This is a genomic window from Peptococcaceae bacterium 1198_IL3148 (assembly GCA_036763105.1).
Lineage (GTDB): Bacteria > Bacillota > Desulfotomaculia > Desulfotomaculales > Desulfohalotomaculaceae > JBAIYS01.
Genome location: JBAIYS010000011.1, coordinates 1 through 56631, shown reverse-complemented (window position 1 = coordinate 56631; position 56631 = coordinate 1). Strand labels below are relative to the sequence as shown.

Sequence of the window (56631 nt, the reverse complement as noted above, 5' to 3'; positions counted from 1 at the left end):
GCCTGCAGTTGCTCTAGCAAGGTGCACCCTCCCTTCCCATATATCCTACCCAGCTTGCATTTAAAACAATTCTATCTATTTATTATTATCCCTTTTTTTAGTGCCGCTGGCAATTAGAAATTGGCAGTTAAAATCTAGGTCTAAAGTACTAAAAAAATGCGACAAGGAGAATAACATACCTCCACTCCCCTTGTCGCATTTTGCCCTATTCCTTTAGCAAACCATAGGCCATACTGTCCACCAGCGCTTGCCAACTGGCTTCGATAATGTTTGTGGATACCCCGACGGTACTCCAGGAGCCTTTGCCGTCACCGGTCTCAATTAACACTCTAACCAGGGATTCGGTGCCAGCCTGTTCATCCAGCACCCTAACTTTGTAGTCGTTGAGTTTCATTTTCTTCACCCGGGGGTAGATCTCTTCCAATGCTTTTCTGAGGGCGTTGTCCAGTGCGTTAACGGGGCCGTTCCCTTCGGCTGCGGTGTGCACCACTTCATCCTTTACCTTCATTTTAATCACCGCTTCCGACTGTACCGGCTGGTCCTCCTTCAACTCTAAAATTAAACGCATGCTTTCCAACGAGAAGGGTTGGCGATAACTATCATCAAAGGCTTTGTGCATCAGCAGTTCAAAGGAACCCTCGGCCCCTTCAAATTGATAGCCTTTACTTTCCAAGTCTTTAATCTGTTCCAATAGTTTGCGGCTCTCGGGATTTTGCTTATCTACATCAAAATTCATTTCTTTAAATTTGTATAGCAGATTAGATTTACCGGATAGCTCCGAAACCAGTACCCGCCGACTGTTGCCCACCAGTTCCGGCTGAATATGTTCATAGGTGGCGGCGTCCTTTAACAGCGCGCTGACATGAATACCACCTTTGTGGGCAAAGGCAGTGGCGCCCACATATGCCTGATGGGGGTTGGGGTTAACGTTGGCCACTTCGTCCACATAGCGGGACATTTCCGTTAGATGCACTAAATTATCCGCTGGAATGCTATCAACACCATATTTAAAGGCCAAATTGGGAATAATTGAGCACAGGTTGGCATTGCCGGTGCGCTCACCATAACCATTGACCGTACCCTGCACTTGGGTGACGCCGGCCTGCACTGCCAACAGTGAATTGGCCACCGCCAGCTCGCAATCGTTATGGGCGTGAATACCCAGGGGTACATTTATATAGTTTTTAACATCTGCGATGGTTTCGGTAATTTCAGTGGGCATTGTACCACCGTTGGTATCACAGAGAATAATGGTGTCGGCACCACCCCGCTCTGCTGCCTCCAGTGTAGCCAGTGCATACTTACGGTTAGCTTTATAACCGTCAAAAAAGTGTTCTGCATCGTAAAAAACGGTTAGGCCTTGGCCTTTAAGGTAACCAACTGATTCTTCAATCATGGCTAAGTTTTCTGCCAACGTCGTATTTAGTGCATCTGTAACATGAAAGTCCCATGATTTGCCAAAGATGGTGGCCACCTGTACCCCGGATTCCAACAACGCCTTAATATTGGCATCCTCCGCCACTGCCACATTGGGCTTTCTGGTGCAACCAAAGGCGGTTACTTGGGCGGTGGTTAAAGGGTAGTCTTTAATGCGCGCAAAGAACTCCATATCCTTAGGGTTAGACCCAGGCCATCCGCCCTCTATATAGTGGAAACCCATGGCATCCAGCTTTAAGGCGATTTTTATTTTATCATCCACCGATAATGAAATTCCTTCACCCTGGGTGCCATCTCGCAGGGTTGTATCATATATCTGTACCTTGGGCACGCCAATCACTCCCGTGCTATATTAAGCTTCTAGCTCTTTAATTACTAATTCAGTTATTTCTTTAGTACCCACCGGTTTCATGCCCGGTTGCATAATATCTCCGGTGCGATAGCCCTTTTGCAGCACTTTGGCCACCGCCTGCTCAACCGCTTGGGCGGCTTCATCTAAGTTAAAGCTCAAACGCAGCATCATGGCAGCGGATAAAATGGTGGCCAGTGGGTTAGCTATATCCTGGCCGGCAATGTCCGGCGCTGATCCGTGAATTGGTTCGTACAGGCTGACGTTGCCGCCAACGCTGGCCGAAGGCAACATGCCAATGGAGCCCGTCAGTTGGGCTGCCAAGTCGGTCAGTATGTCACCAAACATGTTTTCCGTTACCAACACGTCAAATTGTTTGGGGTTGCGCACCAACTGCATGGCACAGTTATCCACATACAGGTGGTTTAATTCCACCCCGGGGTAAGCTGCGGCCAGGCCGTTAACCACCTCCCGCCAGTGTCTGGAGGATTCTAAAACGTTAGCTTTATCCACCGAGGTCACTTTACCGCTGCGCTTTTGGGCCAGTTCAAAGGCCAGTTTGGCCACCCGTTCAATTTCCGGGGTGGTGTAAACCAACGTATCCACCACCCGATAACCCTCGGCAATTTCTTCCTTTTTCTTTTCGCCAAAGTAGAGGCCGCCGGTCAGTTCCCGCACCATCAGCACATCTAAACCAGACACCACCTCTTCCTTCAAGGTGGATGCTTCGGCCAGTTCAGGGAACACCTGCACCGGGCGCAGGTTGGCGTAAAGTCCCAACCCTTTTCTTAACGGCAGCAACGCCCCCACTTCGGGCCGCAGGTGAGAGGGCAGATTATCCCACTTGGGTCCCCCCACCGCCCCCAACAGTACTGCATCGCTGTTGTTGCAAAGGGTTAAAGTTTCCTCCGGCAGCGGGTTACCCACGGCATCGTAGGCGCTGCCGCCGATTAAACCCTCCACAAATTGAAATTCGTGGTGGTATTTTTTAGCCACCACCTTTAATACTGCCACCGCTGCCGGCACTATTTCTTGACCGATGCCATCGCCAGCCAACACCGCTATTTTAAACATTACTTGTTCACCCTTTTCTGCACATACTTAATCAGTCCGCCGGCGCCAATAATTTGTTGCATAAAATCAGGCACCGGGGTGGCTTGATAGGTCTCATTTTTAGTTAGGTTTTTAATAAGCCCGCTGTCTGCATCCACTTCCAATTTATCGCCGGCTTCAATTTTTTCTGCCGCTTCGGCACATTCAAATATTGGCAAACCGATGTTAAAGGCATTGCGATAGAATATCCGGGCAAAGGACTTGGCAATGACGCAGGATAGTCCCGCCGCTTTAATGGCTATCGGGGCGTGTTCCCGGGAACTGCCACAACCAAAGTTTTTGCCGGCCACAATGATGTCCCCGGGGGAAATTTTCTTGTAAAAGTCCGGGTCACCGTCTTCCATGCAGTGTTTAGCCAATTCCGCCGGATCGGGGGCGTTTAGGTGGCGGGCCGGAATAATTACGTCGGTGTCAATGTCGTTACCAAATTTCCATGCTGCTCCATTTAGTTTCATTTACAGCACCTCCTCTGGTTTGGCGATTCGTCCCAGTATGGCAGAGGCGGCTGCCACCGCTGGGTTGGACAGGTAAACTTCACTTTCGGGGTGTCCCATCCGACCAACAAAGTTGCGGTTGGTGGTGGCAATGGCCCGCTCGCCCTTAGCCAAAATACCCATGTGGCCACCTAAGCAAGGACCACAGGTGGGGGTACTCACTGCTGCACCGGCATCGATAAATATGTCCATCAAGCCTTCCCGCATGGCTTGCTTGTAGATCTCCTGGGTGCCGGGGAAAATTAACAGGCGCACGCTCTTGTTAACTTTGTTGCCCTTCAGCACTTGGGCCGCCAAACGCAGGTCATCCATGCGGCCGTTGGTGCAAGAACCAATTACTGCCTGTTGAATTTCTACACCCACCGCTTCACTAATTGGTTTGGTATTCTCCGGCAGGTGGGGGAAAGCCACCTGGGGCTCAATTTTGCTGACGTCAAATTCGTACACTTCGCTGTATTTGGCATCTGGGTCGCTGGTGTAGAACTGATATGGGCGCTTAGCCCGACTCTCCACATAGGCCTTAACCTTGTCATCGGGCTCAATGATACCGTTTTTACCGCCGGCTTCAATGGCCATGTTGCACATGGTGAAGCGGCCATCCATAGAGAGTTCTTGAATTACCGGACCGGTGAATTCCATCGCTTTATAGCGGGCACCGTCCACACCAATTTTGCCGATGGTGTAAAGGATTAGGTCTTTGCCCCCCACCCAAGGGTTCAATTGACCGTAGAACACAAATTTGATGCTTTCCGGCACTTTAAACCAACTTTCTCCCAGCGCCATGGCGGCGGCCAAGTCGGTGCTGCCAACGCCGGTGGCAAAGGCACCCAGGGCACCATAGGTACAAGTGTGGGAATCGGCGCCAATAACCAAGTCTCCGGGGCCAACCAAGCCTTGCTCAGGCAATAGGCAGTGCTCAATGCCCATGCGACCGATTTCAAAAAAGTTGGTGATGTTCTGTTGCTGGGAAAATTCCCGCAGTTGTTTCACCAGTTCGGCAGATTTTATATCTTTATTGGGGGCAAAATGGTCTGGCACCAACGCCACCCGGTCTTTGTCAAATACATTTTCTACCCCAATTTTATTAAACTCTTGAATGGCCACCGGCCCGGTGACATCGTTACCTAAAACCAAATCCACCTTGGCGTTTATCATTTCACCAGGTTCCACAAAGTCTTTGCCGGCATGGGCCGCCAAAATCTTTTCTGTTATCGTCATTCCCATAGTTCGTTACCACCCTTATAATTCATAATTGCTTTTTACTACTGCTGGTCTCTTCTATAAACCAATTTATTGCTGGCGTTAACATAGGCCTTGGCACTGGCCTCCAAAATATCTGTGCTGACGCCGCGACCGATGAAGATGTGACCGTTATCTGCTTTGCGCAGTTTCACCGTGACATCACCTAAAGCATCTTTACCGCCGGTGACAGCATTAATGCGGTATTCTTCCAGCACTAAGTGCAGGCCGGTAATTTTATCGATGGCTTTATAAATGGCATCCACTGGGCCATCACCGCAGGACGCTTCTTCAATCAGTTCATCCTCAACTTTCAAACCAACGGTGGCTGTCGGTACAATGGTAGTACCACTGGATATGTGTAGGTAGGCCAAATCATAGGTATTGGGCAAGTCTCTAATTTCTTCGTCCACAATGGCTTCCAAGTCTTGGTCACTGATTTCTTTTTTCTTATCGGCCAAATCCTTAAAGCGGACAAAGGCTTTGTTTAACTCATCTTCGTTTAATCGGTAACCCAGTTCAATCAACCGATCTTTAAAGGCATGACGGCCGGAGTGTTTACCTAAAACCAAGTTGCTCTGAGAAATACCCACCATGGTGGGGTTCATAATTTCATAGGTGGTGCGTTCCTTCAGCACACCATCCTGGTGAATGCCCGATTCGTGGGCAAAGGCGTTTTTACCCACAATGGCTTTGTTGGGCTGTACCGCTATACCGGTCAGGCTGGACACCAACCGGCTGGTGCGGTAAATTTCTTCGGTAACGGCACTGGTTGTCACTTGGAATTGATCCTGTCTGGTGTACAGCGCCATAATCACTTCTTCTAGGGCAACATTACCGGCCCGCTCACCAATACCGTTGATGGTGCCTTCCACCTGCCGGGCTCCGGCAGAAACCGCTGCCAGCGAGTTAGCCACCGCCAAACCCAAGTCGTCATGGCAATGCACGCTAATAATGGCTCGATCGATGTTGGGCACCCGCTCAGCTATGCTGGCAATGAATTGATTAAACTCTTTGGGGGTGCTATAGCCCACAGTGTCCGGTATGTTAACTACCTTTGCCCCGGCGGCAATCACTGCCTCCAGCACTTGACACAGATAATCCAAATCCGAGCGGGAGGCATCTTCGGCCGAAAACTCCACGTCCGCTGTGTACTTACAGGCGTGTTTCACTGCGGCCACCGCAGCCTCCAACACCTGTTGCCGATCTTTGCGCAGTTTATATTTCAGGTGGATGTCTGAGGTGGCGATAAAGGTGTGAATTCTAGGTTGCTCAGCCTCTTTAATGGCTTCCCAAGCGCGATCGATATCATTAAGGTTTGCCCTGGCTAACGCCGCCACCGATGCCCCCTTTACTTCCCGGGCCACTGCCTGCACCGCCGCAAAATCTCCCGGTGAGGTTACCGGAAAACCTGCCTCCATCACATCAATGCCCATTTTAGCCAACTGCCTGGCAATCTGTACCTTCTCGGTTTTATTTAGACTGACACCGGGTGACTGCTCGCCGTCACGCAGGGTGGTGTCAAAGATATACACACGGTTGGACAACAACCTCACCTCTCATCTTTTTACTAATAAGTTAATATTTAACACTAAAGGTAGTATTTTTATTAAGGGCTCAATTACCTGAGCCCTTAATGGTTTTTAAATTATCATGCCTTAGTCGCCAATGCCTTGGCCCGCCATCACCATGGGCATCACATTTTCTGCTGGGTCCACCAAACAGTTGACAATTACCCCGCCCGGTTGGTCAAACACCTGGGGCAATACTGCGGCCAATTGGTGTTCATTGGTGACGGTATAACCCCTCATGCCATATAGCGGGGCCAAAGCGGCAAAATCCAAGTCAAAGGGTAAATTTACCGCTATATAGCGTTTATCAAAATAAAATTCCTGCAGTTGCCGTACCATGCCCAGGCAATGGTTGTTTAAAATAAATATTTTTAGCGGCAATTGATGCTCTGCGGCGGTACCCAGTTCATTCATGGTCATTTGAATACTGCCATCCCCAGTGACCAGCACCACCGTTTGGTCGGGGCGACCAAATTGGGCCCCAATGGCACCGGGTAGGCCAAAGCCCATACAACCTAGGCCACCGGAGGTAACAAAGCTTCTGGGGCCATTAACCTTAAAGTAATGGGCCGCCCACATTTGGTGTTGGCCAACGTCGGTGGCTAGCACCACGTTACCTTTGGTGTACTGGTACATTTGCTCAATTACATATTGTGGTTTAAGCTTGCCATCCCGGGGATAGTCTAGCGGATTTTGTTGTTTCCACCTTTGTATCTGGGCTAACCAATCTTGGTTGTCTTTAGGCTTCACTTTTTTAAGCAACGCCCGCAAAACCTGGGTTGTGTCACCTACGATGGGTAGGTGAGAGGGTACGTTTTTACTAATTTCTGCCGGATCAATATCAATATGAATAATTTGGGCATTGGGAGCAAAGGCGGCTATTTTTCCGGTTACGCGATCATCAAACCTGGCTCCCACCGCAATTAGCAAATCACAGTTGGTAACGGCCAAGTTGGCATAGCGGGCACCGTGCAAGCCCAGCATGCCCATAAACAAGGGGTGCTCCCCTGGAATGCTGCCCAAACCCATCAACGTGGTCACCACCGGAGCGCCAATGGTTTCGGCAAATTTAGTCAATGCTCCACTGGCATTGGAATTAATTATGCCACCGCCGGCGTAAATTACCGGTCGGCTGCAATTTTTGATCAACTTCACCGCATTGCTAATTTGTCCCGGATGGCCTTCATAGGTTGGTTTATAACCGGGCAAATAGACTTTGTCCGGATATGCAAAGTCTATCACCACATCTTGAACATCCCTGGGGATGTCAATTAATACCGGACCCGGTCTACCGGTGGCCGCAATATGAAAGGCCCGTTTAACCACTTGGGGTAGTTGATGGGGATCTTTCAATAAATAGTTGTGCTTTACAATTGGCAAGGTAATGCCGGTGATATCTACTTCTTGAAAGGCATCGGTGCCAACCTGACTGGTCGACACCTGGCCGGTAATGCAAACCAACGGAATCGAATCCATATAGGCGTTGGCAATACCGGTCACCAAGTTGGTGGCCCCAGGACCAGAGGTGGCCATGCAGACACCCACTTTTCCAGTAGCCCTAGCATACCCGCAGGCGGCAAGGGCTGCCCCCTGTTCATGACGAGTTAGTATATGCTTAATCTGGTCATTTTTGTATAGTACATCGTAAACAGGGAGAATAGCACCGCCTGGATAACCAAACACTCTATCCACTTGTTCCAGTTCCAAGCAGCGCACCAACGCTTCGGCAACAGTCATTTCCAAAGCTAACACCCCCTATTGGAAAATTGGCGGCGGTGCCAATTTTCCATTATTTATTTAAGCTTACTTCTGCAACCAAGGCATCATTTTGCGCAGTTCTGCCCCAACCTGTTCAATTTGATGCTCCCGCTCATTTCTCTTCATGGCGTTAAACATTGGTGCATTAACTTGGTTTTCCAGCATCCACTCTTTGGCAAATTGGCCACTTTGAATCTCTGCCAAAATCTTTTTCATTTCTTTTTTAGTTTCATCGGTGATTAAGCGGGGCCCCCGGGTGTAATCGCCGTATTCGCAGGTGTTACTTACTGAGTAACGCATCATGCCTAGGCCACCTTGGTAGATTAAGTCCACAATTAGTTTCATTTCGTGGCAACACTCAAAGTAAGCCATTTCCGGAGCATATCCGGCTTCCACCAGGGTTTCAAAACCCGCTTGAATTAGTTTGGTTAGGCCACCGCAAAGTACTGCTTGCTCACCAAACAGGTCGGTTTCGGTTTCCTCTTTAAAGGTGGTTTCAAAGACACCGGCTCTGGTGCTACCAATGCCCTTGGCATAGGCCAGGCCTAAGTCTCTGGCTCTGCCGGTATAATCTTGGTGTACAGCCACCAGTGCCGGTACCCCATTGCCTTCTTGATACATCCAACGCACTAAATGTCCCGGGCTCTTTGGTGCCACCATCAATACATCTACATTTTTTGGTGGTACAATTTGGTTAAAGTGGATGTTAAAGCCGTGGGAAAACATCAGCGCTTTGCCTTCGGTTAGGTGAGGCTCAATTTCTTCTCTATATACTTTGCCTTGAATTTCATCTGGCAGCAGTACTTGGATGATATCCGCTTTTTCACATACTTCAGCTACAGTGCCCACTTCTAAACCTGCGGCTTCGGCCTTAGCCCAACTGGAGCTTCCTTTACGCAAGCCAACCAGTACTTCCAAGCCACTATCCTTTAAATTTAACGCTTGAGCATGACCTTGGCTGCCATAGCCCAATACCGCAATTTTTCTACCCTTTAGTAAATCTATGTTTGCATCTTGATCATAAAATACCTTTGCCATCTTTATTCTTCCTCCTTAGTAATGTTTGCTGTTGTGTATTTTGCTCCCCTTAGGATAGAGATTTTACCTGTTCTCACCAGTTCTTTAATGCCAAAGGGTCGCAACGCCTCTTCCAGTGCGTCAATTTTTTCACCGGTGCCGGTGGCTTCAAGGGTCAGTGTTTTGGGGCCGTAGTCCACAACCTTGGCCCGAAAAACATCGGCGATTTGCATTACCTCTAAACGACTGGCTCGGTCCACCGGCACCTTGATCAACACCAATTCTCTGTCCACATGGGGTTCGTTGGTAACGTCATTAATTTTAATTACATCCACCAGTTTGTGCAGCTGTTTGGTCACCTGTTCCAGCGTGTGATCGTCGCCCTCCACCACAATGGTCATGCGGGAGATGGCTGGGTTATCGGTGCGTCCCACTGCCAAACTGTCAATGTTAAAACCTCGCCGGCTAAACAAACCTGCCACCCGGGCCAAAACCCCGGGATTGTTTTCTACCAACACCGCCAACGTATGCAGCATCATCATCACTCCTAACCCAACATTTTGTTAATTGGTTCTCCAGGGGCCACCATTGGCACTACATTTTCTTCCTGTTCCACCACAAAGTCCATCATTACCGGCTTGCTGCTGGCCACCGCCTGTTCCAGCACCGACCGAATATCTGTGGGATCTTCTACCCGGTAACCTTCGGCGCCGTAAGCTTCAGCCAGTTTGACAAAGTCTGGACTGGTCATTTCTGACTGGGAATAACGGCGGTTATAGAACAGCTCCTGCCACTGGCGCACCATCCCTAGGTAACCGTTGTTCATCACCGCCACATTCACCGGCAGATCATAATTTACCGCAGTGCCCAGTTCTTGAATGTTCATTTGAATACTGCCGTCGCCGGCAATGTCAAACACCACTTCATCGGGACAGCCCACTTGCACGCCAATGGCTGCCGGAAAACCATAGCCCATGGTTCCCAAGCCGCCGGAGGAGATGAAGGAACGGGGTTTAGTGTAGTTGTAGTACTGGGCCGCCCACATCTGGTGCTGACCCACTTCGGTGGTGATGCGGGCATTGCCGCCGGTAACGTTGTAAATTTCGCTGATCACTTGCTGGGGTTTAATGGTCACATCGCTGACCTGATAATTTAACGGGTACTCTTTTTTCCAGCGGTTAATTTTTTCTTGCCAAGCCCCCGGCAGTTTAGCGGCCAAACGCTCCAGCAACTGTTTTAGCACTATACTTACGTTACCCACAATGGGCACGTCTACCCTTACATTTTTGCCCAACTCGGCGGGGTCGATATCAATATGAATAATGGTGGCATCCTTGGCAAAGCTTTCTATTTTACTGGTTACCCGGTCATCAAACCGTACCCCCACCGCCAACAATAAATCGCATTCGCTCACTGCGTAGTTGGCATAGCGGGTGCCGTGCATGCCCAACATGCCCAAAGAGAGCGGGTGATCATCGGGAAACCCGCCTATTCCCATCAGGGTGGTGGTTACCGGTGCTGCCAGCACTTCTGCCAACTGCTTTAATTCTTGGTGGGCACCGGAAGCCACCACGCCACCGCCGGCATAAATCACCGGCCGTTCACTGCGCATCAGCGCACTGGCTGCTTGATTAACTAAATCTTCGGCACCGGCTGTAGGTGGTTTGTAACCCGGCAGATTCAGCGGGCCGCTCCCCTGATAGTCCACTTCGGCGGTGGATATATCTTTAGGAATATCGATTAAAACCGGCCCCGGCCGTCCGGTGGTGGCCAGGTGAAAGGCTTCTTTAACAATATCCCCCAAATCGTTGGGGTCTTTTACCATGTAATTATGCTTAGTGATTGGCAAGGTAATTCCGGTGATATCCGCCTCTTGGAAGGAATCCCGACCCAAAAGCGAGGTGACCACCTGGCCGGTTATGGCCACCAGTGGCACCGAATCCATGTAGGCATTGGCAATACCAGTCACCAAGTTGGTGGCGCCGGGGCCGGAGGTGGCTAAACATACCCCCGCTTTACCGGTGGCCCGGGCATAACCATCTGCCGCATGGGCTGCCCCCTGTTCGTGACGAGTTAATATATGATTAATATCAGAATCGTAAAGTGCATCGTAAATTGGCAATACCACTCCGCCGGGGTAACCAAATATTGTGTCTACACCTTCGGCTTCCAAAGCCTTTAGCAACACTTCCGCTCCTTTATATTTCATAAACCAACACTCCCACTAGTTATTTTTTCAATACCGCTCCAGTTCCAGCGGAGGTAACCATTTTGGCGTATCGGGCCAAGTAGCCTTTGTTCACCTTAGGTGTCGGCGCCTGCCAGTGCTCTAATCTGGCTGCCAATTCTTCTGGGCTCAATTCCACTTCTAGTTTACGGTTAGGAATATCAATGTTAATGATATCTCCGTCTCTCACTGCCGCCAGCGGGCCGCCTTCGGCCGCCTCCGGTGACACATGGCCAATGGATGCTCCCCGGGTGGCACCGGAAAAACGTCCGTCCGTTAAAAGTGCTACGTCTTTATCTAATCCCAACCCAGCCACCGTGGCGGTGGGGGATAACATTTCCCTCATGCCGGGGCCGCCCTTAGGGCCCTCGTAACGAATGACAATGACGTCGCCCTTGTTAATTTGCTGGTTCATCAACGCCTGTTGGGCTGCTTCTTCGGAATCAAATACCCGGGCGGGGCCTCGATGTTGCATCATTTCCGGTGCCACCGCCGCCTGTTTCACCACCGCTCCCCCTGGGGCTAGGTTGCCCCTCAGTACAGCAATACCGCCACTGGCTGCATAGGGATTGTCAACGGGACGAATAACTTCCTTATTTAGTATGCAGGCATTGGCAATATTTTCACCCACTGTTTTTCCAGTTACAGTAAGGGCTTCTCCGTTAATTAATCCCTTTTTATTCAGTTCGGCCATCACAGCCGGAATGCCACCGGCTTCGTTCAAATCCACCATAAAGTGAAATCCTGCAGGGGCCAATCGGCACAGATTTGGCGTTTTGGCACTGATTTCATTAAACATGTCTAGGTTTACTTCTATGCCAGCCTCATGGGCTATGGCCGGCAGGTGCAACACTGTGTTGGTGGAGCACCCTAGGGCCATATCCACCGCTAAGGCATTGTTAATGGCAACTTCGGTAATGATGTCACTGGGCTTAATGTCCTTTTGCACCAGCTCCATTATTTTGATGCCAGCCTGCTTCGCCAATCTAGTCCGGGCAGCAGATACTGCCGGTATCGTGCCGTTACCCGGTAGCGCCATGCCCAGCACTTCGCATAGTGAGTTCATGGAGTTGGCGGTAAACATTCCAGAGCAAGAACCACAACCTGGACAAGCGTTTTCTTCCAGTTCCGCCAGCTCCTCGTGGGTCATGGTGCCGGCTTGCACCGCACCCACCGCTTCAAACATATTGGTTAAGGATACCCCTTGATCTTTGTGCTTACCGGGCATCATAGGCCCTCCACTGACGACAATGGCGGGAATGTTTAGTCTGGCTGCTGCCATCAGCATACCCGGTACCACTTTGTCACAGTTGGGAATCAACACCAGGCCATCAAAGGGGTGGGCTTCAACCATCACCTCTATGCTGTCGGCAATCAGTTCCCGACTGACCAGTGAGTACTTCATGCCGGTGTGCCCCATGGCAATGCCGTCACAAACTCCGATGGTGCCAAAGGCAAAGGGTATACCCCCAGCCATTCTAATGCCGGCTTTCACCGCATCGGCAATTTGGTCTAAATGCAGGTGACCAGGAATAATATCGTTTTGGGCGTTTACCACCCCAATTAGCGGTCGGTTAATTTCTTCATCCACCAATCCCAGTGCTTTAAACAAACTGCGATGTGGCGCTTTCTCCAATCCCTTTTTCATTGAATCGCTGCGCATATTTTTATTCCCCCGTTTCATATGTCAACTTTTTAAACAAATCTTTTTAACGAATATTGCGAAGGTGTTGTTTACACCCATTGGTCATTACTCCGTCCCACTTGGACAACTGGTATAAAAAAATATAAAAAACCCCTCGCCCCTAGCAGTGTTTCCACCACCAGGGACGAGAGGTTTATCCTCGCGCGTTACCACCCTGCTTGCACCCCAATTAAGGGGCACCACCTCAGTGCCGATCAACAGACAAAGTTTTAATAACGAGTTCTGCAACCCGGCCACGCCTACTGGTTTAATTCTTTCGACGGGCAGTTCCAGGGTGAGTAGCGACTGGCCTAAGCATCGGTTCCCAGCAATCCCGATTCTCTGGAGCTTAAGTTTCAGACACCTATCCCTTTCATCACCTATACCGGATGTAAAATTTAATATCTAGTATAGCCATTGATTGGTGAAGTGTCAAGAAACTTTTTGTTAAGCTTTTGTAATAATCGAGGGAGGAAAATATAAAAAACCCCTCGCCCACGCAGTTATTATAACTGCCAGGGACGAGAGGTTTATCCTCGCGCGTTACCACCCTGCTTGCACCCCAATTAAGGGGCACCACTCAGTGTCGTTAATAAACACGGTATTGTTAACGGATACCAACCCGACCGCACCTACTAAACTAAAAGTCTTTCAGTGGGTGGCTAAAGGGTGACACTGTCAGTCTTAAGCGCCGGTTCCCAGCTAACCCGGTTCTCTGTAGCTCAGTCTCTAACATTAGCCCTGTCATCGCCGTTACTGTTAAATTATCCAACAGTATAACGCCTACCGCCGCCAATGTCAAGATACTGTTGCCAAACTACTTGGTAGAACCCAGCTGAAAATATAAAAAACCTCTCGCCTGCAGTTAATCTAAACTGCCAGGGACGAGAGGTTTAACCTTGCGCGTTACCACCCTGCTTGCACCTCAAAAAGAGATGCCGCCTTTGTGTCTTGTTGATAGACAAAGTTTTGTTAACGGGTTCTTCAACCCGACCACACCTACTCGGTTATACCTTTGGGCTGGCAGCTCCGGGGTGATCAATGCCTGCCTTAAGCACCGGTTCCCAGCTACCCCGGCTCTCTGTGGCTCAGTCTCAGACAACTATCCCCTTCATTACTTTTCTGCTCATTTATTCCGTTGACTAAAAGTATAATGATTTAAACAATCAGTGTCAAGCACCATTTTGAAAGTTTTTATACCATTGTCCAACTAAAACCGGTTACAGGGGTCACCGCACTGGCATTTTTGTTTTAATTGCGGGATTGGTTTTTCCCCTTTAATGCCTTTAATTAAATCCAAGGTGGCGCCCACCATTCCTTCACTTCCCTCGACGGATAACGTGACAGATCCTTCGGAACCGCCAACGCCGCCTGCGGCTATGCAAACAGCATCAACGCCGGTGAGCATATCTAACGCCTCTATTTCAGTAATCACTTCACCATACATCAAGGGCATTAAACCAACCCTTTGTCCCAAGGAATAATCAAAGGTGTTGATGCCGGCCGCGGCCGCGGCCAATTCCACCGAGGGAATCATTTTTTCCAAGCCCACCGGAATGATTAGTTTCGATCCCCGGGCCGCCAACGTGCCAATGGCCTGGCCAATGGTGCCACCCTTTGGATTAGACATCAACACCCCGGCATGACCCTCGGCATCAACAGCGTTGGCCCCTTTTATAAATACATCATCGGCAGTAAAATCTGCCAGCACTTCTAACCAAGATTCTTTAGTGACCTCACCATCTACAATAGAATAGGGCGCCAGCCTGTCCTCCGCCGGGGTGACACACTGCACGCCCCCGGTAATAATACCGGCGGTGTACTTAGCCTTATCCACCTCTATACCCAATATTTCCTCTGCCACATAAGCGTTGGTGGTACCGCCACCGATAATTACTCTACCCTTTTGTAATGCCCTTTTGACCGCCGGCAGTTGGGCCACCGCTTTTCCCAACAGTCGCTTAGATTCAGCAGAAGTTAAAGTAAATACTGCACGCATTAAAACGCCACTCCTTTCCGTTCTTATTTAGAGATTATTGCTTTTAAACCGCCCATGTCAAGGCCCCGGCAATTATTTCCCTTTATTAATACCCCATTTGACAATTAAATCCAAAATTTAACAGCTAAGACATTGTCCATTTTTTTATACACATTATTGACATCCAAGGGGCGCTGTATTAACATTAGTTTACGGTAGGTTTTATATGGTAGTATGGCCTGGTTAGTACGGTAGGTTTCAGGATTACAACTTAATATCAACGTACATGTAGGACGGTAGTTTTAGTAGGGAGGGTGTGCATTTTTTAGACGCTAAAAGCTTCCGTATCGGAAGCTTTTTTGTTTTAGCCGTCATTTAATTCAACTGACTAGCCAACTACCGAAAAAAAATTAGGAGGTTGAATTACATGAAAAAGTTACTGATGTCTTTAATGGTGTTACTTTTGGCATTAACATTGGCTGGCTGTGGCGGCGATGAACCGGCCCCGGCTGAAAATGCCAGCGCGGAACAGGTTAAGTTGGGGATCATTCAAATTGTGGAACACAAAGCCTTAGATGCTGCTAGACAAGGCTTTCTGGATGTATTGGCGGAAAACGGTTATAAAGACGGCGACAAGTTAATGGTGGATTACCAAAACGCCCAATCAGATCAATCAAACTTACAAACCATCGCTAACAAATTTGTGCAAAAGGATTACGATTTGGTGCTGGCTGTGGCCACTCCATCAGCCATGACCATGGCCAATGCCACAAAGGATATTCCCATTTTAATTACCGCGGTCACCGACCCAGTAAGCGCTAAGCTGGTGAACAGCATCGAGAAACCGGGCACCAACGTTACCGGTACCACCGATCTCAACCCAGTTAAGGATCAACTGCAATTAATTAAAGATATTGTACCCACTGTTAAAAAAGTAGGTATTATTTACAACTCCAGTGAGGTTAACTCCCAGGTGCAAGTTGACATTGCAGATCAAGTGGCGCCGGAAATGGGAATAGAATTGGTTAAGGTTACGGTAACCGCCAGCAGTGAAGTGATGCAAGCAGCTCAATCAATGGTCGGCCGGGTGGATGCCTTTTACTTACCCACCGACAACATGGTAATTTCCTCTTTGCCAGCGGTAATGAAGGTGGCAGAAGAAAATAAACTGGCGGTAATATGTGGCGAAAGCGATGCCGTTAAAAGCGGGGCGCTGGCCACCATTGGTATCGATTACTACCAATTGGGACGTACCACCGGTGAAATGGCGTTAGAAATTTTAAATGGTGCCAACCCAGCGGAGATGGCCATTCAAGGGCAAACCGGTTCAGACATTGTCATTAATCTAAAGACTGCAGAAACAACCGGCATCACAGTACCAGAAGAAATTCAGGCAAAGGCTAAAGAACTGATTAAATAATACTTAAACGAACGGGTGATTGCATTGGCAGGCGTATTAATAGGCGTATTGGAACAAGGATTATTATGGGGCATGATGGTATTGGGGGTTTACCTCACCTTTAGGGTGTTGGACTTTCCCGATATGACAGTGGACGGCAGTTTTACTTTGGGGGCAGCGGTGGCTGCCCGGATGATCTTTGAAGGTTACGACCCTTGGTTAGCTACCGCGTTGGCAATAACATGCGGGGTAGTGGCCGGATGTATCACTGGTTTTTTACACACCAAATTAAAAATTGCCCCGCTGTTGGCCGGTATATTAATGATGCTTGCGCTGTACTCAATCAACCTGCGCATCATGGGCAGATCAATGCTGTCGTTACTGCGAATGGATACCATTTATACCGATGTGATGGCCCTAGGTATTCCGGAAAAGTTAGCGGTAATAGCCCTGGGCGTGACGGCAGTGCTGTTGATTGGCCACCTTATCTATACCTTTTTACAAACAGAAATTGGTATGGCCATAAGGGCCACCGGCGATAACCAACAAATGATTCGCAGCCTCGGTGTAAACACCGACAACACTAAAATCATTGGTTTAGCCCTGGCCAACGCTTTGGTGGCACTATCCGGTTCGCTGGTGGCCCAGTACCAAAGTTACGCTGACATCGGTATGGGTATCGGTATGATTGCGGTTGGCTTAGCATCGGTAATTATCGGTGAAGTAATTTTAGGGGATAAAACATTGCGGCGGGCAATAATTGCCGTGCTGTTGGGCTCCATTATCTACCGAGCGGTAATCGCCTTTGTAATGCGCATGGGCCTACCCACCACCGACTTAAAATTATTTACCGCGGTGCTGGTGGTAATCGCCATGTCTTCACCCATTATTAAAGAAAAACTTTCACCTCACCGAGTAAAACCAAAGGAGAGTGGTCAACGTGCTGTCAATATCTAATCTGAGAAAGACCTTTAACCCAGGTAGCGTCAATGAAAAGCTGGCGTTGGCCGGAGTTTCGCTGGTGTTGGAACCCGGTGATGTGGTGACAGTGATTGGCGGTAACGGTGCTGGCAAATCCACACTGTTAAACATGATTGCCGGGGTGTTTCCGCCGGATGAAGGTACCATCGCCATCGACGGTCAAGCGATTGAGAATGCACCGGAACACGCCCGGGCATCCTTCATTGGCAGAGTGTTTCAAGACCCGATGTTAGGCACCGCCGCCTCGATGACCATTGAAGAAAATCTGGCCATGGCCTATAAAAGGGGCAGTAAACGCAGGCTGGTGGCCGGCATTAAGCGCAAAAACAGAGATTTCTTTATGGAACAACTGAAACAATTGGAGTTGGGCTTAGAAAACCGCCTTACCTCCAAGGTGGGTTTGCTCTCCGGCGGCCAACGTCAAGCCTTAACACTATTAATGGCCACGCTGGTGCCACCAAAGCTATTGCTTTTGGATGAACATACCGCCGCCCTAGACCCCAACACCGCCCAAAAGGTGTTGGAACTGACCGAAACCATCATTAAAAAGTACAATTTAACCACCTTAATGGTCACCCACAACATGGAGGACGCCCTAAGAATAGGCAACCGAACCATTATGATGCATGAAGGCAATGTGATTCTAGACATAAAGGGCGAAAAGCGCAGAAGAACCCGGGTGCCGGATTTACTGGATATGTTCAAAAAAGCCAGCGGGCACACCATGGCTAACGATAGAATGTTATTGGCAAACTAATTTAAAGAGGTTGGTGTCGTGTAAACAACCTCTGTTCGTTATCAACAATCGAGTAGGAGGGAGTGATTAACTCCCGTCCTCTCACACCACCGTACGTACCGTTCGGTATACGGCGGTTCATGTTGTGGAACGAAGTACGTTGTATCTTTCAACTAAACTTTTAAGTCCTTGTTCACGCCAGAAGGCGAGGCCAAGGGCTTTGTTTACTTGTGGCGTATTAGATAATCTCCAGTATCCCTTGCGTGACCTAGTTATCAGCATTGCCATTCTCGCGGTATTCCCAGTGCTACTAAGTTTTTCCTCTTGGTCTTTGGTTTCTTCCATTGTTTGAGATAGCACATTCGTAGCCACCGTCGTAGCCATATATATTTTCGTGCTTCTTCAACGGCTAATTCGGGCTCTTTCGTGGGGGCGGAACCCGTAGCTGAAAGGTGTAAAGGTTGGTTCAAATATTCGGGATTTCGATTCGACGTACTGGCTTAGGCTGATAGGACCTCGCGGTAGACAACCTTGTCTTAAGCTACGGCTACTGCTACCTTCACCGTTCGGGACTTTCACCCTATAGATAATGCCCATGCCGGGTAAACTAAAGGGGCTGTTGCATAGTTTTGCAATAGCCCTTGTTTATTTGCTTAATTCAAAATTGCCCTTTAAAGTCTTTCCCGAGCGGCATCAATGGCTGCTTGTACCGTTTCTGCTGCTGGTCCACCCACCACTTGGCGGGCGGTGACACAGTGCTCCACACTGATGGCATCATAAACATCCTGCTCTATTTTTTCGTTCAACTCTTGATACTCGGCCAAAGTCATTTCTTCCAAAGCCTTGTGGTTTTGAATGCAGTAAAACACCGCTCTACCCACAATCTCATGGGCCTGGCGGAAAGGAATGCCCTTTTGTACCAAATAGTCTGCCAAGTCGGTGGCATTGGTAAATCCACCCTTAGCTGCTGCCGCCATTTGTTTTTCCTTTACCTTCATGGTGGCAATCATCGGCCGGAATACCATCAGGCACTTTTTCACGGTGTCCACCGCATCAAACAGTGCCTCTTTATCCTCTTGCATGTCTTTATTGTACGCCATGGGCAGTCCCTTGAGCATGGTTAACAGTGTCATCAAATCGCCATATACCCGACCGGTTTTACCCCTGATCAGCTCTGCTGCATCTGGGTTTTTCTTTTGGGGCATAATGCTGGAACCGGTGCTGTAGGCATCGTCCAATTCCACAAAGCTAAATTCAGCGGAAGACCAAAGAATAATCTCTTCGCAGAACCGACTGAGGTGCATCATAATCAGTGACGCTGCCGCACAAAACTCCACCGCAAAGTCCCGATCGCTAACCCCATCCATGGTGTTTTCACTAATGTTAGCAAAACCCAGCTGCTGGGCCACATCATGCCGATCCAACAGGAAGGTGGTGCCTGCCAACGCCCCAGAACCCAGCGGCATCACGTCGGTTCGCCTGTAGCAGTCCTGTAGGCGATCGCTGTCCCGCTGGAACATTTGCACATAGGCCAGCAGGTGGTGGGCCAATGTGATGGGCTGGGCCCGCTGCAGGTGGGTATACCCGGGCATAATGGTGCCCTTGTTGGCTTCGGCCAAATCTAATAAAGTTATCCGCAGCTCTTTCAACAGTTGTTGAATTTGCTTGATCTCATCCTTCATAAACATGCGGATGTCTAAAGCCACTTGGTCATTGCGACTGCGGGCGGTATGCAGTTTTTTACCCACATCGCCAATGCGCTGAATTAACAGTGTTTCCACATTCATGTGGATATCTTCAGCCGCCACATCAAATTCCACTTGTCCCGCTTCAATATCGCGCAAAATGCCTGTTAAGCCAGCAACAATTTGCTCCGCATCCTGGGTGGTAATTACCCTTACTTTGGCCAACATTTTGGCATGGGCGATACTGCCGGTGATGTCATATTTGTATAACCGTTGGTCAAAGGATATGGAGGAATGAAAGTCCTCCATCAGTTGGTCAGTGGTTTTTTGAAACCGACCACCCCATAATTTCATCTTCAACACCCTTTACTAATTATTTAATGTCCAGTTACGTTTTAAAGGGCTTGATAAATCAAGCCCCTACAAAACCACAGACATATATCTAATTTACAACTGTAGGGGCTCAATTCATTGAGCCCATGACATGCATTGTTACTTCTTCAGTTTCCGCTCCATCAATGCCCTCACTGTCAATGGTAACCCAAACAGGTTGATAAACCCTTCGGCATCGGCTTGGTTGTATACATCGTCCTCGCCAAAGGTGGAAAACTCTTCATTGTACAGTGAATATGGAGATTTAGCACCAGCCGGGGAGATGCTACCTTTGTACAGTTTCAGCTTCACTGTACCGGTGACGTTTTGCTGAGTCACATTAACAAAGGCATCCATCGCTTCCCGTAGCGGTGTAAACCACACACCATCGTAAACCAATTCGGCATATTTCAGCGCCAGTTGTTCTTTATAGTGCAGGGTGGCCCGGTCTAATGTCAATAACTCCAATTCTTTATGAGCTGCCACCAGTATAGCCCCACCGGGGGTTTCGTAAACGCCGCGGGATTTCATGCCCACCAAGCGGTTTTCCACCATGTCCACAATACCCACACCGTTGGCACCACCGATGTCATTTAATTTTTCCAGCATCTCTACTGGGCCATAGGCTTCACCGTTTAATTTCACCGGCACCCCTTGTTCAAACTCCAGCTCCACAATGGTTGGTTTGTCTGGGGCCTTTTCCGGTGGTACCGTGAGCATCAGTACGTCGTCCGGTGTGCCCAGCCAAGGGTTTTCTAAGTCGCCACCTTCATGGCTGATATGCCACAGGTTGCGATCCCGGCTGTAAATACTTTTTTTGGTCACCGGTACTGGAATTCCCCGGGCCTCTGCATAGTCAATGGCATCTTCTCGGGATTTAATATCCCAGATACGCCAAGGGGCAATAATTTTTAGGTCGGGGTTCAGAGCTTTAATACCCAGTTCAAAGCGCACTTGGTCATTACCTTTACCGGTGGCACCGTGGGCAATGGCCACCGCCCCTTCTTTTTCGGCAATTTCCACCAGTCTTTTGGCAATCAGTGGTCTAGCCATTGAGGTACCCAGCAGATATTTGCCTTCATAAATGGCACCAGCCTTGACGGTGGGGTAGATATAGTCGGTGACAAATTCTTCCCGCAGATCTTCAACATATAATTTGCTGGCACCACTTTGTTTTGCCTTTTCTTCCAGCGGAGCCAGTTCTTCCCCTTGACCGAGGTCAGCGGTCACCGCAATTACTTCATAACCGTAGTTTTCCTTTAACCAGGCGATGATAATTGAAGTGTCCAAACCGCCTGAATAAGCTAGTACAACTTTTTCCATGGATATTCTCTCCTCTATTGCATGTATAAATATACAATAACATGCATTTTATTCGCATACAATATGTTATTCGACATCAACGCTTATTTTCCTTGTTTTTAATTAAAATTATTCCATAAGCAAAGCCATTACTGCTTTTTGGGCATGCAGGCGATTCTCAGCTTCATCCCAAACCACCGCATGGGGACCATCGATGATTTCTGCCGTTACCTCCTCGCCCCGGTGGGCTGGTAAGCAATGTAAAAATATAAAATCTGCCTTGGCATGGGAAACCAGTTGGCTGTTCACTTGGTAAGGGGCAAATATTTTAGCCCGCTGGGCGGCCTCTTGCTCTTGGCCCATGCTGGCCCAAACGTCGGTCACCACCACATCGGCATTGGTCACAGCCGCCACCGGATCGTCTGTAATGTCCACCGAAACACCGTTTTGGGCCGCCGCCTGCCGAGCTCGCTCCACAATCGTTTGATGGGGCTGGTAACCCGCCGGTGATGCCACCGCTACCTGCATTCCCACTTTGCTGCATCCCAGTAATAATGAGTGGGCAATGTTGTTGCCATCGCCGACATAGGCTAATTTTAATCCCGCCAGCTGTCCTTTGTGTTCTTTAACGGTCATTAAGTCGGCCAGTATTTGACAAGGGTGAAGTAAGTCCGTTAAACCGTTAATTACCGGCACAGTGGCATACTCGGCCAGTTCTTCTACGTCACTTTGGGCAAAGGTGCGAATCATAATGCCATCCACAAAACGGGAAAGCACCCGGGCGGTGTCGGCCACCGTTTCACCTCGGCCCAGTTGAATATCCTTACTGGACAAGAACAGCGCCTGGCCGCCCAATTGGTACATGCCCACTTCAAAGGATACCCGGGTGCGGGTTGAGGACTTCTGAAAAATCATGGCCAGCGTTTTGCCCTGTAAGTAAGGGGTGGGAACATTATTCTGTTTCAGTTGTTTAAGTTCAATGGCGGTATCCAATATTGTTAATAGCTCTTGTTGGCTATAATCGGCTAGGGTTAATAAGTCCCGACCTTTAAAATTTTGTTGTAACAGTAACATTATTAAAACCTCGCTCAGTTATATTTATACAAATTCCTTTTATATTCATGCAAACTAATGGGCTGGGGTATTGTGCCTTGGCTAATGCTCTTTATGGCCATTGCCAACACTTTGGCGGTATCCAATGAGGTTAGACAGGGTACTTTATATTCCGCTGCTGTCCGGCGGAGCTTAAAGCCCTTTCTGGTGGCCACCTTGCCTTTAGTGGGAGTATTCACCACCAATTGCACCTGGCCACTGCGCACCGCTGCCAGCGGATCGGCCATAAACTCCACCTCCAAGCCGGAGTCCCGCAATACTTGGGTGGTGTTGGCGGTGGCACACAATTTAAAGCCCAGGGCTGCATAAAGTTTGGCCACCGACGCTGCCTCTAGTTTATCCCGATCGGCCACTGAAAATAGCACCGTGCCGCTTTTCACCACCTTCATGCCCGAAGCGATGATGGCTTTATAGAAGGCATAGCTGAAGGATTCATCTACCCCCATCACTTCGCCGGTGGATTTCATTTCTGGCCCCAGCGAAGTTTCCACTAAGCCCAATTTTTCAAAGGAGAACACCGGCGCCTTAACAGCAACGTATTTAGGTATCGGACCCAGTTTGGCGGTATAACCCTGTTGGGGTAACGTTCTGCCCAGCATCGCCCGGGTGGCCACCTGCACCATCGGCACGCCGGTTACTTTGCTCAATATCGGCACCGTCCGGGATGCCCGGGGGTTTACTTCCAACACATAGACCCCATCTTTAGCCACCACATATTGAATATTGATTAAGCCGCTAATCTTTAGGGCTTTACCGATGCAAATGGTGTTGTTTATAATTTGCTCCTGTTCAGCTTGGGTTAAGGTTTGGGGCGGATAAACGGCAATGCTGTCACCGGAGTGCACGCCAGCCCGCTCAATGTGTTCCATAATGCCGGGAACAAAGATGTTTTCTCCATCCCCAATGGCATCCACCTCCACCTCTTTGCCCCGGATATATTTATCCACTAAAACTGGGTGTTTGGGTGACACCTGGACAGCGGTTTCCATATATTTTATCATTTGGGTGGTATTGTAGACAATTTCCATCGCCCGACCGCCCAATACATAGGAAGGACGCACCAACACCGGGTAGCCCAAATCCTCAGCAATGGTCACCGCTTGCTCTACAGCGGTGGCAGTTTGGCCTTCGGTCTGGGGAATGTTTAAGTGTTGCAACAGCCTCTCAAATTTCTCCCGGTCTTCGGCGGCATCAATGGATTCCACTGGTGTGCCTAAAATTTTTACTCCTAAGTCCGCCAGTTCGTTAGCTAGGTTAATGGCGGTTTGCCCACCAAATTGCACCACCACCCCCAGCGGTTTTTCTTTATCGATGACATTTAGCACATCTTCCACCGTTAAGGGTTCAAAGTAAAGTTTGTCAGCGGTATCAAAGTCAGTGCTGACCGTCTCGGGATTATTGTTAATGATAATGGCCTCAATGTTTTGCTGTTGCAATCCCCACACCGAATGCACCGAACAGTAATCGAATTCAATTCCCTGGCCTATGCGAATGGGGCCAGAACCCAACACCAACACCTTTTGCCGTTTACCGACCGCCACCTCGTCTTCCGCATCATAACTGGAATAATAGTAGGGGGTGGCCGAAGCAAATTCGGCGGCACAGGTGTCCACCACTTTGTAGGTGGGATAAATGGCAAAATGCTGCCGCAGTTCCCGCACCTCCATTTCGGTCAGTCCAATCAGTCGGCCAATATAGCTGTCCGGAAAGCCCATGGTTTTGGCCCGCCGCAACAATTCTGGCTCTGGGCCGGAGCCAGCCGACCGCAATTCGTCTTCCAGCACCACCATATTTTTGATCTTCTCTAAAAAGAAGCAATCTATTTTAGTCAGATGATGTACTTCCCGCAGTGTCCAGTAGCGACGAAAGGCTTCGGCCACTGCAAAAATCCGCTCATCGTCTGCGTGTCGCAATTTATCTTCCAATTCCATTTCCGACCAACTGTTTGAACCTTTAAGTTGTAGGCTGTCTACGCCGATTTCCAACGATCGCAGCGCCTTCATCAAAGAACCTTCGAAGGTGCGGTCAATGGCCATCACTTCACCGGTGGCCTTCATTTGGGTAGTCAGCACCCGGTCACCGCTGCCAAACTTATCAAAGGGCCAACGGGGAATTTTAGTGACCACATAATCTAAAGCCGGCTCAAAGCAGGCGCTGGTGGTGCCGGTGACCGGGTTCACCATTTCATCTAAATTTAAACCAATGGCAATTTTGGCCGCTATTTTAGCAATGGGATAACCGGTGGCCTTAGATGCCAGGGCCGAAGACCGACTAACCCGGGGGTTTACTTCAATGACATAATACCGATAACTGTTGGGGTCTAGGGCGTACTGAATATTGCAACCACCGGCAACCCCGAGCGCTCTGATGATTTTAATGGCTGCCGTTCGCAACAGCTGGTACTCTTTATCCGCCAACGTTTGGGATGGCGCCACCACAATGCTGTCCCCGGTATGGATGCCGACGGGGTCGATGTTCTCCATGTTGCAAATGGTAATGCAGTTATCGGCGCTGTCCCGCATCACTTCATACTCAATCTCTTTCCAACCGGCCACACTGCGCTCCAGTAGCGCCTGGTTAATCATGCTCATTTTTAGGCCCCGGTGTAGAATCTTCACCAGCTGGTCTTCATTTTCAGCAATGCCGCCACCGGTTCCGCCCAAGGTGTAGGCAGGACGGACAATGATGGGGTAGCCAATCTGATTGGCAAAGTCAATGCCCGCCGGCACACTTTCCACAATGGTACTTTCGGGAACCGGTTCGCCAATGGCTTGCATGGTGTCCTTAAACAGTTCCCGATCTTCGGCCCGTTTGATGGTTTCCAGTGAAGTACCCAGCAGTTCCACCTGATATTTTGCCAACACGCCCTGTTCTGCCAATTCCACCGCCAAATTCAAACCGGTTTGCCCACCCAAGGTGGGCAACAACCCTTGGGGTTTTTCCAACTCAATAATACGCTCCAGGTTTTGCCAGGTCAACGGTTCAATATATACTTTGTCGGCAATGTCGGCATCGGTCATGATGGTGGCGGGGTTGGAATTTACCAGCACCACCGACAGGCCTTCTTCCTTGAGAGATTTGCAGGCTTGGGTGCCAGCGTAGTCAAATTCTGCCGCCTGACCGATAATAATTGGTCCAGAACCGATCACCAGTACTTTGTTGATGTCTTTGCGTATTGGCATATTTTAACCTCCCAGTGCTTGATCCAGTATCTCGATGGCTTGATCTATATCGGCCTGCTTGATGATTAACGGTGGCAAAAATCTCAGCACGTTGTTGTTAGCACAGTTGATTAACAATCCTTGCTGGCGGCAACGGTTGACAATTTCTTTGCCCTCCACTGTCAGTTCCACACCAATCATTAAGCCAGCACCGCGGATTTCTTTAATCTGTTGATATTTACCCGCCAAAAACTTTAATTTGTCTTTAAAGTACTGCCCCATCTGCTGGGCATTTTCCATAACCCCTTCATCCAACAGCACCTGCACGGTGGCCAACGCTGCGGTGGCAGCCAATGGATTGCCGCCAAAGGTGGAGGCATGATCGCCGGGCTTAAAGGCAGCGGCCACTTGCTCTTTTGCCAACATCGCCCCAACGGGAAAGCCATTGCCCAATGCTTTGGCTAAGGTAAAAATATCCGGCTCCACGCCGTACAATTGATGGGCTAAAAATTTGCCAGTCCGCCCCAAGCCACATTGTACCTCGTCAAAAAGCAGCAGCAAATTATTTTGTTTACATAATTCCGCTACCCCTTGTAAATACTCCTTGCCGGCGGGATGCACTCCCCCCTCCCCTTGGATGGGTTCCAACATGATGGCACAAGTATGGGGGCCTATGGCTTGTTTTAGTGCCTCTAGGTCGTTAAAGGGCACATATTTAAAACCCGCGGGCAGTGGTTCCAAGTCCTTTTGATATTTGGGCTGCCCGGTGGCGGTGATGGTGGCTAACGTCCGACCGTGAAAGGATTGAATGGCGGTAATGATTTCATATTTATCCGGGCCATAGTTTAGCTTGGCGTATTTCCGCGCCAGTTTAATGGCCCCTTCATTGGCTTCTGCCCCGCTGTTGCAAAAAAACGCTTTATCGGCACAACTGTTCTCCACCAACAATTTGGCCAACTGTACCTGGGGCTCAATGTAGTATATATTTGACACATGCATCAACGTATTGGCTTGGCGCCAAATGGCCTTGACCACCCGGGGGTGACAATGCCCCAGAGAGTTAACTGCTAGCCCAGCCAAAAAGTCTAAATACTCTTTACCGTCGGCGTCCCAAACCTTTACTCCCTTCCCTTTAACTAAAGCCATTGGTAGGCGCCCATAGGTGTTCATCACATATTGACTACCCATTGCCATAATTTCTTTGGTTTTCATTCCTTAACACCTCCAAATATCTTAGGGCACCACCATGGTGCCAACGCCTTGATCGGTAAACACTTCTAATAACAGCGAGTGCGGCACTCTGCCATCCAAAATGTGGGTAGACTTAACACCGCTATTGATGGCCGAAACACAACACTCCACCTTAGGGATCATGCCACCGGCAATCACCCCTTGTTCAATCAACCCAGGGATTTCGTGACTGCGGATTATTGAGATTAGCGAGCTGCGGTCTTGTTGATCCCTCAAAATTCCTTCCACATCGGTGAGAATCATTAATTTGGTGGCACCCAGCGCCTCGGCCAACTTGCCAGCCACGGTGTCAGCATTGATGTTATAACTTTCGCCCTTGGCCCCCAGGCCCACCGGGGATATGACCGGGATGTAACCCTCGCCAATTAAAGTGTGCACAATGGCTGGATTAATCTGTTTGACAGTGCCCACATAGCCAATATCACAGCTTTCCAGGTGACCATCGGGGTGGCGAACAACGCCCATTTTTTTCGCTGCTGCAATGAGCCCGGCATCTTTACCGGATATGCCCACCGCTTTGCCACCCATTTGATTGGCCAGCGCCACAATTTCTTTATTCAGCTTGCCATCCAGCACCATCTCCACAATTTCCATCGTCTCTTCATCGGTAACCCGCAAGCCGCCCACAAAGGTACTTTCCTTACCTAACTTTTTCAACATACCGGTGATCTCCGGCCCACCGCCATGCACCACCACCGGGTTGATACCCACAAATTTCATTAGCACCAGGTCGGTGATCACTGCCTGCTTTAACTCACAGTTAACCATGGCGTGACCGCCATATTTAATCACCACGGTGGACCCAGAAAACTTCTTAATATAAGGCAAAGCCTCCACCAAAATGCCCGCTTTTTCTAAAGCATTAAACATAAATCCAATCCCCCCCATGCAAATTTCAAAGGTGTACCATATCAATTAATGTTCTATATAATGTAGGGGCTTGATTCATCAAGCCCGCTAAAGTAACGTTTGTCCTTAAAGCAACAATTACTTACGGTGCCAGACACCCGGGTGGCCTTTGCTTTGGTTTGATATTCGTTTTGATGTTGAGATATAGGTTGGGTAAAAACCTGGCTCCTGCTGCACCGCTCACTTTTGGGATAGTTTCGCAGACCGAACTAACGCTCATCTGGCTATCTACGGCAGGGTTCCCGGCAAATTCGCCGTCCATGGCTCAGTTGCCGGCGGCGCACGTCCTATGCGCCGCCTGCCTCCGACAGCCTACTTCGCTAAGTTCGGTTCACTGCTCAACTATATGTCGTTCGCTTACTGCAGCAGGAGCCGGTTTTTAATATACTTTTTGCTCGTTAAGCATGGGCAAAAGCCACCGGCATCATAATTCAAAATTGCCTTTACGTCCGATAACTGCCGTTAATCCGCACATATTCGTAGGTGAGGTCACAGCCCCAGGCGGTGGCGCTGTAGTGCCCTTCCTTTAGGTCAACAGTCACTGTCACTTGGTCTTTACCCAGAATTTCCGCGGCCCGCTCTTCGCTAAAGTCAACGGCGCCACCGTTTTTAGCCACTTGCTCATCCCCAATATAAATATCCACTTGCTCCGGGTTAAATTGGGACCCAGAATAACCCACTGCACATAGAATTCGCCCCCAGTTGGCATCTTGACCAAACACCGCTGCTTTAAATAAGTTAGAGCCCACCACCGCTTTAGCGGCCTTGCGGGCATCGGCCATTGTATTGGCGTTCTTCACCCGCACCGTCAACAATGTGGTGGCCCCTTCACCGTCCTTAGCAATGGCCTGGGCTAAGTAACCACAAACCTCCGCCAGCGCCTGCACAAAAATTGCATAATCCGCTGAACCTTCAGTAATGGTGGCATGACCTGCGGTGCCACTGGCCAACAGCACTACGCTGTCGTTGGTGCTGGTGTCCCCGTCCACTGTGATCATATTGAAGGTGTCGTCCACCACTTCTTTTAAGGCACTGTGCAAAACCGTTGGTTCAATCACCGCATCGGTGGCAATAAAGCCCAACATGGTGGCCATATTGGGGTGAATCATGCCAGATCCTTTGGCCATGCCGCCAATGGTTACCGGCACCCCAGCCAATTCAAATTGCACCGCCTTTTCCTTGGGCAGTAAATCCGTGGTCATAATGGCCTTGGCTGCCATCGATCCACCATCGGCCGCCAACTGCTGGGCGGCCTTTTCGATGCCGGGCAAAATCTTATTCATTGGCAGTCTTTGGCCAATTACTCCGGTGGAGGCCACCAACATATGCTGTTCACCAACCCCCACCGCCTTAGCCGCTGCCGCCGCCATGGCCTTGGCATCAACCATACCCTGGGGACCATTGCAGGCATTGGCATTGCCAGAGTTAATAACCACCCCATGGGCATAACCCTTTGCCAAATACTCCATAGATAACAATAGTGGGGCTGCCTTTACCACATTGGTGGTAAATACCCCCGCCGCGCTGCAGAGCTTGGCATTGTATACCAGCGCCAAATCCGGTTTGTCTTTTTTTAATCCGGCATGAATACCGCATGCCATAAAACCTGGCACCGCAGTGATGCCACCGGGAATCTCTTGTATGTTAATCACCGTTTTACCTCCTGAATGATTATTCATTATATAGTAATAATATTCATAGACTGGTTAATTAAAAAGGCTCTAAACTGTCGAGCCCCTTTAGGGATACATTGCCACCATATCTAAGCCGCTCTTTTCCGCTAAACCAAACATGATGTTCATATTTTGCACCGCTTGCCCCGCTGCCCCCTTAACTAAGTTATCAATGGCTGACAGCACAATCACTCTGCCAGTACGAAGATCAGCGGTAACCGCAAGGTCACAGAAGTTGCTCCCGGCCAGCGCTTTGGTTTGCGGCAACATGCCCACCGGCAATACCCGCACAAAATATTCCTGTTGATAAAACTCGCTGTATAACTGATTTAATTCTTTGGTGGTGATTTGCTGGTTAAGGTTAGCATAAATGGTGCTAAGCATGCCTCTGGTCATTGGTGTCAGGTGCGGTGTAAAGCTAACGGTCACTTGGCTACCAACCAGTTTACTTAGTTCCTGCTCTATCTCCGGGGTGTGGCGATGGGTTGCCACACCATAGGCTTGAAAATTCTCGTTTGCTTCCGAGAAGTGGGATCGCAACGACAATCCCCTGCCCGCTCCCGAAACCCCTGATTTGCTATCGATAATTAACGTTTGATGATCAATAAGCTGATTTTTTAAAAGTGGCGCCAAGCCAAGCAAAACTGTGGTGGGATAACAACCGGGGTTAGCCAGCAGCTGGCAGGTTGCAATTTGTTGGCGATTTAGCTCCGGCAAACCATAGACCGCCTGAGCCAATAAATCCGGCGCCAGGTGTTCTACTTGATACCACCCTTGATACAGTTCGCTGGCGTTCAAACGGAAATCTGCTCCTAAATCCACTATTTTTTTGCCTTGCTTAATGACTTCTGCAGCAATTTCCATTGAATGGCCGTGGGGTAAAGCGGTAAAGACCACATCCACCTGATTAACCAACTCTTTAATATCCAGTTCACTGCATTCCAAATCCACATATTGGTAAAGGTGTGGATACACCTGATAATAGGGCGCACCGGAATAACTTCGGGATGTTAAAGCCACCAACTCCACATCCTGATGCCGGGACAATATTCGCACCAACTCAGCCCCGGTGTACCCTGTGGCACCAATCACAGCAACTTTTATCAACTTTTGCACCTCCTGATTTACGATGTGTAAATTAATTTTCATGATGTATGTTCCAGATAAAAGGAACCTTCCAATTATGAATGCTGGATTTTGAATTTTGAATGATTAGCTAATTGATACCATTTAAATAAAAACTAGCCATTCATAATTCAAAATTCCTAATTTATAATTAATTAAGCCAGTTATTTCAGTAACTGGCTGGTTTTAGGTTATTTATAATTATACACCCAACTGAATAAAAATCAATAGTGTTTTTATCTGGTAATATGAATTTTTTTACCGCAGTATTTACACTGGTTTTCCGGGGTCAAACCAACCACCTTGCCATTGTACCAACTGCGGTTGATCAAAATTTTTTTGCACTCTGGGCAATAAGTATTCAATCCCTTGGGGGCATCTAGGTTACCAATGTATACATAACTGAGTTTTTCCAGAGCGATTTCCCGGGCCCGTTTTAATGTCTCCGGCGGTGTGGGGTCCAGCTTAAATTCAAAGTTAGGAAAATAACGGGAAAAGTGCAGCGGGATTTCCGGATTAAGGCTAGCCACCCAATCCACCAGCTGCCTAATTTCTGCCTCGGAATCATTAAGCCCCGGCACCAACAAAGTGGTCAACTCCACATGGCACCTTTGATGAGCCAACTCCACCGTCCGCATCACCGGCTCCAGATGGCCAACACAGTTGTCATGATAGTACTGGTCAGTAAAACCCTTAACGTCAATATTCATGGCATCAATATATGGCAGCAATCCCTTTAAGGGCTCTTCATTGATATAACCATTGGTCACCAACACATTTTTTAACCCTTGGGCTCTGGCCAAGCGGGTGGTGTGAAACACAAATTCATACCACATCAGCGGTTCCGAGTAGGTGTAGGCAATGCCAATATTGGGGTAGGGCTCCTGATTTGCCGCCACTGCCACCACATGGTCCGGCGTAACTTCTATAGTCTGGGGGTCATGGTGGGCAATATTCCAATTTTGACAAAAACCACAGCGCAAATTACAACCGGTGGTGCCCAGCGAAAGAATATAGTTGCCTGGATAATAATGATACAGCGGCTTTTTCTCAATGGGATCCATGGCATGGGCGGACAAGTGGCCAAAGTTCATGCTGTAAAGGGTGCCATCAACGTTTTTCCGCACCCGACAAAACCCGGTTTTCCCCGGGGCAATGGTACAATACTTGGGACAAAGTTGACATAACACCTTACCATCATCTTTAGGTTGCCAAAACATCGCTTGTTGCATAAACACAAAACCTCCGTTGAATATGTAAAACTCACTAAAGTGAATTCCAATAGTTATAATACAGGTGGCTTTTGCCTCTGCTTAACGATAAAAAGTTGATTAAAAACCTGGCACCTGCTGCAGTAAGCGAACGACATATAGTTGAGCAGCGAACCGAACTTAGCGAAGCAGGCGGTCGGAGGCAGGGTGGCGCATAGGACGTGCGCCACCGGCAACTGAGCCATGGACGGCGAATTTGCCGGGAACCCTGCCGGAGACAGCCGGATGAGCTATAGTTCGGTCTGCGAAACTATCCCGAAAGTGAGCGGTGCAGCAGGTACCAGGTTTCACCGCAACTTACATCTAAACAACCAAGCAGACATCAAACCAACCAAAGCCACCTGCGTTTTAACCTAAAGCATAAGTTAGAAAGCGTGTATAACATCGATAAATCGAACCCCTACGAAAAGCATTTGCACGCAGTAATGAGTGTATAAATTAAAGGTTAAGGCAAAAGTTGCTTAAACGGAGCCAGACACCAGCCTGAGTAGAGGCCATGCTAAATAATTTCTGTTAATAAACGGCTGGAATCAGGCACCGTAATTCAAAATTCATAATTCATAATTGCCCTACTTATACCTAACCACCTCAAACCGCTCCAGTGTTACCTGTTCATCGGCTCCAATGCCGGCCTTTTCTTTGGCAATGCTCACTTGGTGTTCGGCGGTATTGATGCCCTCTAAATCAGGCAACAGTAAGCCACTGCGGTGGTCCTTTCTCACAATGACACCGTACCGTTTGGGGTCCAGCTCCTCAATGCTGGCCACCGGTTCCGGTGCGGTCAACACATCCACCGAATAGGTCAGCTCCTCCAATTCATCTGGTTCCACTGGATAGAAGCGCGGGTCGTGGATGCCGGCGCTGATGGCGTTTTGCTGGACCTCCGCCACAATGTTGTCCTTTTGGGGAAAGACCGAGCCAATACAACCCCGCAAATGACCATGTTTTTTAATGGTTACAAAGGTGGCCCCTTTCCCTTTAAATTCAGCGGGAATTTCTTGGTCGCCATAGGTGGGTGCCGACTTACCTAACACATAGTGCTCCAGCGTTTCCCGGGCCACTTTGACGATAAAACTTTCGGCGTTAAGTCTGGCCTTTAATCTCTCTGCCCGCTGTTTTCCCACCTGCCCCAAAATAGCCCGGCTAGCATCCGGGGCACCGGGTGTTAGACGGGCCACCATGTAGCCAACTCCAAAGGGTCCTTCGTAGCAAAGCACCTCGGAATCCACCGCTTTACCTTCCAACGCCCCCATCATCATAATTATTGATCTCAGCCCGCACTCGCCGGCCCGCTCCGCCCTTTCATAATCCATTTGCACTAATCCGGCAGCATCGGCACTAGCCACCAATTGTACCAGCTCTCGATCAAATTCTGCGGCAGAGGGCTCATAACCGGCCGGAGCGCCTGGTTTCAGGCGGTGAGACAAATCCGCACTGGCAATTAATGCCACCTTTTGTTTGTTAACCTCCGCCGCCTTATCCACCGCAATGCCAAATCGATAAAGCTGTTCAAAGGAAAACATCGCCATTGATGTTACCACCAGCGGTAGCTCCAACCCGGCCTGTCGCATAAAATATAACGGCACCGTCACACCATGGTCCAACGCCAAATCCACTTGAAATTCCTTAGCCAGCAATTGATCCAGTTCAGCAGCCACCAAGTTTAATTTACCACATTGGTTGATAATTTCCCGGACCAATTGAGCATTATTACTGTAGTCAAAGGTAACCTGGGGCGCACCAAATTTAGCTAACCCCCCTTTAAGCCGGGGTGCCATATTGACCACTATGGCATCAGAAAAGAGCGGGCTGTGGGGTGAAATAATCACCATTGTTTCGGCGCCGCTGGCCTTAATTTGTTCAGCCAATTTCAAAAATGCCCTTTGGGTGTTGCTGACTTGGTTGGCTTCCTCCTTGCCCACCTCTGGTACCGCTATCGGTGGGTGGGGCACCACACCGCAAATTACTATCGACATCACAAATCCCTCACATTTAATATAGTTATCTTAATATAACCTGACAAAGCTGACATTATTTTCTTATAATTTTCTGCCTTTTACTATAAAGTCCTGCCCTAGGTTGCACCGATAAGTTAATATAGAGGTATATCTTGATTGGGTGGTGGTGAAAATGAATATTAGCAAAATACTACCTGCTTTGTTGAAGGTGCAACAACCTAAAAACGTAACTTCCCAACAGACCCCGAAAAATAGTTTTATCAATCAGCAGGCCTTGAAAGATGTTAATGCCATGAAGGCCACCGTCTCTGTCACTAAAGAAACCGCTGTAAAAGACCAAGACAGTATACAACCCCGGCCAGCCAATCATCCAGAAATAACTTATCTGCCTTTACCCTTAAAGGCTGAACCATTTAAATCGGCGCTATTCTTTGTCCGTAAATATAACAACAATCAATCGGTGGATGAGCAGAATAGTTCGGCATTTTTTATTAAGCTGGATACCGATAACCTGGGTGTGGTATGGATCGGCTTGGAACATATGCCCCAGCAAGGTTTAGGGGTGAGATTTGTCACCGACCAGGAATGTCATCGACAAGCAATAGCGGAAATACTGCCCGCCATCAAACAGGATTTAGTATCGCTGGGTTGTGGTAACGTTGTCACCACTTGCTACGTCCAAACCAATGTGCGCCACTGTCAAGACATTGACCCCTGTGCCGTCGCTGCAGAGGTAATTACTTCGCTGATGGATTGGACTGTTTAAGGGGGCATAAACGATGGGCGCTAAAAATAAAAATTATGTTCGGGTGGCCGCTGCCCTAAGATATAACGTCGGTGAAGACAATGCCCCTAAAATTGTGGCCGCCGGTCGCGGGGCAATGGCCAAAAAAATTGTTGACATTGCCAACCAAAAAGACATTCCCATCCATCGGGATAAAGTGTTGGCCCAAACCTTAACCGAATTGGGGGTTGGGGTGGAAATTCCCCCGGAATTATATCAGGCGGTGGCTAAAATATTAATTCAAGTGGCCCGGCTGGATAAAAAACTGGAAAATGATTAAACCGAGCGTCAGCGCTCGGTTTAGTGGGGTAAGTCAGTGGCAATTTGCTGCAGTGCCTCTAAGGCATAGTCAACCTCTGACGGCGTATTAAAATAAGAAAAGGAAAACCTCACCAGTTTATTTTCAAAGGTACCAATGGTGCGGTGGGCATCGGGAGCACAATGCAATCCCGCTCGGCAGGCAATATTATATTTTTCATCCAACACTTTGCCCACATCCCCAGCCTTAACATTCTTAAAGGTAAATGAAACCACCGGCACCTGTTTGTCCAGATCCATCGGCCCATAGATCACCAAGTTGGGGATATCCTTAGCTCCGCTGATAAATCTTTGGGCCAGTTGCTTTTCCCTTAGCCTGATCCTCTCCATTCCTTCCCGCTGAATAAATCTCAAACCGGCACCCAGTCCAGCGATGCCAATGGCGTTAAGGGTACCACTTTCATATTTCTCCGGCAGTATTTCCGGCTGACCGGGGGTGTCGGATTTACTGCCGGTACCGCCCTGGCGCAACGGTATCAGCGGCAATCCACCGCCAACGTAAAGCACTCCGGTCCCCTGGGGACCAAATAAGCTTTTGTGACCGGGGCAGGCCAGCACATCAATATTAAATGCCTGCACGTCAATATCCTCTATACCGGCCGTTTGAGAGGCATCCAACAAAAAGTAGAGGTTATATTTCTTCGCCAATTGCCCCAACTCCTTTACCGGCATAATGGTTCCGGTAACATTGGATGCATGGGTAACCACCAATAACTTGGTATTGGGTTTAATGGCCCTTTCGGTTTCCTGCACACAAAGATGCCCCTGCTGGCTGCACTTAACCTTGGTCACCTGAATAACACCCTGCTGTTCTAAAAAATAGAGCGGCCGGGATACCGAATTGTGTTCCATCGAACTGGTAACCACATGATCTCCTGGCTTTAGTAAACCCTTTATGGCTGTATTTAAACCGTCGGTGGCATTTAACGTAAAGCTAATTTGCTGTGGATCATCAATATTAAATTGCTTAGCCAAAAGTTCTCTGGTTTCATCCACCATGCCATTGGCCACTACCGTCCTTTTGTGTCCTGCCCGCCCCGGGCTGGCACCCACCTGATGCATAAAATAATCCATTGCCTGCCACACTGCAGGTGGTTTGGGCCACGATGTGGCCGCATTATCAAAATAGACGTACTTCATAATTTCACCTCACAGTATATTACTGCCCCTATATTGAGGTGATATTATAAAAAACATTTGGCTATTTTTCTTATTTTTGTAAGCAGATTATCCCCCGGAACATAACATATTAAAGAGATGAGATGTTGAGGTGGATAAAACATGTTTTTTCTAGTTAATCCAGAAGTTTTTTCAACCATGGTAGCTTTCAGTAAAAATAAAAAGGATGAAAAAACCATCCTTTTTGCCACTGTAGAAGATAATCCCAAGATATTTGTACTAAACTTGCACGATCTAAGTATCAGTGTTTTGGGTCGGGTGGTGGAGTAAGACCGATTAGTTCGCTTGTTCAGTGTTTTCTACATTTTCAGCATAATATTTAATTACCCCTGCATAGATGCTCCAAGCCATTTTAGATTGATAAGCCGGGTCCAACAGTAGTTTTTCTTCTTTGGCATTGGTGATAAATCCTGTTTCCACTATCACGGTGGGCATATTGGTATTCCGGGTAATGAAAAAATCCACTGCTTTCGGGGTTCGCCTGGTGTTGGCCAATAATCTGGTTATTTCCTCTTGAATACAGTTTGCTAAACGTTGGCTTTCCTTAGACCCTGGCTGATAAAAAACTTGTGCCCCATGCTGACTGGCGTCAGGGTAGCTGTTACAGTGGATACTGATAAATAAATCAGCATTGCGATCGTTAGCCATCTTAACCCTTTGAGAAAGGTCCTCCCGGTGTCTTGATGACATGCCTTTGATGCCGTCACCGGATAAGTGGGTATCGGTTTCTCTGGTTAAAATAACTGCGGCACCGGCCTGGCCTAAGATGGTGGCTAATCGCTTGGATATTTCTAAATTAATATTTTTTTCTTCAACCCCGTTGGGACTAACTTTTCCCGGGTCCACTCCACCATGGCCTGGGTCAATGACTATCACCTTATTGGCAACAGACCATGACATTGCTTCAATAGCCTCTTGTTCTAACTTAATTTGCGTTTGGTCATATATCTTGGCCACAATCAGTGCCAAAATAATGGCAAACAATAAATAGCGTTTGCGAAAATGCATAACTCTCATGTAGACTGCCATCGCTACACACCCCTTGCATATCTTCTCAGTGGATGATATGCAGCAAAAGCCAATAAAATGCATAAATGCATTTTACTGGCTTAAACTAACTGGCCTATGGCATTAAAAAAGGAAGGTCATTAGCAACCTTCCTTTTGATATCAACACAAGTATTAACGTTTTGAGAACTGTGGTGCCCGACGAGCTTTTTTCAAGCCGTACTTGCGACGTTCCTTCATTCTTGGGTCACGGGTTAAGAAACCAGCACGCTTAAGCACAGGGCGCAGGTTAGGATCTGCTTGTACCAATGCACGGGCAATACCATGTCTTACTGCACCGGCTTGGCCAGCGGTACCACCACCATGTACTTTACACATTACATCAAAACGACCAACTACACCGGTGATTTCCAGTGGTTGACGAATGATCATTTCTAAGGTTTTACGTCCAAAATAATTATCTACAGTTTTATTATTAACCACAAGCTTGCCTTCGCCAGGGATCAGGTATACCCGAGCTACAGCATTCTTTCTCCGACCAGTACCATAAAATTGAACTTGAGCCACGCTAACAGCCTCCTTCCATCAAAACTATCTTAGAAATTCCAAACCTCAGGCTGCTGAGCCTGGTGTGGATGTTCAGCGCCTTGATATACTTTCAGCTTTTTAACTTGTTTAGCACCCAAACTGTTATGGGGTAACATGCCTTTAACAGCCTTTTCAATTGCTCTTTCTGGCTTGGTGCTCATAAAGTCACGATATTTTGTTTCCTTTAAACCACCTGGGTACCCAGAGTGACGATAGTACACTTTTTGATCCAATTTGTTACCGGTTAAAACTGTTTTTTCAGCATTGATCACAATTACAAAATCACCGGTATCAACATGGGGGGTAAAGGTTGGCTTATGTTTTCCACGCAGAATACGAGCCACCTCAGTAGCCAATCTACCCAGTGGCTTACCTGCAGCATCTATAATATACCATTTCTGCTGGACTTCTTCTGCTTTTGCCATATAAGTCTTCATTAAATTATTTCCCTCCTTGCTACAACAACCATTAGTAGAACGGGGCGGGACTACTTCTGGTCACATAATAGTATTTTAATATATGGTACAAGTGGTGTCAAGCAGAACACGTTTCCAGGCGTCTCAAATTTGTGTTAATGCTTACCACCATATACTGCCATTATCAATAATATATTTCCTCTAAACAAAGCCCTTGGGGTGGCACCGTCGGACCAGCCTTGGTGCGATCTTTACTACTAATAATGTCGGTAATCTTATTGGGTTCCAGTTTGCCTAACCCCACCTGAATTAAGGTGCCAGTAATAATTCTGACCATATTATACAGAAAACCATTGCCGGCCACTGTTAAAATGATATTATTGTCCATTTTCTCCACTTGGGCATTGATTATTTTTCTGACGGTGGATTTTACCGGTGTACCCTGGGCTTGAAAGGCTTTAAAGTCATGTTCCCCTAACAGGCACTGGGCGGCAATGTTCATTAACCCCACATCCAGCGGCCGGGGCTCATGTAGGGCAAACCTTTTGGTAAAGGGATTTTGTATCCGATGATTATAAATGGTATAGGTATAGGTTTTGCCCAAAGCCGAAAATCTGGCATGAAAGTCGTCAGCCACATACTCTGCTGCCGTTACGGCCACATCCCTAGGTAGCAAAGCATTGACAGCCAGTGGCAGTTTATTCAGCGGCACAGGCCAACAGTCACTTTTAAAATTTACCACTTGACCCCTGGCATGCACCCCGGAATCTGTTCTGCTAGCTCCAATCACTTGGATGCTACGTTTTGCCAGTTTAGAAAGGCTCTGCTCTAACAATTGTTGAATAGTCACAAAGTTAGTGCCCCGCTGTTCCTGAAAACCATAATAATCAGTCCCATCATAGGCCACTGTTAATTTTATATTGCTCACTAATCATCACCAACCTAACCGGTGGGTTAAGGCCAATAGCAAAAATATCACCGCTATGGTTACCGCCATGTAATCCTGAGGGCCAATGGTCAGCGGTGTCATGGTGGTTCGGTTAAGCCCGCCTCGATAGCACCTTGAATCCATGGCAGTGGCCAGTTCTTCTGCCCGCCGTAATGATGTTGCCAACAGTGGTACCAGAAATGGCACTATTGCCTGTAATCGCTTGGTAATACCACCTTGGTTAAAACCAGCCCCCCGGGACCGTTGGGCCTTGATTATAATGTCCGCTTCGTTTAAAAGGGTGGGAATAAACCTTAAGGCAATGGTCATCATCATGGCCAATTCGTGGGCAGGCACACCAAATCTTTTCAGCGGAGATAATATTTTTTCTAATCCTTGGGTTAAAGCGATTGGGGTGGTGGTTGCCGTAAGTACCGAAGCCATAATCACCACCAGTACCAGACGCCCCATGTAGATAACTGCCCTTTGCAGCCCCTGTTTGCTAATATCAAAGTAACCAATGGTTAATAAAGGATCGCCGGGTATGGTAAAGGCTTGAAAAGTGAAGGTCAGCGCTATTAACAGCAATAGTGGGCGCAGCCCTCTAAACAGGTAGAAAAAAAGTTGGTTGATAAAAAGCACTACCAAAGCTATATATAAAGAAGATACCGCCAACCCCCAAAGCCCCGGTTGAATAAATATCCCCACAGCGCTGAGCAAAGTTATTAATATTTTAATTGACGGGTTTAGCCGATGGATGATGGTTTGCCCCGGTACATACTGGCCAATGGTAACATGTCCCAGCATATTTTACCTCCCACATATTTTAAAAGCAGCTTTATTTTTGACGATCTCCTGTACTGCTTTTTCTGGGGTTAAAATGTTGGTGCGCACAGGTATTCCTTTAGCTTTTAAATGTTTCAGTACCTGTACTTCAACAGGAGCAGTTAAGCCAATGGCTGTTAACTCATCTATGCGCGAATAAACTGTTTCTGGAGTACCTTCCATCACTATTTTGCCTCGGTCTAAAACCACCAACCGATCAGCAACGGTTGCTGCATCTTCCATGCTGTGGGTAATCATGATGATGGTCCCTTGGGTAGCCCTTTGCAGCTGCTTTATGTTATTAAAAAAAGTTCTTTTAGCCGCCGGTTCCAGTCCCGCCGTAGGCTCATCCAGTATCAGTATTTTGGGTTGCATCGCCAATACACTGGCGATGGCCACCCTTCTTTTTAAGCCACCGCTTAAACTTAAAGGGGATTCTTCTAGTATCGCTGGTGGTAAGCCAACGTAATCCAACGACCTGTGTACCCGCTGGTCTATTTGTTGGTGCGGCAATGCTAAGTTTTTAAGGCCATAGGCAATTTCATTATAAACGGTGTCTTCAAACAGCTGATGTTCTGGGTACTGAAATACTAATCCCACCTGCCGCCAAAGCTGCAGACGCTGTTTTTTATTGCCACAATCCACACCTAATATTTGTAATTTTCCCTGTTGCGGCGCCAATAGACCATTAAAGTGCTGCACTAACGTTGTTTTACCAGAGCCAGTGGTGCCAATAATGCATAAAAACTGCCCCGCTGGAATCGCAATGGATATATCATCAAGGGCCCGTTTAGCAAAGGGTGTCCCCTGGCTATGGGTGTAACTCAATTTTTCTGCCATCACTGCCCACATAATGTTTTCACCAACTCATCCACACTAATGGGTAACTCGTTAATATTAAAGCCCTGGGCCTTCAATAAACTGGCCATCTGTACCACCACCGGCAGTTCTAGCCCATATTTACTCAGTTCATGCTGCTGAGCAAATACCACTTGGGGCGGGCCATCAAGCATAATCTGGCCATCATTTAACACAATCAATCGGTCAGCCAAGGCCGCTTCTTCCATGTTGTGGGTAATTAATATTATCGTTATGTCCTGCTGTTGGTTAAGTTGCTGTAATATTTGTAGTAGGTCAGCTCTGCCAGCGGGATCAAGCATGGCGGTGGGCTCATCTAATACTAAACATCTGGGCCTCATTGCCAATACGCCGGCAATGGCTAGGCGCTGTTTTTGGCCGCCAGAAAGCAAGTGCGGTGGTAAGTCTTTAACGGATGTCAATTTCAATTTATCCAAATAATAGTCCACCCGGGATCTAATCTCTGTGGGTGACACCGCCAAGTTTTCGGGGCCAAAGGCTACATCATCTTCGGCGATTGCCGCCACCAATTGATTATCCGGGTTTTGAAACACCATGCCAATGATTCCACGAATGGACCAAAGATTTTCATCAATCCCGGTGTCCAATCCAGCCACTTCCACTTTACCCCGCAACGGCTTTAACAGGCCATTTAAGTGTTTGGCCAAAGTGGACTTTCCGGAGCCATTACTGCCCACAATGGCGATAAACTCGCCACAGTTAATGGTTAAATTACAATTGGACAGAGCCAAGGGTTGATTACCGTCCTTGGTTTGGTAGGCAAAATCAACCCCCTGAATTTTTATCAGGGCTGCCCCAGGTTTTGGTTTGGTGTTTGACATACTACTCTCAACTTTCAAAGCCCCTTAAACGCCGAGAAGGAAATCGCAAAGCGATTTCCTACGACTTTAAGAGTATATTCAATGCAATAGTTCTGCATCTACCGCTATACTAATTCTAAAATGGCCATCGGAGACGCATCGCCTCTGCGGAAGCCGGTTTTAACAATACGGGTATAACCACCTGGACGGTCGTTATATTTGGGCGCAATGTCATCAAACAGCTTACGCACCACGTCTTCATCAAAAATGTATTCGAGGCACTGGCGTCTGGCGGCTAAATCATTTTTCTTAGCAACAGTAACCAGCTTTTCTGCTATACTTCTCACTTCCTTAGCCCGTGTTTCAGTGGTTTCAATCCTGTCTTCACGGAATAAAGAAGTTACTAGGTTGCGAAGCATAGCTTTCCGGTGGGCAGTGTTGCGACCCAACTTACGATAGCTCACCGTGCTCCCCCCCTTATTCTTCTTGTTTTCTGAGTTCCAGTCCCAAGTCGTGCAATTTATTAATTACTTCTTCTAGGGACTTTTTACCCAGGTTGCGCACTTTCATCATTTCTTCTTCAGTACGATTTGCCAATTCTTCAACGCTGTTAATGCCAGCGCGTTTTAAGCAGTTATAAGAACGCACAGATAAATCTAGCTCTTCGATAGACATCTCTAGAATTTTATCTTTTTGCTCTTCCTCTTTTTCAACCATTATTTCTACGTCATTAGCTGCTTCTGTTAGTCCGACAAAGAGTTGTAGGTGTTCACTCATTATCTTCGCGGCTAGGCTGGTTGCCTCATCCGGGCGAATGCTACCGTTAGTCCAAACTTCCAGTGTTAGCTTATCATAGTTAGTGATTTGCCCAACCCGTGTATTCTCAACATTGAAGTTAACTTTTCTCACTGGGGTAAAGGCAGAATCTATTGGAATAACTCCAATAATGTGCTCACCCTGTTTGTTCATCTCCGCTGAGTGATAACCACGGCCTCGGGAAACTCTAATTTCCATAGCCAACTTTCCACCTTCGGCAATAGTAGCTATGTGTAGGTCCGGGTTTAAAATCTCTACATCCGCATCGCCAATGATGTCTGCCGCTGTAACAGTGCACTCACCCTGAGCTTCTATCCGCAATACTTTTTCTTCTTCAGAACCATGTATTTTTAGACATAGATTTTTTAGGTTAAGAATAATGTCTGTTACATCTTCTCTAACACCTGGAACGGTTGAAAACTCATGCAACACGCCCTCAATCTTAATTGCTGTCACCGCCGCACCGGGCAGTGATGACAGTAAAATGCGGCGTAAACTGTTACCTAAGGTAATACCATAACCCCGCTCTAAAGGCTCTAGGACGAACTTACCATAGGTATTATCGTCATTGGTATCAACAATCTCAATTTTTGGTTTCTCGATTTCCAGCATATTATACGGTAACCCTCCTTTGACCGGAACAAAACAATCAGCCTACTTGCCGACTTATCTAGAATAAAATTCGACTATCAGGTGTTCTTCCACAGGAACATCGATTTGTTCCCTTGTCGGGAGGGCAACTACGCGACCTTTAGCTTGCTCGGCATTGTACTCTAGCCAAGCTGGAGGGGTCTTTTCAGCAGCCCGCTCCATCAATTCTTTGATTTGAGGAGAATTTTTGCTACCTTCGGTAACCGCAATTTCGTCTCCCACACGCACTAAGAAGGATGGAATATTAACTTTATGTCCATTCACTTCGAAGTGGCCATGGGTTACTATCTGACGTGCTTCCACACGAGAAGTTGCCAAACCAAGGCGATAAACAACGTTATCCAGTCTACGCTCCAATAGACGAAGCAGGTTATCACCGGTTACACCTGGCTGACGGTTAGCTTCTTCATAGTAGCCACGGAATTGCTTTTCTAATATACCATAAATACGGCGAGCTCTTTGCTTAGCGCGCAATTGCAGACCGTATTCTGTTACTTTCTTACGGTTTTGTCCGTGTTGTCCGGGAGCATAGCTGCGTCTATCTATCGCACACTTGCCAGTATAGCAACGATCACCTTTTAGATACAGCTTTAAGCCTTCGCGACGACATAATTTACATTGTGGTCCAGTATATCTTGCCAATCAACTCACCTCCCGTTATACTCTACGACGCTTAGGTGGACGGCAGCCATTGTGTGGAATTGGAGTAATATCCTTAATCATACTTACTTCCAAACCAGCTGCTTGCAAAGAACGGATAGCGGCTTCCCGGCCAGCGCCAGGGCCTTTAACCATTACTTCTACATTTTTCATACCATGTTCCATAGCATCTTTCGCTGCCTTTTCAGCTGCCATTTGGGCTGCAAAAGGAGTGCTCTTACGAGATCCTTTAAAACCAACCTGACCGGCTGATGCCCAAGATATAGCGTTACCTTTTTTATCAGTGATGGTAACAATTGTGTTGTTAAATGAAGATTTGATGAAAGCAACACCCACATCAATGTTCTTTCTCTCGCGTCTTCTTGTACGAGTTGTACGACGGGCCATCTATCAATTTCCCCCCTTAGGCTACTTCTTCCTTTTTGCGCCTACAGTCTTCTTCGGGCCTTTGCGGGTACGCGCATTGGTCTTGGTTTTCTGACCACGCACTGGTAATCCACGACGATGTCTTACACCGCGGTAACAGCCAATTTCAATTAACCGCTTGATGTTAAGAGCAACTTCCCGTCTCAGGTCACCTTCAACTTTTACATTCTTATCAATATACTCACGTAGTTTGTTAGTTTCTTCTTCCGTTAAGTCACGAACTCTGGTATCTGGGTTAACACCTGTTACTTTTAGGATCTTCTGGGAAGTTGATAAACCAATACCATAAATATAGGTTAAGGCTATCTCCACCCGTTTATCCCTGGGTAAGTCTACCCCGGAAATACGTGCCATTCCCTATGAACACCTCCACTCTACCCTTGCTTTTGCTTATGCTTAGGGTTTTCACAAATGACCATTACTTTGCCTTTACGACGAATGATTTTACATTTTTCACAGATTGGTTTTACCGATGGTCTTACTTTCATGAGTCACCCTCCTTCGGCTGGGTGTTTTACTTATAACGATAAACAATTCTTCCCCGTGTCAAATCATATGGCGATAGTTCCACAGTGACTTTATCGCCAGGCAAGATACGAATAAAATTCATCCGTATTTTACCGGACACATGGGCTAAAACTTTATGCCCGTTGGCAAGCTCTACCCGAAACATCGCGTTCGGTAGCGGCTCGATTACGGTACCTTCTACTTCAATAACATCACTCTTTGACATTAAACTATCACAACCTCCTTACTCTTCCCCTCATCAAACATTTCTCTATTTGTTTAGATATCCAGCAATTAACTTTACTATATCTGAGTCACTGATTTGTTGATTGCTAATTTTGTTGACAATTTCTTCAGATGTAGCAGCTATTCGCTGTAGATGCTTGATATTTTTTTTCTTTGGATTTTCAATTCGGCGGACTTTTCCATCTGCAACCAATACCCGGTTGACATCTGTCAGCCCAATCACAAGATAAACTTTACCTTTATCTCGCCCCAGTGTTGAGCAAACTAATTGCCCCACTTGCAAATCGACGCCCTTCAACACTACACCTCCGCTTTATAGCCTGGTTAATATCTCCGGTACATCATCAGTTATGGCAATGGTATGTTCAACATGGGCTGACATCTTTCCATCTTTGGTTACTACCGTCCAGTTATTAGGAAGAGTTTGCACCTCGTAGGTGCCCATGTTAACCATAGGTTCAATAGCTAATGTCATTCCTTTTTTTAGCCGCGGTCCACGTCCTGGACGGCCAAAATTAGGCACCTGCGGATCCTCATGTAATTTGCTGCCGATTCCGTGTCCAACATAGTCTCTAACCACAGAAAACCCATGGCTTTCAACGTAGTCTTGTACAGCGTGCGAGATGTCCGACAGCCGATTTCCATCTCTCGCCTGGTCTATGCCCACATACAGTGATTGTTCAGTAACTCTGATTAATTCCAAAGCATCATCACTGACCGTTCCCACCGGCAAGGTGCGGGTAGCATCCCCATGAAAGCCATTTATTACCGCTCCAAGGTCAATACTAATAATATCTCCGATTTCCAATTTCTTTAAACCGGGTATACCGTGTACCACCTCTTCATTTACCGAAGCACAAATGGTTGCTGGAAAACCATATAAGCCTTTGAACGAAGGTTTGGCCCCTTGCTTTAAAACCACATTCTCCGCAATGGTGTCCAATTCCTTAGTGGTTACCCCTGGCTTTACTGCTTTCTCCAATTCTTTATGGGTTAATGCTACGACTTTGCCTGCGTCGCGCATGTATTTGAGTTCTCTTTCAGATTTACAGGTTATCATGTTAAACCATCCTATTTAATGAACCCTTGATAGCTGCGCATCAATAATTGGGATTCTATTTGTTTCATGGTGTCTAGTGCAACGCCCACTACAATCAGCAACGATGTTCCCCCGAACCATATTCCTGGTATTTTGGTTGCTGCCAAAACAAAGTTCGGCAGTATGGCCACCAATGCCAAGAATATAGCACCGGCCAGGGTAATTCGGCTCATTATACGGGAAATATATTCAGCTGTTGGTCTACCTGGTCTAATACCTGGTATAAAGCCGCCATTACGTTTAATGTTATCGGCAATATCAACTGGGTTCATGATTACAGCTGTATAGAAGTATGTGAAACCGATAATCAACAGCGCATAAAATATGCTGTTTATTACTGTTCCAAAACCCAGATATTTAGCATACCACTGGGCAACGCCAGCGCCACCAAACCATTGAATTAGCTGCTCTGGAAACATCAACAGTGACGATGCAAAAATAACTGGTATCACCCCTGCCTGGTTAACCTTTAAAGGCAAGTGTGTGGTTTGACCGCCATATACCCGACGTCCAACTACCCGTTTGGCATACTGCACTGGGATTCGTCGTTGACCTTGGGTTACAAAAACGATCCCGGCAATTACCGCTCCGGCAATAACCACCAACAGTACGATACTAAGAATGTTGATTGTACCTGCTGTAAACAATTCATACAAATTAACAAGTGCCGACGGTATTCTGGAAACAATACCTGCAAAAATAATCAGCGAAATACCATTACCAATACCTTTGTCTGTAATTTGCTCACCCAACCACATTAAGAACACAGTACCAGCTGTTAATGTGACCGCCACAACTGCGTAGGTGAAGGGCCCTGGATTCTCAAGCGAACCTTTCATGAAAACCGATAACCCGATTGCCTGAACAAAGGCAATCACTGCGGTAAAGTACCGAGTATATTGGGAAATCTTTTTCCGGCCCTCTTCGCCCTCTTTAGAAAGTTGCTCCAGTCTGGGTATAATTATTGTTAGCAATTGCATAATAATCGACGCGTTGATGTATGGGAAAATACCCATTGCAACAACAGAGATGTTAGCAAATGCACCACCAGATACAATGTCAAGAAAGCCCAATAACGAGTTTTGACTGGCTAGATTCCGGAATGCCTCAGGATCAACGCCGGGAACCGGAATATGTGCGGCTAGACGAAAAACAAACATCATCATCAACGTGAATAATAATTTGTTTTTCAGATCTGGACTCTTTAGCGCGTTTTTCAAGCTATCCAGCAAGGTTAAATCACCTCAACTGTACCGCCAGCAGCTGTAATCTTTTCAGCAGCTGACTTGCTGAAGGCGTTAGCCTTAACAGTAAGGGACTTTTCCAGTTCACCATTACCGAGAATCTTTACTCCATCTGCAATTTTCTTAATCACTCCAGCTTCTTTTAAAGCCTCTGGAGTTACTATGGTGCCATTTTCAAAACGATTTAACGCATCAACGTTAATGGCGATGATTTCTTTCCTAAAAATATTTGTAAATCCACGCTTGGGTAAGCGACGTTGCAAGGGCATTTGACCACCCTCGAAACCAGGTCTTACACCACCACCAGAGCGTGCCTTTTGACCTTTATGACCACGTCCAGCAGTTTTACCTAAGCCTGAGCCAATACCTTGACCCTTACGGGTAGGTTTCTTCCTCGCTCCAGGAGCTGGCTTCAACTCGTTTAATTTCACCGTCGCACCTCCCTTACACTTCTTCTACCTTAACCATGTGAGCTACTTTATCTATCATACCCCTAATTTGTGGGGTGTCTTCATGAACAACCTTACTGTTCAGCTTGGTTAGGCCTAGTGTGCGTACAGTTATACGCTGTTTTTCAGGCCTGCCTATTGGGCTTTTTACCAGAGTAATTTGTAACTTGGCCATGTCCGCCCTCCTAACCTAGCAGTTCTTCAACAGATTTTCCTCTGAGCCTTGCCACATGTTCTGGAGTCTTTAAACTCTTTATGCCTTCCATGGTAGCGCGTACCATGTTGTTGGCATTATTTGAACCCAATGACTTGGTCAGAATATCACGTACCCCCGCCAGTTCAAGAATAGCTCTCACTGGGCCACCGGCAATAACACCAGTACCGGGTGCAGCAGGTTTCAGTAATACTTTACCTGCGCCAAAAATACCCATTACTTGGTGAGGGATAGTGGTACCGTTTAGGGGAACTGTAATTAAATTTTTCTTTGCATCCTCAACACCCTTGCGAATGGCATCAGGTACTTGGCTGGCTTTACCAAGGCCAAAACCCACATGCCCGTTGCCGTCACCGACAACCACAAGAGCAGAAAAACTAAATCTGCGACCACCTTTTACCACTTTGGCCACACGGTTAATATACACAACTTTTTCGGACAATTCCAGCTTGCTGGCGTCTACTCTTGCCATTATGCTTTATATTCCCTCCTTAAACCGTACTAGAATTCCAGGCCACCTTTTCTGGCCGCTTCGGCCAGAGCTTTAACCCGACCATGATAGATATATCCGGCCCGATCAAATACTACACTTTTAATGCCTGCATCGAGGGCTTTTTTAGCAATAAGCTCTCCCACTGCTGTGGCAGCTTCAATGTTGCCGCCTGTACTCACTTTACCTTTAAGCTCCGGTGAGAGGGATGAAGCAGCCGCCAGTGTTACACCCTTTTCGTCGTCAATAATTTGTGAGTAAATGTTATTTAGGCTACGAAATACACTCAGTCTCGGACGCTCAGTGGTGCCACGCAGCTTGTTGCGCAGTCTCATGCGACGCTTGGCGCGTACAGCTTTGCGATCAACTCTTTTAATCAACTGAATTCACTCCTTCCCTTACTTCTTACCGGTCTTACCAGCCTTACGGCGGATTCTTTCGTTTTCATACTTAATACCTTTACCCTTATAAGGCTCAGGCTCACGAACAGCACGAATATTGGCAGCAAATTCACCCACCAGCTGCTTATCAACACCTTTAACAGATATTTTAGTAGCAGCAGGCACTTCAATTTCAATACCCGCAGGCGCTTCCATTTCTACAGGGTGTGAATAACCCATGTTTAGCACCAGCTTATTACCTTGCTTTTGGGCACGGTAACCTACACCAACCAGTTCCAGGTTCTTTTGATAACCGTTGCTCACACCTTCAACCATGTTAGCAATCAGTGATCTGGTGGTACCGTGCAATGCCTTGTGTTGTTTATTATCTGAAGGACGTTCAACCACAATAACGTTGTCTTCCATCTTGATAATCATATCTTGATGCATAGCGCTTTCCAATTGGCCTTTGGGACCCTTTACGCTAACAACGTTACCGTCAATTTTAACTTCAACGCCCTGGGGTACCGTAATGGGTTTTCTACCAGTACGAGACATAACTACACCTCCCTAGCGACCCTTACCAAACGTAGCAGATAACTTCTCCACCTACGCCTAGTTCACGGGCTTTCTTGTCGGTTATAATTCCTTTGGAAGTGGAAATAATTGCTATACCCAAACCACTTAATACCTTAGGTATATTATCTTTTCTGGCGTATACACGCAACCCTGGCTTAGAAATCTTTTTGATACCAGTGATAACTTTTTGCTTGTCGCCAGCATACTTCATGTATACACGCACAATACCCTGTTTACCGTCTTCTATGACTTCGTAATCTTTGATATAGCCCTCTTGTTTCAGGATATCGGCTATAGCTTTTTTAACTTTGGATGCAGGAGCTTCAACTACACCCTTGTTTACCATGTTAGCATTACGAATACGGGTCAAGAAGTCTGCAATGGGATCGGTCATTACCATTGCCCCTACCTCCTTCCTATTACCAGCTTGCCTTTTTGACGCCCGGAATTTCGCCTTTATAAGCTAATTCCCGGAAACAAACGCGGCAGATACCAAACTTTCTCATATAAGCATGTGGTCTACCACATAATTTGCAGCGATTATATTCCCGCACTTTAAATCTCTGGCGACGGTTAGCTTTATTAATCATAGCTTTTTTAGCCATTTGATTCCCTCCTTTGCCGACAGTTCTAAGTTAGCCGGACTAGCGATGGGTGCTTAGCTGGCCTTTTTAAATGGCATGCCTAACAGTCTTAATAGCTCGCGAGCTTCTTCATCAGTTTTTGCTGTTGTCACAAAACTAATGTCCATACCGCGTACTTTATCAACTTTATCGTACTCAATCTCAGGGAAAATTAGTTGTTCCCTGACACCTAGTGTATAGTTGCCGCGACCATCAAATGCTGTTGGGGATACGCCACGAAAATCGCGTACGCGTGGTAGCGCAATGCTGACAACTTTGTCAACAAAGTCCCACATCCGTTCACCGCGTAAAGTTACCTTAGCACCAATGCTCATACCTTCTCTTAATTTAAAACCAGCAATGGATTTTTTCGCTTTAGTAACCACAGGGCGCTGGCCTGTGATTTTCATAATATCGCCAACTGCAGCATCGATAGCTTTTGAATTTTGAATGGCTTCACCCAGACCTACGTTAATAACAACTTTGTCTAGTTTGGGTACTTCCATCACATTTTTATAGCCAAACTTTTGCATCATAGCTTTTACGATTTCATCATTGTATTTATCCTTAAGCCTTGGCATCGGTTGTTACCTCCTTCCCATTGTGGATTAGCCTAGAACTTCACCACATTGTCTGCAAATACGTTCTTTTTGGCCGTCAATTTTCTTCTTAACACGAACTGGTTTGTCGCACTTTGAGCAAAACGGCATTACATTAGAACTATGGATAGGAGCAGGCTTTTCAATAATACCCCCTTGAGGGTTGGCTTGTGTTGGGCGAGTGTGACGTTTTACAACGTTAACACCTTCAACCACCACACGACTGGTTTTGGGTTGCACTTCCAAAACCTTACCTTTTTTACCAGCGTCCTTGCCAGTGATTACTACCACTGTATCTCCCTTGCGTACGTGGACTTTGGGCATACTATGCACCTCCTCTTACAGAACCTCGGGAGCCAGAGAAACAATTTTCATATAATCTTTTTCCCGCAACTCTCTGGCTACAGGGCCAAAGATACGGGTGCCCCTGGGACTTTTATCGTCTTTAATGATTACAGCAGCGTTTTCATCGAACTTGATATATGACCCGTCTGGTCTGCGAATTTCTTTATTTGTACGTACTACAACCGCTTTCACAACGTCACCTTTCTTGACAACGCCGCCTGGTGTAGCCTGTTTAACAGTTGCAACAATCACATCACCAATACTAGCATAACGTCTAGTGGAACCGCCCATTACACGAATACACAGAAGTTCTTTGGCGCCTGTGTTATCGGCAACATTTAATCTGGTTTCGACTTGAATCAAGCTGATTCCCTCCTTTCAGCACAGTGCTACATTAAGGGAGTATATTAAATCTGCTCAGCTCTTCTGAGGATTTCAACTACTCGCCATCTCTTATCTTTGGACAGCGGACGAGTTTCCATGATTTTAACTTCGTCACCTATGCGGCATGTGTTTTCCCCATCATGAGCCTTGTATTTTTTAGTTTGACGAACAGTTTTACCATAGATAGGATGTCTGTTAAAACTTTCAACAGCCACCACAACTGTTTTGTCCATTTTGTCGCTCACAACTTTACCGTAGCGAACCTTACGCAGGCTGCGTTCTTGCACAGGTATGCCTCCTTCCCTTCAGTGAGCAAATTATGCTCTCTGAATTCCCAATTCACGCTCGCGAATAATGGTCTTTACCCGAGCAATGTTATGACGAACTTGTTTAATTTTTAGCGGGTTATCCAACTGTCCGGTAGCCAATTGGAATCTTAATTTAAAGAGCTCGTCTTTACTTTCGTCCAACTTTTTGTTTAATTCTTCAACAGTAAGTTCACGGAGTTCTTTAGCTTTCATTGGCCTCACCTACTTCCCCACGTCTAACAATTTTGCACTTAACGGGCAATTTATTAGAAGCCAATCTCAAGGCTTCACGAGCCACATCTTCTGGAACCCCAGCCAATTCAAACATTACTCTACCTTGTTTAACAGCTGCAACCCAAAGTTCCGGAGAACCTTTACCTTTACCCATACGAGTTTCAGCAGGCTTTTGAGTAATTGGTCTATCTGGGAATATACGAATCCAAACTTTACCACCACGTTTGATGTAACGTGTCATGGCAATACGTGCAGCTTCAATTTGGCGGTTGGTGATCCAACCTGCTTCAATTGCTTGAATACCATATTCACCAAATTGCACCTCAGTACCACCTTTTGCGCGTCCAGTCAATTTACGGGGGCGGTGTGGTCTGCGATACTTAACCCTTTTCGGTATTAGCATTGCCTATTCCCCTCCTTCTACGGCAGCAGCCTGTGCCCTTTGGGGCAACACCTCTCCTTTATAGATCCATACTTTTACGCCGATCTTGCCGTATGTTGTATCTGCTTCTGCAAAACCATATTCAACATCTGCACGGAGTGTATGCAGAGGTACTTTACCTTCACTGGCCCATTCGGTACGAGCAATCTCAGCGCCACCTAAGCGACCGCTAACTGCAACCTTGATACCTTTAGCGCCCATCTTAGTTGCCCGGCCGATAACTTGCTTGATAGCACGACGGAAAGCAATCCGCTTTTCCAACTGCTGGGCTACGTTTTCTGCAACCAATTGTGCATTTACTTCTGGCACTTTTACTTCTTGGATGTTGACATTTACTTTTTTACCGGTCAACTTCTCCAAGCTTTGTCTCAATGCTTCAACTTCAGTACCGCCGCGGCCAATTACAATACCTGGTTTAGCGGTATGAATGGTTACTTTAACGCGGTTAGCAGCACGTTCAATTTGAATGTTGGCAATGCCAGCCGCATATAATTTTTTCTTAACGTATTTGCGAATTTTTTGGTCTTCAATCAGTAGATTTGAATAGTTGCGCTTATCAGCAAACCATTTAGAATCCCAATCCTTAATGATGCCGACTCTTAATCCTTTTGGGTTAACCTTTTGGCCCACTCAGTTATCCCTCCTTTATTTTTCTTTCACCACAATGGTGATGTGGCTAGTACGTCTGCGCATTTGATCCGCCCGGCCGTAAGCTCTAGGCTTGAAGCGCTTGAGGGTGGGACCCTGGTCCACATAGGCTTCGGCAATATACAAACTGTCTTTATCCATATCATAATTGTGCTCAGCGTTGGCTGCGGCGGAGTTAACCACCTTAGTCACTGCTTCAGAAGCACGTTTAGGAGTATGTTTGATAATTGCCAGGGCTTGCTTTAGTTCTTTACCCCGAATCAAGTCAACAACCTGACGAACCTTGCGCGGGGATACTCTGACATATTTAGCAATGGCTTTTGCTTCCATTGTTATTACCCCCCTCTCTGGGACTACTTAAGAGCAGTAGATCTTTCTGTGTGATCACCATGGCCACGGAATGTCCGGGTTGGGGCAAATTCGCCCAACTTATGGCCAATCATATCTTCGGTAATATATACAGGTACATGCTTACGTCCATCATGTACAGCAATTGTATGTCCTACCATCTGTGGGAAAATTGTAGAACTACGTGACCAGCTTTTTAATACTTTCTTTTCACCAGATTCATTCATTTTTTCAATTCTGGCTAAAAGCTTTGCATCAACGTATGGTCCTTTCTTGAGTGACCTACCCATAGCTGGACCTCCTTTTATTACTTCTTATTACGGCGTTTTACAATCAGCCTATCGCTAGACTTTTTCTTACGAGTGCGAGCACCCAGTGCCGGTTTGCCCCAAGGAGTAACAGGGTTACGTCCTACAGGTGAGCGACCTTCACCACCACCATGTGGGTGGTCTACTGGGTTCATCACTACACCACGAACAGATGGGCGTTTACCCAAATGACGTGCTCTACCAGCTTTACCAATGGTAATGTTCTCATGTTCTATGTTACCAACCTGACCAATGGTTGCACGGCAAGTTTGTAGTACCATGCGCATTTCACCGGATGGCATGCGCAGAGTTGCATACTTTCCTTCTTTGGCCATCAGTTGAGCCGAAGCTCCTGCTGAACGAACCATTTGACCGCCACGACCTGGATACAGTTCAATGTTATGAATCATTGTACCAACAGGAATATTTGCCAGTGGCAATGCATTACCCACTTTAATATCTGCTTCCGGACCTGATTCTACCACAGTTCCTACAGTTAAACCGTGCGGAGCAAGAATATAACGTTTTTCACCGTCTGCGTAGTTGAGCAGAGCTATTCTTGCGGAGCGGTTTGGATCATATTCAATGCTGGCTACTTTAGCCGGAATTGCATCTTTATCCCGCTTGAAGTCTATAATACGGTACATCCTCTTGTGACCGCCACCACGGTGTCTTACTGTTAAACGACCTTGGTTGTTACGGCCTGATTGTTTCTTCAGAGGTGCTAGCAGAGACTTCTCAGGTTCGGTTTTAGTGATCTCTTCAAAAGAAGCAGTGGTCACAAACCGGCGACCTGGGGAGGTTGGTTTATACTTTTTAACTGCCACCTAATACCCCTCCTTACACACCTTCGAATATTTCGATCTTGTCGCCTTCCCTGAGTGTTACAATGGCTTTCTTTCTGTCAGGGGTTTTACCGACAAATTGGCGTACGCGCTTGCGTTTGCCGTTAACATTCATAGTGTTTACTTTTTCGACTTTTACTTTAAACAAGTCCTCAACGGCTTGCTTAACTTCTACTTTGTTGGCATTGGTGCTAACCCAAAAAGTATACTTGTTATCTGCTAAAAGCCCAGTGCTTTTTTCAGAAATTACTGGTTTTATAATAATATCCCGTGGGTTTTTCACTATGCCAGCACCTCCTCGACCTTGGCCACAGCCTCTTTGGTGATGACCAGTTTGTCGTGGTGTAGCAAATCGTAAACATTAATGCCCGCTACTTTAATTTGCTTAACACCAGGGATGTTGCGAGCAGATTTCAAAACATTTTCATTTACGTCTGCTGTTACTACTAATGCTTTATTTTGCACATTCAGCTTGTTTAAAATTCCTACCATTTCCTTGGTTTTTGGTTGAGCCAAGGATAATTCATCCAGCACCACAATTTCGCCAGCTTTCACTTTACTGGAAAGGGCTGATTTCATTGCTAGACGTCTCACTTTTTTAGGTAGTGAATATTTGTAATCTCTATTGTGTGGTCCAAATACAACACCACCGGTACGCCAAATTGGTGATCTTGTGGAACCGTGTCTTGCACGGCCAGTACCTTTTTGACGCCAGGGCTTGCGACCGCCACCACGCACTTCAGATCTGGTTTTGGTCTCGTGAGTGCCCTGCCGTTGGCCAGCCAGCTGCATTACAACTGCTTCATGCAGTACATGTTCATTGGGTTCAATACCCCATACCGCATCGCTTAGTTCAATTTCACCGACTTGATCGCCGTTTATATTGAAAACCGATACTTTAGGCATCACTTACTCCTCCTTCCGCCACCGTTTAGTTGGCCTTAACTGCGTTTTTAATTACCAGCAGGCCACCCCGTGGTCCGGGAACAGCGCCTTTAATGGCAAGCAAATTACGCTCGGCATCTACCTTGACAATTTCCAGGTTTTGAACGGTCACCCGATCCACCCCGTAATGTCCAGGTAATTTTCTGCCTTTAAAAACTCTAGCAGGTTCCATAGAACCTAGTGAACCTGAACCACGGTGATACTTAGAACCGTGAGCCATTGGTCCACGATGGAAGCCATGTCTTTTAATGCTACCAGAAAAACCATGACCTTTACTGGTACCAACCACATCTACCTTTTCGCCTTCGGCAAAAACATCTGCCTTAATTTCTTGGCCCACTTGGTAGTCGTCAACATTTTCAGGCTTGAACTCGCGCAGAACTCGCAATGGACGAACGCCAGCTTTATTTAAGTGACCTTTCTGTGGCTTGTTCAGCAATTTTTCCCGAACATCTTCAAAACCAATTTGTACAGCATTGTAACCATCTGATGCAACGGTTTTCTTTTGAGTTACCACACAAGGACCAGCTTCCACCACTGTCACTGGAATTGCCTTGCCATCGGGAGTTAAAATTTGAGTCATACCAACTTTTCTTCCTAAAACCATTTTATCCACTGTTGCTGCACCTCCTATGACACGATTAGCGGTTCGTTTTCCGAACTTAATCGGTTTCTACCCAGGAACACTGACCCGGGCGTTTCTCATGCAAAACCTTTACTATTATAACTTAATTTCTATATCTACGCCAGCAGGTAAATCTAGGCGCATTAATGAGTCAACTGTTTTTGGTGTTGGCTCAATGATATCAATTAATCTTTTATGCACACGCATTTCAAATTGTTCACGGGAATCTTTGTTAACGTGTGGTGAACGCAAAATTGTATAGATGCTTTTTTCTGTTGGCAGTGGCACTGGACCAGCAACCGAGGCACCTGTACGTTTTGCAGTATCTACTATCTTTAAAGCAGATTGGTCTAGCATTTGATGATCGTATGCCTTCAATCTGATACGAATTTTTTGCTTCTTCATTTGTTTTCCTCCTTATCGCCCGATTACAGCGGACTTCTCTGTGAAAATTTCCCTGCTAACACAGGCAACCTTCCACTTCATCGCTAAGGCTTTGATGGCCTTTGTGCACACAATAGGAGGTGGGGGTTGTTAACCCACCTCCTAATAATACAAATCTAAAACTAAGCCAGAACCTTGGTTACAACGCCAGCGCCTACGGTACGGCCACCTTCACGAACAGCAAAGCGCAGACCTTCTTCCATAGCGATGGGGGTGATCAGTTGAATGGTGAACTTGGTGTTGTC

The 56631-nt window shown here is 47.2% G+C and carries 70 protein-coding genes and 1 other annotated feature (1 of these 71 only partly in view); of the genes, 7 read left to right on the top strand and 63 right to left on the bottom strand.

The annotated features are described in order from the left end of the window. The 13 genes from cdaA to V6C27_11030 form a co-directional block, all read right to left on the bottom strand. A protein-coding gene (gene cdaA / locus V6C27_11090; protein MEG6616962.1) for a diadenylate cyclase CdaA crosses the window boundary here: on the bottom strand, nucleotides 1–20 show its beginning. Its footprint begins 808 nt before the window's first position; only the first 20 of its 828 coding nucleotides appear in the window; the start codon lies at nucleotides 18–20; its stop codon lies beyond the left edge, outside the window. A gap of 185 nt (nucleotides 21–205) precedes the next feature. Beyond that, nucleotides 206–1768 (bottom strand): citramalate synthase, encoded by a 1563-nt coding sequence (gene cimA, locus V6C27_11085; GenBank protein ID MEG6616961.1) that lies wholly within the window; start codon nucleotides 1766–1768, stop codon nucleotides 206–208. 21 nt (nucleotides 1769–1789) lie between these two features. Beyond that, complete coding sequence (gene leuB, locus V6C27_11080; protein ID MEG6616960.1) at nucleotides 1790–2860, bottom strand: 3-isopropylmalate dehydrogenase; 1071 nt, start codon at nucleotides 2858–2860, stop codon at nucleotides 1790–1792. Then, the gene (gene leuD / locus V6C27_11075; GenBank protein ID MEG6616959.1) at nucleotides 2860–3354 is read right to left on the bottom strand and encodes a 3-isopropylmalate dehydratase small subunit; all 495 of its coding nucleotides are present in this window, start codon (nucleotides 3352–3354) and stop codon (nucleotides 2860–2862) included. Before leuD ends, leuB begins: the two co-directional genes overlap by 1 nt. Further along, the gene (leuC, locus tag V6C27_11070; protein ID MEG6616958.1) at nucleotides 3355–4617 is read right to left on the bottom strand and encodes a 3-isopropylmalate dehydratase large subunit; all 1263 of its coding nucleotides are present in this window, start codon (nucleotides 4615–4617) and stop codon (nucleotides 3355–3357) included. A 38-nt stretch (nucleotides 4618–4655) separates the two neighbouring features. Next, nucleotides 4656–6179: a 2-isopropylmalate synthase gene (locus tag V6C27_11065; protein MEG6616957.1), complete on the bottom strand. Its 1524-nt coding sequence runs from the start codon at nucleotides 6177–6179 to the stop codon at nucleotides 4656–4658. A 111-nt stretch (nucleotides 6180–6290) separates the two neighbouring features. Further along, nucleotides 6291–7946 carry a biosynthetic-type acetolactate synthase large subunit gene (gene ilvB / locus V6C27_11060; GenBank protein MEG6616956.1) on the bottom strand — a complete coding sequence of 552 codons (1656 nt, stop codon included), beginning with the start codon at nucleotides 7944–7946 and terminating at the stop codon, nucleotides 6291–6293. A 60-nt stretch (nucleotides 7947–8006) separates the two neighbouring features. Beyond that, on the bottom strand, nucleotides 8007–8999 hold the full coding sequence (gene ilvC, locus V6C27_11055) for a ketol-acid reductoisomerase (GenBank protein MEG6616955.1): 993 nt from the start codon (nucleotides 8997–8999) through the stop codon (nucleotides 8007–8009). Between the two features lie 2 nt (nucleotides 9000–9001). Further along, on the bottom strand, nucleotides 9002–9514 hold the full coding sequence (ilvN, locus tag V6C27_11050; GenBank protein ID MEG6616954.1) for an acetolactate synthase small subunit: 513 nt from the start codon (nucleotides 9512–9514) through the stop codon (nucleotides 9002–9004). 11 nt (nucleotides 9515–9525) lie between these two features. After that, nucleotides 9526–11187, bottom strand: coding sequence for a biosynthetic-type acetolactate synthase large subunit (gene ilvB / locus V6C27_11045; protein MEG6616953.1), 1662 nt, complete (start codon nucleotides 11185–11187; stop codon nucleotides 9526–9528). Nucleotides 11188–11206: 19 nt separating this feature from the next. After that, on the bottom strand, nucleotides 11207–12868 hold the full coding sequence (ilvD, locus tag V6C27_11040; protein ID MEG6616952.1) for a dihydroxy-acid dehydratase: 1662 nt from the start codon (nucleotides 12866–12868) through the stop codon (nucleotides 11207–11209). 661 nt (nucleotides 12869–13529) lie between these two features. Continuing rightward, complete coding sequence (locus V6C27_11035; GenBank protein ID MEG6616951.1) at nucleotides 13530–13685, bottom strand: hypothetical protein; 156 nt, start codon at nucleotides 13683–13685, stop codon at nucleotides 13530–13532. A gap of 81 nt (nucleotides 13686–13766) precedes the next feature. Next, nucleotides 13767–14013, bottom strand: a binding site (T-box leader). 86 nt (nucleotides 14014–14099) lie between these two features. Beyond that, nucleotides 14100–14888 carry a hypothetical protein gene (locus V6C27_11030; GenBank protein ID MEG6616950.1) on the bottom strand — a complete coding sequence of 263 codons (789 nt, stop codon included), beginning with the start codon at nucleotides 14886–14888 and terminating at the stop codon, nucleotides 14100–14102. Nucleotides 14889–15294: 406 nt separating this feature from the next. On the opposite strand from V6C27_11030, the gene V6C27_11025 reads away from it, so the two are divergent. The 3 genes from V6C27_11025 to V6C27_11015 are packed head-to-tail and all read left to right on the top strand — an operon-like array spanning nucleotide 15295 to nucleotide 18004. Next, nucleotides 15295–16287 (top strand): ABC transporter substrate-binding protein, encoded by a 993-nt coding sequence (locus V6C27_11025; GenBank protein ID MEG6616949.1) that lies wholly within the window; start codon nucleotides 15295–15297, stop codon nucleotides 16285–16287. 24 nt (nucleotides 16288–16311) lie between these two features. Continuing rightward, a complete protein-coding gene (locus V6C27_11020) occupies nucleotides 16312–17223 on the top strand; it encodes an ABC transporter permease (protein MEG6616948.1) in 912 nt (303 codons plus the stop codon). Next, nucleotides 17207–18004, top strand: coding sequence for an ABC transporter ATP-binding protein (locus V6C27_11015; protein ID MEG6616947.1), 798 nt, complete (start codon nucleotides 17207–17209; stop codon nucleotides 18002–18004). Before V6C27_11020 ends, V6C27_11015 begins: the two co-directional genes overlap by 17 nt. Nucleotides 18005–18654: 650 nt before the next feature. Here the strand turns inward: V6C27_11015 and argH are convergent. The 9 genes from argH to amrS form a co-directional block, all read right to left on the bottom strand. Beyond that, complete coding sequence (gene argH / locus V6C27_11010; GenBank protein MEG6616946.1) at nucleotides 18655–20022, bottom strand: argininosuccinate lyase; 1368 nt, start codon at nucleotides 20020–20022, stop codon at nucleotides 18655–18657. Between the two features lie 138 nt (nucleotides 20023–20160). Next, entirely contained in the window at nucleotides 20161–21363 is a 1203-nt protein-coding gene (locus V6C27_11005) for an argininosuccinate synthase (GenBank protein MEG6616945.1), read from the bottom strand. A gap of 108 nt (nucleotides 21364–21471) precedes the next feature. Next, on the bottom strand, nucleotides 21472–22416 hold the full coding sequence (gene argF / locus V6C27_11000) for an ornithine carbamoyltransferase (GenBank protein ID MEG6616944.1): 945 nt from the start codon (nucleotides 22414–22416) through the stop codon (nucleotides 21472–21474). A gap of 14 nt (nucleotides 22417–22430) precedes the next feature. Further along, a complete protein-coding gene (carB, locus tag V6C27_10995) occupies nucleotides 22431–25637 on the bottom strand; it encodes a carbamoyl-phosphate synthase large subunit (protein MEG6616943.1) in 3207 nt (1068 codons plus the stop codon). Nucleotides 25638–25640: 3 nt separating this feature from the next. After that, nucleotides 25641–26828, bottom strand: coding sequence for an acetylornithine transaminase (locus V6C27_10990; GenBank protein ID MEG6616942.1), 1188 nt, complete (start codon nucleotides 26826–26828; stop codon nucleotides 25641–25643). A 21-nt stretch (nucleotides 26829–26849) separates the two neighbouring features. Continuing rightward, the gene (gene argB, locus V6C27_10985; GenBank protein ID MEG6616941.1) at nucleotides 26850–27737 is read right to left on the bottom strand and encodes an acetylglutamate kinase; all 888 of its coding nucleotides are present in this window, start codon (nucleotides 27735–27737) and stop codon (nucleotides 26850–26852) included. 482 nt (nucleotides 27738–28219) lie between these two features. Then, the gene (argJ, locus tag V6C27_10980) at nucleotides 28220–29425 is read right to left on the bottom strand and encodes a bifunctional glutamate N-acetyltransferase/amino-acid acetyltransferase ArgJ (protein MEG6616940.1); all 1206 of its coding nucleotides are present in this window, start codon (nucleotides 29423–29425) and stop codon (nucleotides 28220–28222) included. Between the two features lie 90 nt (nucleotides 29426–29515). Continuing rightward, a complete protein-coding gene (argC, locus tag V6C27_10975) occupies nucleotides 29516–30556 on the bottom strand; it encodes an N-acetyl-gamma-glutamyl-phosphate reductase (GenBank protein ID MEG6616939.1) in 1041 nt (346 codons plus the stop codon). Nucleotides 30557–30810: 254 nt separating this feature from the next. Continuing rightward, the gene (amrS, locus tag V6C27_10970) at nucleotides 30811–31806 is read right to left on the bottom strand and encodes an AmmeMemoRadiSam system radical SAM enzyme (protein ID MEG6616938.1); all 996 of its coding nucleotides are present in this window, start codon (nucleotides 31804–31806) and stop codon (nucleotides 30811–30813) included. Between the two features lie 222 nt (nucleotides 31807–32028). Between amrS and V6C27_10965 the strand changes: the two genes are divergently transcribed. Continuing rightward, entirely contained in the window at nucleotides 32029–32202 is a 174-nt protein-coding gene (locus V6C27_10965) for a hypothetical protein (GenBank protein ID MEG6616937.1), read from the top strand. Between the two features lie 212 nt (nucleotides 32203–32414). On the opposite strand, the gene amrA is transcribed toward V6C27_10965, so the two are convergent. Next, the gene (amrA, locus tag V6C27_10960) at nucleotides 32415–33821 is read right to left on the bottom strand and encodes an AmmeMemoRadiSam system protein A (protein MEG6616936.1); all 1407 of its coding nucleotides are present in this window, start codon (nucleotides 33819–33821) and stop codon (nucleotides 32415–32417) included. Between the two features lie 154 nt (nucleotides 33822–33975). Between amrA and V6C27_10955 the strand changes: the two genes are divergently transcribed. Both V6C27_10955 and V6C27_10950 read left to right on the top strand, forming a co-directional pair. Further along, nucleotides 33976–34569 carry a hypothetical protein gene (locus tag V6C27_10955; protein MEG6616935.1) on the top strand — a complete coding sequence of 198 codons (594 nt, stop codon included), beginning with the start codon at nucleotides 33976–33978 and terminating at the stop codon, nucleotides 34567–34569. Between the two features lie 13 nt (nucleotides 34570–34582). Next, nucleotides 34583–34867: an EscU/YscU/HrcU family type III secretion system export apparatus switch protein gene (locus V6C27_10950; GenBank protein ID MEG6616934.1), complete on the top strand. Its 285-nt coding sequence runs from the start codon at nucleotides 34583–34585 to the stop codon at nucleotides 34865–34867. A 20-nt stretch (nucleotides 34868–34887) separates the two neighbouring features. Here the strand turns inward: V6C27_10950 and V6C27_10945 are convergent, their stop codons facing one another. Next, nucleotides 34888–36045 (bottom strand): aminotransferase class V-fold PLP-dependent enzyme, encoded by a 1158-nt coding sequence (locus V6C27_10945; protein MEG6616933.1) that lies wholly within the window; start codon nucleotides 36043–36045, stop codon nucleotides 34888–34890. A 141-nt stretch (nucleotides 36046–36186) separates the two neighbouring features. Between V6C27_10945 and V6C27_10940 the strand changes: the two genes are divergently transcribed. Next, nucleotides 36187–36354, top strand: coding sequence for a hypothetical protein (locus V6C27_10940; GenBank protein ID MEG6616932.1), 168 nt, complete (start codon nucleotides 36187–36189; stop codon nucleotides 36352–36354). A gap of 6 nt (nucleotides 36355–36360) precedes the next feature. Here V6C27_10940 and cwlD read toward each other — a convergent pair whose 3' ends face one another. From cwlD to tuf, 39 genes are all read right to left on the bottom strand, one after another. Then, a complete protein-coding gene (gene cwlD / locus V6C27_10935) occupies nucleotides 36361–37113 on the bottom strand; it encodes an N-acetylmuramoyl-L-alanine amidase CwlD (protein MEG6616931.1) in 753 nt (250 codons plus the stop codon). Between the two features lie 152 nt (nucleotides 37114–37265). Next, nucleotides 37266–37658, bottom strand: a complete 393-nt coding sequence (gene rpsI, locus V6C27_10930; GenBank protein ID MEG6616930.1) for a 30S ribosomal protein S9 — start codon at nucleotides 37656–37658, stop codon at nucleotides 37266–37268. Between the two features lie 29 nt (nucleotides 37659–37687). After that, nucleotides 37688–38116, bottom strand: coding sequence for a 50S ribosomal protein L13 (rplM, locus tag V6C27_10925; GenBank protein MEG6616929.1), 429 nt, complete (start codon nucleotides 38114–38116; stop codon nucleotides 37688–37690). Between the two features lie 163 nt (nucleotides 38117–38279). Beyond that, a complete protein-coding gene (gene truA / locus V6C27_10920; protein ID MEG6616928.1) occupies nucleotides 38280–39023 on the bottom strand; it encodes a tRNA pseudouridine(38-40) synthase TruA in 744 nt (247 codons plus the stop codon). 6 nt (nucleotides 39024–39029) lie between these two features. After that, the gene (locus tag V6C27_10915) at nucleotides 39030–39830 is read right to left on the bottom strand and encodes an energy-coupling factor transporter transmembrane component T (GenBank protein MEG6616927.1); all 801 of its coding nucleotides are present in this window, start codon (nucleotides 39828–39830) and stop codon (nucleotides 39030–39032) included. Between the two features lie 3 nt (nucleotides 39831–39833). Further along, nucleotides 39834–40688 carry an energy-coupling factor transporter ATPase gene (locus V6C27_10910; protein MEG6616926.1) on the bottom strand — a complete coding sequence of 285 codons (855 nt, stop codon included), beginning with the start codon at nucleotides 40686–40688 and terminating at the stop codon, nucleotides 39834–39836. Then, nucleotides 40688–41548 carry an energy-coupling factor transporter ATPase gene (locus tag V6C27_10905; GenBank protein MEG6616925.1) on the bottom strand — a complete coding sequence of 287 codons (861 nt, stop codon included), beginning with the start codon at nucleotides 41546–41548 and terminating at the stop codon, nucleotides 40688–40690. Before V6C27_10905 ends, V6C27_10910 begins: the two co-directional genes overlap by 1 nt. 104 nt (nucleotides 41549–41652) lie before the next feature. Further along, nucleotides 41653–41991: a 50S ribosomal protein L17 gene (rplQ, locus tag V6C27_10900; GenBank protein ID MEG6616924.1), complete on the bottom strand. Its 339-nt coding sequence runs from the start codon at nucleotides 41989–41991 to the stop codon at nucleotides 41653–41655. A 13-nt stretch (nucleotides 41992–42004) separates the two neighbouring features. After that, a complete protein-coding gene (locus tag V6C27_10895; protein MEG6616923.1) occupies nucleotides 42005–42955 on the bottom strand; it encodes a DNA-directed RNA polymerase subunit alpha in 951 nt (316 codons plus the stop codon). Between the two features lie 54 nt (nucleotides 42956–43009). After that, nucleotides 43010–43636, bottom strand: coding sequence for a 30S ribosomal protein S4 (gene rpsD, locus V6C27_10890; protein MEG6616922.1), 627 nt, complete (start codon nucleotides 43634–43636; stop codon nucleotides 43010–43012). Nucleotides 43637–43651: 15 nt separating this feature from the next. After that, nucleotides 43652–44041 (bottom strand): 30S ribosomal protein S11, encoded by a 390-nt coding sequence (gene rpsK, locus V6C27_10885; protein ID MEG6616921.1) that lies wholly within the window; start codon nucleotides 44039–44041, stop codon nucleotides 43652–43654. Nucleotides 44042–44062: 21 nt separating this feature from the next. Further along, nucleotides 44063–44434, bottom strand: a complete 372-nt coding sequence (gene rpsM / locus V6C27_10880) for a 30S ribosomal protein S13 (GenBank protein MEG6616920.1) — start codon at nucleotides 44432–44434, stop codon at nucleotides 44063–44065. A gap of 20 nt (nucleotides 44435–44454) precedes the next feature. Then, complete coding sequence (gene rpmJ, locus V6C27_10875; protein MEG6616919.1) at nucleotides 44455–44568, bottom strand: 50S ribosomal protein L36; 114 nt, start codon at nucleotides 44566–44568, stop codon at nucleotides 44455–44457. A gap of 26 nt (nucleotides 44569–44594) precedes the next feature. Next, a complete protein-coding gene (infA, locus tag V6C27_10870; protein MEG6616918.1) occupies nucleotides 44595–44813 on the bottom strand; it encodes a translation initiation factor IF-1 in 219 nt (72 codons plus the stop codon). 45 nt (nucleotides 44814–44858) lie between these two features. Next, nucleotides 44859–45134 carry a KOW domain-containing RNA-binding protein gene (locus V6C27_10865; GenBank protein ID MEG6616917.1) on the bottom strand — a complete coding sequence of 92 codons (276 nt, stop codon included), beginning with the start codon at nucleotides 45132–45134 and terminating at the stop codon, nucleotides 44859–44861. A gap of 12 nt (nucleotides 45135–45146) precedes the next feature. Then, nucleotides 45147–45893 (bottom strand): type I methionyl aminopeptidase, encoded by a 747-nt coding sequence (gene map / locus V6C27_10860; protein ID MEG6616916.1) that lies wholly within the window; start codon nucleotides 45891–45893, stop codon nucleotides 45147–45149. 11 nt (nucleotides 45894–45904) lie between these two features. After that, nucleotides 45905–47164, bottom strand: a complete 1260-nt coding sequence (gene secY, locus V6C27_10855; protein MEG6616915.1) for a preprotein translocase subunit SecY — start codon at nucleotides 47162–47164, stop codon at nucleotides 45905–45907. Between the two features lie 2 nt (nucleotides 47165–47166). Beyond that, nucleotides 47167–47607 (bottom strand): 50S ribosomal protein L15, encoded by a 441-nt coding sequence (gene rplO, locus V6C27_10850; protein ID MEG6616914.1) that lies wholly within the window; start codon nucleotides 47605–47607, stop codon nucleotides 47167–47169. Nucleotides 47608–47620: 13 nt separating this feature from the next. Further along, entirely contained in the window at nucleotides 47621–47800 is a 180-nt protein-coding gene (gene rpmD / locus V6C27_10845; protein MEG6616913.1) for a 50S ribosomal protein L30, read from the bottom strand. Between the two features lie 10 nt (nucleotides 47801–47810). After that, on the bottom strand, nucleotides 47811–48311 hold the full coding sequence (rpsE, locus tag V6C27_10840; protein MEG6616912.1) for a 30S ribosomal protein S5: 501 nt from the start codon (nucleotides 48309–48311) through the stop codon (nucleotides 47811–47813). Between the two features lie 29 nt (nucleotides 48312–48340). Then, nucleotides 48341–48709: a 50S ribosomal protein L18 gene (gene rplR, locus V6C27_10835; GenBank protein ID MEG6616911.1), complete on the bottom strand. Its 369-nt coding sequence runs from the start codon at nucleotides 48707–48709 to the stop codon at nucleotides 48341–48343. An 18-nt stretch (nucleotides 48710–48727) separates the two neighbouring features. Next, a complete protein-coding gene (gene rplF, locus V6C27_10830; protein MEG6616910.1) occupies nucleotides 48728–49267 on the bottom strand; it encodes a 50S ribosomal protein L6 in 540 nt (179 codons plus the stop codon). Nucleotides 49268–49289: 22 nt separating this feature from the next. After that, nucleotides 49290–49688 (bottom strand): 30S ribosomal protein S8, encoded by a 399-nt coding sequence (gene rpsH, locus V6C27_10825; protein ID MEG6616909.1) that lies wholly within the window; start codon nucleotides 49686–49688, stop codon nucleotides 49290–49292. 19 nt (nucleotides 49689–49707) lie between these two features. Then, nucleotides 49708–49893, bottom strand: a complete 186-nt coding sequence (locus tag V6C27_10820; protein MEG6616908.1) for a type Z 30S ribosomal protein S14 — start codon at nucleotides 49891–49893, stop codon at nucleotides 49708–49710. A 53-nt stretch (nucleotides 49894–49946) separates the two neighbouring features. Then, nucleotides 49947–50492: a 50S ribosomal protein L5 gene (gene rplE / locus V6C27_10815; GenBank protein MEG6616907.1), complete on the bottom strand. Its 546-nt coding sequence runs from the start codon at nucleotides 50490–50492 to the stop codon at nucleotides 49947–49949. A 27-nt stretch (nucleotides 50493–50519) separates the two neighbouring features. Then, the gene (rplX, locus tag V6C27_10810; protein MEG6616906.1) at nucleotides 50520–50834 is read right to left on the bottom strand and encodes a 50S ribosomal protein L24; all 315 of its coding nucleotides are present in this window, start codon (nucleotides 50832–50834) and stop codon (nucleotides 50520–50522) included. 15 nt (nucleotides 50835–50849) lie between these two features. Then, on the bottom strand, nucleotides 50850–51218 hold the full coding sequence (gene rplN, locus V6C27_10805; GenBank protein ID MEG6616905.1) for a 50S ribosomal protein L14: 369 nt from the start codon (nucleotides 51216–51218) through the stop codon (nucleotides 50850–50852). 44 nt (nucleotides 51219–51262) lie between these two features. Then, nucleotides 51263–51532 carry a 30S ribosomal protein S17 gene (gene rpsQ, locus V6C27_10800; protein ID MEG6616904.1) on the bottom strand — a complete coding sequence of 90 codons (270 nt, stop codon included), beginning with the start codon at nucleotides 51530–51532 and terminating at the stop codon, nucleotides 51263–51265. A gap of 24 nt (nucleotides 51533–51556) precedes the next feature. Further along, a complete protein-coding gene (rpmC, locus tag V6C27_10795; protein MEG6616903.1) occupies nucleotides 51557–51760 on the bottom strand; it encodes a 50S ribosomal protein L29 in 204 nt (67 codons plus the stop codon). Further along, nucleotides 51750–52184 carry a 50S ribosomal protein L16 gene (gene rplP, locus V6C27_10790; GenBank protein MEG6616902.1) on the bottom strand — a complete coding sequence of 145 codons (435 nt, stop codon included), beginning with the start codon at nucleotides 52182–52184 and terminating at the stop codon, nucleotides 51750–51752. Before rplP ends, rpmC begins: the two co-directional genes overlap by 11 nt. Nucleotides 52185–52187: 3 nt before the next feature. Then, entirely contained in the window at nucleotides 52188–52853 is a 666-nt protein-coding gene (gene rpsC, locus V6C27_10785; protein MEG6616901.1) for a 30S ribosomal protein S3, read from the bottom strand. Between the two features lie 15 nt (nucleotides 52854–52868). Then, on the bottom strand, nucleotides 52869–53201 hold the full coding sequence (gene rplV / locus V6C27_10780) for a 50S ribosomal protein L22 (protein ID MEG6616900.1): 333 nt from the start codon (nucleotides 53199–53201) through the stop codon (nucleotides 52869–52871). Between the two features lie 23 nt (nucleotides 53202–53224). Then, the gene (gene rpsS / locus V6C27_10775) at nucleotides 53225–53509 is read right to left on the bottom strand and encodes a 30S ribosomal protein S19 (protein ID MEG6616899.1); all 285 of its coding nucleotides are present in this window, start codon (nucleotides 53507–53509) and stop codon (nucleotides 53225–53227) included. Between the two features lie 17 nt (nucleotides 53510–53526). After that, a complete protein-coding gene (rplB, locus tag V6C27_10770; protein ID MEG6616898.1) occupies nucleotides 53527–54354 on the bottom strand; it encodes a 50S ribosomal protein L2 in 828 nt (275 codons plus the stop codon). A 13-nt stretch (nucleotides 54355–54367) separates the two neighbouring features. Continuing rightward, nucleotides 54368–54655, bottom strand: a complete 288-nt coding sequence (rplW, locus tag V6C27_10765) for a 50S ribosomal protein L23 (GenBank protein MEG6616897.1) — start codon at nucleotides 54653–54655, stop codon at nucleotides 54368–54370. After that, complete coding sequence (rplD, locus tag V6C27_10760; protein MEG6616896.1) at nucleotides 54655–55278, bottom strand: 50S ribosomal protein L4; 624 nt, start codon at nucleotides 55276–55278, stop codon at nucleotides 54655–54657. Before rplD ends, rplW begins: the two co-directional genes overlap by 1 nt. Nucleotides 55279–55303: 25 nt before the next feature. Next, nucleotides 55304–55933 carry a 50S ribosomal protein L3 gene (gene rplC / locus V6C27_10755; protein ID MEG6616895.1) on the bottom strand — a complete coding sequence of 210 codons (630 nt, stop codon included), beginning with the start codon at nucleotides 55931–55933 and terminating at the stop codon, nucleotides 55304–55306. A 105-nt stretch (nucleotides 55934–56038) separates the two neighbouring features. Then, nucleotides 56039–56347: a 30S ribosomal protein S10 gene (gene rpsJ, locus V6C27_10750; GenBank protein MEG6616894.1), complete on the bottom strand. Its 309-nt coding sequence runs from the start codon at nucleotides 56345–56347 to the stop codon at nucleotides 56039–56041. Between the two features lie 161 nt (nucleotides 56348–56508). Further along, the coding region (gene tuf / locus V6C27_10745; GenBank protein ID MEG6616893.1) for an elongation factor Tu at nucleotides 56509–56631 on the bottom strand (123 nt) is incomplete at its 5' end.

What these genes read in the sequence shown, in the direction of transcription:
- leuB (MEG6616960.1), bottom strand. Translation starts at nt 2,860, where the DNA reads ATGTTTAAAATAGCGGTGTTGGCTGGCGATGGCATCGGTCAAGAAATA.
- leuD (MEG6616959.1), bottom strand. Translation starts at nt 3,354, where the DNA reads ATGAAACTAAATGGAGCAGCATGGAAATTTGGTAACGACATTGACACC.
- leuC (MEG6616958.1), bottom strand. Translation starts at nt 4,617, where the DNA reads ATGGGAATGACGATAACAGAAAAGATTTTGGCGGCCCATGCCGGCAAA.
- ilvC (MEG6616955.1), bottom strand. Translation starts at nt 8,999, where the DNA reads ATGGCAAAGGTATTTTATGATCAAGATGCAAACATAGATTTACTAAAG.
- ilvN (MEG6616954.1), bottom strand. Translation starts at nt 9,514, where the DNA reads ATGCTGCATACGTTGGCGGTGTTGGTAGAAAACAATCCCGGGGTTTTG.
- ilvB (MEG6616953.1), bottom strand. Translation starts at nt 11,187, where the DNA reads ATGAAATATAAAGGAGCGGAAGTGTTGCTAAAGGCTTTGGAAGCCGAA.
- ilvD (MEG6616952.1), bottom strand. Translation starts at nt 12,868, where the DNA reads ATGCGCAGCGATTCAATGAAAAAGGGATTGGAGAAAGCGCCACATCGC.
- V6C27_11030 (MEG6616950.1), bottom strand. Translation starts at nt 14,888, where the DNA reads ATGCGTGCAGTATTTACTTTAACTTCTGCTGAATCTAAGCGACTGTTG.
- V6C27_11025 (MEG6616949.1), top strand. Translation starts at nt 15,295, where the DNA reads ATGAAAAAGTTACTGATGTCTTTAATGGTGTTACTTTTGGCATTAACA.
- argH (MEG6616946.1), bottom strand. Translation starts at nt 20,022, where the DNA reads ATGAAATTATGGGGTGGTCGGTTTCAAAAAACCACTGACCAACTGATG.
- V6C27_11005 (MEG6616945.1), bottom strand. Translation starts at nt 21,363, where the DNA reads ATGGAAAAAGTTGTACTAGCTTATTCAGGCGGTTTGGACACTTCAATT.
- argF (MEG6616944.1), bottom strand. Translation starts at nt 22,416, where the DNA reads ATGTTACTGTTACAACAAAATTTTAAAGGTCGGGACTTATTAACCCTA.
- carB (MEG6616943.1), bottom strand. Translation starts at nt 25,637, where the DNA reads ATGCCAATACGCAAAGACATCAACAAAGTACTGGTGATCGGTTCTGGA.
- V6C27_10990 (MEG6616942.1), bottom strand. Translation starts at nt 26,828, where the DNA reads ATGAAAACCAAAGAAATTATGGCAATGGGTAGTCAATATGTGATGAAC.
- argB (MEG6616941.1), bottom strand. Translation starts at nt 27,737, where the DNA reads ATGTTTAATGCTTTAGAAAAAGCGGGCATTTTGGTGGAGGCTTTGCCT.
- amrS (MEG6616938.1), bottom strand. Translation starts at nt 31,806, where the DNA reads ATGCAACAAGCGATGTTTTGGCAACCTAAAGATGATGGTAAGGTGTTA.
- V6C27_10965 (MEG6616937.1), top strand. Translation starts at nt 32,029, where the DNA reads ATGGACGGCGAATTTGCCGGGAACCCTGCCGGAGACAGCCGGATGAGC.
- amrA (MEG6616936.1), bottom strand. Translation starts at nt 33,821, where the DNA reads ATGTCGATAGTAATTTGCGGTGTGGTGCCCCACCCACCGATAGCGGTA.
- V6C27_10955 (MEG6616935.1), top strand. Translation starts at nt 33,976, where the DNA reads ATGAATATTAGCAAAATACTACCTGCTTTGTTGAAGGTGCAACAACCT.
- V6C27_10950 (MEG6616934.1), top strand. Translation starts at nt 34,583, where the DNA reads ATGGGCGCTAAAAATAAAAATTATGTTCGGGTGGCCGCTGCCCTAAGA.
- V6C27_10945 (MEG6616933.1), bottom strand. Translation starts at nt 36,045, where the DNA reads ATGAAGTACGTCTATTTTGATAATGCGGCCACATCGTGGCCCAAACCA.
- V6C27_10940 (MEG6616932.1), top strand. Translation starts at nt 36,187, where the DNA reads ATGTTTTTTCTAGTTAATCCAGAAGTTTTTTCAACCATGGTAGCTTTC.
- cwlD (MEG6616931.1), bottom strand. Translation starts at nt 37,113, where the DNA reads ATGGCAGTCTACATGAGAGTTATGCATTTTCGCAAACGCTATTTATTG.
- rplM (MEG6616929.1), bottom strand. Translation starts at nt 38,116, where the DNA reads ATGAAGACTTATATGGCAAAAGCAGAAGAAGTCCAGCAGAAATGGTAT.
- V6C27_10915 (MEG6616927.1), bottom strand. Translation starts at nt 39,830, where the DNA reads ATGCTGGGACATGTTACCATTGGCCAGTATGTACCGGGGCAAACCATC.
- V6C27_10910 (MEG6616926.1), bottom strand. Translation starts at nt 40,688, where the DNA reads ATGGCAGAAAAATTGAGTTACACCCATAGCCAGGGGACACCCTTTGCT.
- V6C27_10905 (MEG6616925.1), bottom strand. Translation starts at nt 41,548, where the DNA reads ATGTCAAACACCAAACCAAAACCTGGGGCAGCCCTGATAAAAATTCAG.
- V6C27_10895 (MEG6616923.1), bottom strand. Translation starts at nt 42,955, where the DNA reads ATGCTGGAAATCGAGAAACCAAAAATTGAGATTGTTGATACCAATGAC.
- rpsK (MEG6616921.1), bottom strand. Translation starts at nt 44,041, where the DNA reads ATGGCCCGTCGTACAACTCGTACAAGAAGACGCGAGAGAAAGAACATT.
- rpsM (MEG6616920.1), bottom strand. Translation starts at nt 44,434, where the DNA reads ATGGCACGTATTTCCGGGGTAGACTTACCCAGGGATAAACGGGTGGAG.
- rpmJ (MEG6616919.1), bottom strand. Translation starts at nt 44,568, where the DNA reads ATGAAAGTAAGACCATCGGTAAAACCAATCTGTGAAAAATGTAAAATC.
- infA (MEG6616918.1), bottom strand. Translation starts at nt 44,813, where the DNA reads ATGTCAAAGAGTGATGTTATTGAAGTAGAAGGTACCGTAATCGAGCCG.
- map (MEG6616916.1), bottom strand. Translation starts at nt 45,893, where the DNA reads ATGATAACCTGTAAATCTGAAAGAGAACTCAAATACATGCGCGACGCA.
- rpmD (MEG6616913.1), bottom strand. Translation starts at nt 47,800, where the DNA reads ATGGCCAAGTTACAAATTACTCTGGTAAAAAGCCCAATAGGCAGGCCT.
- rpsE (MEG6616912.1), bottom strand. Translation starts at nt 48,311, where the DNA reads ATGGCAAGAGTAGACGCCAGCAAGCTGGAATTGTCCGAAAAAGTTGTG.
- rplF (MEG6616910.1), bottom strand. Translation starts at nt 49,267, where the DNA reads ATGTCTCGTACTGGTAGAAAACCCATTACGGTACCCCAGGGCGTTGAA.
- rpsH (MEG6616909.1), bottom strand. Translation starts at nt 49,688, where the DNA reads ATGGTAATGACCGATCCCATTGCAGACTTCTTGACCCGTATTCGTAAT.
- V6C27_10820 (MEG6616908.1), bottom strand. Translation starts at nt 49,893, where the DNA reads ATGGCTAAAAAAGCTATGATTAATAAAGCTAACCGTCGCCAGAGATTT.
- rplE (MEG6616907.1), bottom strand. Translation starts at nt 50,492, where the DNA reads ATGCCAAGGCTTAAGGATAAATACAATGATGAAATCGTAAAAGCTATG.
- rplX (MEG6616906.1), bottom strand. Translation starts at nt 50,834, where the DNA reads ATGCCCAAAGTCCACGTACGCAAGGGAGATACAGTGGTAGTAATCACT.
- rpmC (MEG6616903.1), bottom strand. Translation starts at nt 51,760, where the DNA reads ATGAAAGCTAAAGAACTCCGTGAACTTACTGTTGAAGAATTAAACAAA.
- rplP (MEG6616902.1), bottom strand. Translation starts at nt 52,184, where the DNA reads ATGCTAATACCGAAAAGGGTTAAGTATCGCAGACCACACCGCCCCCGT.
- rplV (MEG6616900.1), bottom strand. Translation starts at nt 53,201, where the DNA reads ATGGAAGCAAAAGCCATTGCTAAATATGTCAGAGTATCCCCGCGCAAG.
- rpsS (MEG6616899.1), bottom strand. Translation starts at nt 53,509, where the DNA reads ATGGGTAGGTCACTCAAGAAAGGACCATACGTTGATGCAAAGCTTTTA.
- rplD (MEG6616896.1), bottom strand. Translation starts at nt 55,278, where the DNA reads ATGCCTAAAGTATCGGTTTTCAATATAAACGGCGATCAAGTCGGTGAA.
- rpsJ (MEG6616894.1), bottom strand. Translation starts at nt 56,347, where the DNA reads ATGAAGAAGCAAAAAATTCGTATCAGATTGAAGGCATACGATCATCAA.